This is a genomic window from Amycolatopsis sp. NPDC051071 (assembly GCF_040682875.1).
Classification (GTDB): domain Bacteria; phylum Actinomycetota; class Actinomycetes; order Mycobacteriales; family Pseudonocardiaceae; genus Amycolatopsis.
Genome location: NZ_JBFBBY010000052.1, coordinates 1 through 47,250 on the forward strand (window position 1 = coordinate 1; position 47,250 = coordinate 47,250).

The 47,250-nt window shown below is 68.1% G+C and carries 35 protein-coding genes and 2 pseudogenes; 18 read left to right on the forward strand and 19 right to left on the reverse strand.

From position 1 onward, the window contains the following. Positions 1-333: 333 nt before the first annotated feature. From AB0M65_RS18570 to AB0M65_RS18595, 6 genes are all read right to left on the reverse strand, one after another. Positions 334-1,023 carry a hypothetical protein gene (locus AB0M65_RS18570; RefSeq protein ID WP_364028749.1) on the reverse strand — a complete coding sequence of 230 codons (690 nt, stop codon included), beginning with the start codon at positions 1,021-1,023 and terminating at the stop codon, positions 334-336. A gap of 123 nt (positions 1,024-1,146) precedes the next feature. Next, the gene (locus tag AB0M65_RS18575) at positions 1,147-1,848 is read right to left on the reverse strand and encodes a Crp/Fnr family transcriptional regulator (protein WP_364028751.1); all 702 of its coding nucleotides are present in this window, start codon (positions 1,846-1,848) and stop codon (positions 1,147-1,149) included. A 29-nt stretch (positions 1,849-1,877) separates the two neighbouring features. Then, a complete protein-coding gene (locus tag AB0M65_RS18580) occupies positions 1,878-2,243 on the reverse strand; it encodes a hypothetical protein (protein WP_181773951.1) in 366 nt (121 codons plus the stop codon). A 50-nt stretch (positions 2,244-2,293) separates the two neighbouring features. Beyond that, on the reverse strand, positions 2,294-2,806 hold the full coding sequence (locus AB0M65_RS18585; protein WP_364028753.1) for a hypothetical protein: 513 nt from the start codon (positions 2,804-2,806) through the stop codon (positions 2,294-2,296). Position 2,807: 1 nt separating this feature from the next. Then, the gene (locus AB0M65_RS18590) at positions 2,808-4,568 is read right to left on the reverse strand and encodes a substrate-binding and VWA domain-containing protein (RefSeq protein WP_364028755.1); all 1,761 of its coding nucleotides are present in this window, start codon (positions 4,566-4,568) and stop codon (positions 2,808-2,810) included. 35 nt (positions 4,569-4,603) lie between these two features. Further along, positions 4,604-7,234: a P-loop NTPase fold protein gene (locus tag AB0M65_RS18595; protein ID WP_364028757.1), complete on the reverse strand. Its 2,631-nt coding sequence runs from the start codon at positions 7,232-7,234 to the stop codon at positions 4,604-4,606. A 191-nt stretch (positions 7,235-7,425) separates the two neighbouring features. On the opposite strand from AB0M65_RS18595, the gene AB0M65_RS18600 reads away from it, so the two are divergent. Then, entirely contained in the window at positions 7,426-7,977 is a 552-nt protein-coding gene (locus tag AB0M65_RS18600) for a snapalysin family zinc-dependent metalloprotease (RefSeq protein WP_364028759.1), read from the forward strand. A 40-nt stretch (positions 7,978-8,017) separates the two neighbouring features. Here AB0M65_RS18600 and AB0M65_RS18605 read toward each other — a convergent pair whose 3' ends face one another. Then, positions 8,018-8,206, reverse strand: coding sequence for a ferredoxin (locus AB0M65_RS18605; protein ID WP_364028761.1), 189 nt, complete (start codon positions 8,204-8,206; stop codon positions 8,018-8,020). Continuing rightward, positions 8,203-9,405, reverse strand: a complete 1,203-nt coding sequence (locus AB0M65_RS18610; RefSeq protein ID WP_364028763.1) for a cytochrome P450 — start codon at positions 9,403-9,405, stop codon at positions 8,203-8,205. Before AB0M65_RS18610 ends, AB0M65_RS18605 begins: the two co-directional genes overlap by 4 nt. A gap of 172 nt (positions 9,406-9,577) precedes the next feature. On the opposite strand from AB0M65_RS18610, the pseudogene AB0M65_RS18615 reads away from it, so the two are divergent. Together AB0M65_RS18615 and AB0M65_RS18620 are read left to right on the forward strand one after the other, a co-directional pair. Then, positions 9,578-9,736, forward strand: a pseudogene (locus tag AB0M65_RS18615) (helix-turn-helix domain-containing protein); the annotation flags it as partial. Positions 9,737-9,898: 162 nt separating this feature from the next. Next, a pseudogene (locus AB0M65_RS18620) lies at positions 9,899-10,498 on the forward strand (MarR family transcriptional regulator); the annotation flags it as partial. A 166-nt stretch (positions 10,499-10,664) separates the two neighbouring features. Here the strand turns inward: AB0M65_RS18620 and AB0M65_RS18625 are convergent. From AB0M65_RS18625 to AB0M65_RS18635, 3 genes are read right to left on the reverse strand one after another with little or no spacing between them, the layout of a single operon-like run. Next, the gene (locus AB0M65_RS18625; RefSeq protein WP_364028765.1) at positions 10,665-15,548 is read right to left on the reverse strand and encodes a DNA repair ATPase; all 4,884 of its coding nucleotides are present in this window, start codon (positions 15,546-15,548) and stop codon (positions 10,665-10,667) included. Continuing rightward, the gene (locus AB0M65_RS18630; protein ID WP_364028767.1) at positions 15,545-17,554 is read right to left on the reverse strand and encodes a flotillin family protein; all 2,010 of its coding nucleotides are present in this window, start codon (positions 17,552-17,554) and stop codon (positions 15,545-15,547) included. Before AB0M65_RS18630 ends, AB0M65_RS18625 begins: the two co-directional genes overlap by 4 nt. 17 nt (positions 17,555-17,571) lie before the next feature. After that, positions 17,572-18,192 carry a hypothetical protein gene (locus tag AB0M65_RS18635; RefSeq protein WP_364028769.1) on the reverse strand — a complete coding sequence of 207 codons (621 nt, stop codon included), beginning with the start codon at positions 18,190-18,192 and terminating at the stop codon, positions 17,572-17,574. Positions 18,193-18,687: 495 nt separating this feature from the next. Between AB0M65_RS18635 and AB0M65_RS18640 the strand changes: the two genes are divergently transcribed. From AB0M65_RS18640 to AB0M65_RS18675, 8 genes are all read left to right on the forward strand, one after another. Next, on the forward strand, positions 18,688-19,125 hold the full coding sequence (locus tag AB0M65_RS18640; protein ID WP_364028771.1) for a hypothetical protein: 438 nt from the start codon (positions 18,688-18,690) through the stop codon (positions 19,123-19,125). 22 nt (positions 19,126-19,147) lie between these two features. Continuing rightward, positions 19,148-21,247: a (Fe-S)-binding protein gene (locus tag AB0M65_RS18645; RefSeq protein ID WP_364028773.1), complete on the forward strand. Its 2,100-nt coding sequence runs from the start codon at positions 19,148-19,150 to the stop codon at positions 21,245-21,247. A 48-nt stretch (positions 21,248-21,295) separates the two neighbouring features. Further along, a complete protein-coding gene (locus tag AB0M65_RS18650) occupies positions 21,296-22,210 on the forward strand; it encodes a metal ABC transporter substrate-binding protein (protein ID WP_364028775.1) in 915 nt (304 codons plus the stop codon). Further along, complete coding sequence (locus AB0M65_RS18655; protein WP_364028777.1) at positions 22,207-22,950, forward strand: metal ABC transporter ATP-binding protein; 744 nt, start codon at positions 22,207-22,209, stop codon at positions 22,948-22,950. Before AB0M65_RS18650 ends, AB0M65_RS18655 begins: the two co-directional genes overlap by 4 nt. Next, entirely contained in the window at positions 22,947-23,816 is an 870-nt protein-coding gene (locus AB0M65_RS18660) for a metal ABC transporter permease (RefSeq protein ID WP_364028779.1), read from the forward strand. Before AB0M65_RS18655 ends, AB0M65_RS18660 begins: the two co-directional genes overlap by 4 nt. Positions 23,817-23,887: 71 nt before the next feature. Continuing rightward, complete coding sequence (locus tag AB0M65_RS18665; RefSeq protein ID WP_364028781.1) at positions 23,888-24,703, forward strand: ABC transporter ATP-binding protein; 816 nt, start codon at positions 23,888-23,890, stop codon at positions 24,701-24,703. Positions 24,704-24,723: 20 nt separating this feature from the next. Beyond that, positions 24,724-25,695 (forward strand): iron-siderophore ABC transporter substrate-binding protein, encoded by a 972-nt coding sequence (locus AB0M65_RS18670; protein WP_364028783.1) that lies wholly within the window; start codon positions 24,724-24,726, stop codon positions 25,693-25,695. Then, positions 25,695-27,773, forward strand: coding sequence for an iron ABC transporter permease (locus AB0M65_RS18675; protein WP_364028785.1), 2,079 nt, complete (start codon positions 25,695-25,697; stop codon positions 27,771-27,773). Before AB0M65_RS18670 ends, AB0M65_RS18675 begins: the two co-directional genes overlap by 1 nt. 148 nt (positions 27,774-27,921) lie before the next feature. Here AB0M65_RS18675 and htpG read toward each other — a convergent pair whose 3' ends face one another. Together htpG and AB0M65_RS18685 are read right to left on the reverse strand one after the other, a co-directional pair. Next, complete coding sequence (htpG, locus tag AB0M65_RS18680) at positions 27,922-29,787, reverse strand: molecular chaperone HtpG (RefSeq protein ID WP_364028787.1); 1,866 nt, start codon at positions 29,785-29,787, stop codon at positions 27,922-27,924. A gap of 51 nt (positions 29,788-29,838) precedes the next feature. Beyond that, positions 29,839-30,456, reverse strand: coding sequence for a hypothetical protein (locus AB0M65_RS18685; protein ID WP_364028789.1), 618 nt, complete (start codon positions 30,454-30,456; stop codon positions 29,839-29,841). 94 nt (positions 30,457-30,550) lie between these two features. Here AB0M65_RS18685 and AB0M65_RS18690 point away from each other — a divergent pair, with 94 nt between their 5' ends. Further along, entirely contained in the window at positions 30,551-32,212 is a 1,662-nt protein-coding gene (locus AB0M65_RS18690; RefSeq protein ID WP_364028791.1) for a sulfatase, read from the forward strand. Between the two features lie 222 nt (positions 32,213-32,434). Here AB0M65_RS18690 and AB0M65_RS18695 read toward each other — a convergent pair whose 3' ends face one another. Beyond that, the gene (locus AB0M65_RS18695) at positions 32,435-33,397 is read right to left on the reverse strand and encodes a YafY family protein (protein WP_364028793.1); all 963 of its coding nucleotides are present in this window, start codon (positions 33,395-33,397) and stop codon (positions 32,435-32,437) included. A gap of 62 nt (positions 33,398-33,459) precedes the next feature. Between AB0M65_RS18695 and AB0M65_RS18700 the strand changes: the two genes are divergently transcribed. Further along, positions 33,460-34,617: an epoxide hydrolase family protein gene (locus AB0M65_RS18700; protein ID WP_364028795.1), complete on the forward strand. Its 1,158-nt coding sequence runs from the start codon at positions 33,460-33,462 to the stop codon at positions 34,615-34,617. A gap of 228 nt (positions 34,618-34,845) precedes the next feature. On the opposite strand, the gene AB0M65_RS18705 is transcribed toward AB0M65_RS18700, so the two are convergent. Then, positions 34,846-35,268, reverse strand: a complete 423-nt coding sequence (locus AB0M65_RS18705) for an aldo/keto reductase (protein WP_364028797.1) — start codon at positions 35,266-35,268, stop codon at positions 34,846-34,848. Between AB0M65_RS18705 and AB0M65_RS18710 the strand changes: the two genes are divergently transcribed. Then, positions 35,213-35,497, forward strand: a complete 285-nt coding sequence (locus tag AB0M65_RS18710) for a hypothetical protein (RefSeq protein ID WP_364028799.1) — start codon at positions 35,213-35,215, stop codon at positions 35,495-35,497. The two genes, AB0M65_RS18705 and AB0M65_RS18710, sit on opposite strands and share 56 nt — an antisense overlap. Before the next feature lie 108 nt (positions 35,498-35,605). Beyond that, complete coding sequence (locus AB0M65_RS18715) at positions 35,606-38,659, forward strand: BTAD domain-containing putative transcriptional regulator (RefSeq protein ID WP_364028801.1); 3,054 nt, start codon at positions 35,606-35,608, stop codon at positions 38,657-38,659. A 52-nt stretch (positions 38,660-38,711) separates the two neighbouring features. On the opposite strand, the gene AB0M65_RS18720 is transcribed toward AB0M65_RS18715, so the two are convergent. Further along, positions 38,712-40,865 (reverse strand): DUF6461 domain-containing protein, encoded by a 2,154-nt coding sequence (locus tag AB0M65_RS18720; RefSeq protein WP_364028803.1) that lies wholly within the window; start codon positions 40,863-40,865, stop codon positions 38,712-38,714. Between the two features lie 315 nt (positions 40,866-41,180). After that, the gene (locus tag AB0M65_RS18725) at positions 41,181-41,540 is read right to left on the reverse strand and encodes an arsenate reductase family protein (RefSeq protein WP_364028805.1); all 360 of its coding nucleotides are present in this window, start codon (positions 41,538-41,540) and stop codon (positions 41,181-41,183) included. Between the two features lie 90 nt (positions 41,541-41,630). On the opposite strand from AB0M65_RS18725, the gene AB0M65_RS18730 reads away from it, so the two are divergent. Then, positions 41,631-42,200, forward strand: coding sequence for a YdeI/OmpD-associated family protein (locus AB0M65_RS18730; RefSeq protein ID WP_364028807.1), 570 nt, complete (start codon positions 41,631-41,633; stop codon positions 42,198-42,200). 1 nt (position 42,201) lies between these two features. On the opposite strand, the gene AB0M65_RS18735 is transcribed toward AB0M65_RS18730, so the two are convergent. Then, the gene (locus AB0M65_RS18735; protein WP_364028809.1) at positions 42,202-43,407 is read right to left on the reverse strand and encodes a GAF domain-containing SpoIIE family protein phosphatase; all 1,206 of its coding nucleotides are present in this window, start codon (positions 43,405-43,407) and stop codon (positions 42,202-42,204) included. A gap of 9 nt (positions 43,408-43,416) precedes the next feature. After that, on the reverse strand, positions 43,417-44,112 hold the full coding sequence (locus AB0M65_RS18740) for a TetR/AcrR family transcriptional regulator (RefSeq protein ID WP_364028811.1): 696 nt from the start codon (positions 44,110-44,112) through the stop codon (positions 43,417-43,419). 59 nt (positions 44,113-44,171) lie between these two features. On the opposite strand from AB0M65_RS18740, the gene AB0M65_RS18745 reads away from it, so the two are divergent. Next, positions 44,172-44,969: a thioesterase family protein gene (locus tag AB0M65_RS18745; RefSeq protein ID WP_364028813.1), complete on the forward strand. Its 798-nt coding sequence runs from the start codon at positions 44,172-44,174 to the stop codon at positions 44,967-44,969. An 85-nt stretch (positions 44,970-45,054) separates the two neighbouring features. Beyond that, entirely contained in the window at positions 45,055-47,109 is a 2,055-nt protein-coding gene (locus AB0M65_RS18750) for a hypothetical protein (protein WP_364028815.1), read from the forward strand. Positions 47,110-47,250 lie beyond the last annotated feature (141 nt).

Sequence of the window (47,250 nt, forward strand, 5' to 3'; positions counted from 1 at the left end):
GGCCGGAGCGCGCAGGTGGTCGGCCCGGAGGCAGCCGTCCGCGTCTATGAAGGATTTGGGACGGTGAGTGTCCCAAATCCTTCATAGACAAGGCCGAGACCTCAATAACCCTCATTGCCACTCACCCCAGGCGTCAGGAAAGGGTCTTTCAGGACGAAAAACGTCATGAAAGACCCTTTCCTGACACACACCGAGGGGGCGCGGCGGGGATGACCCGCGCCCCCACCCCCCGCGCCGGGGGTCCGGTTCCTGGCCCGGCGTAGGGGTACCGGGCCAGAAACCGGCGAGCGGGCCGGCCTTCCCTCCCTGGAAGCCGGACCGCCCGGTCTGGGGCTAGGCCGTCGTCGACAACCTGCTCACGCGGTCGAAGACGAGCGGCACCGGGACGGCCGGGGTCACTTCGGCCAGTACGGCGTCGGCGTCCAGGCCCGGTAGATGGATCCAGGCGCTGTCGGCGAAATCCGGGGTGGTGACGCTGATCCGGCCGCAGCGCGCCGGCGGGACCAGCGCGACACTGAAGGGCTCGACCACGTTGCGCCACACCGATTGCGAGACGATCATCCCCGCGCCGAACTTGTCGCCGGTCGGGTCCGTCCGGCACCAGTAGCCGACGGCGTCGTTGAACGTCGAGGCGCACAGCAACCGGGTCAGCGTGATGTACGTGCGGTGGTAGCGGTGGTTGTCCGCCATCGGTCCCATATGGACGGCCACACGTGCTCGCATCGGGACACGGGCGTAGCGGTTGCGGGAACGCAGCAGATGGTCCAGATGGAACACGACCTCGCAGAGCTGCCCGACGGCCCGGTCCGGGTACGCGACCATCAGGCCGTCCCCGGTCTCCCGGAAGTGACGCGCGTCCCCCGGCGCGAGCCCGACCGCGTTGAAGGAGCGGGAAACCAGCGTCTCCATCTCAGTCTTCATCGGGTCGAGCAGGTCATCGCTGGCCTTCGACGAACCCACGATGTCGACGGCGAGCACGGCATGGGTGTGCGCGTTGTAATGACCTGAGGTCAGCACCTGCATCTCTGCGACCCCTCCCCTGAATCGGTGAAAACTGGCGGGCAAGTTGCAGTGTTCCCACTCTTCACCGGAAGTTCTGTTCGGAACCGAACAGAACCTGACCACGCCATGGTCAACGCCAGTGAGCTAAGTCACACCTTTTTCCGTGATCACTCGTAGCGCCTCACGGTCGATCACGGTGATCGCCCGGCGCGAACTGGCCACCACTCCCGCCTTCCGGAGCTTGTCCAGCGCCTGCGCGACCATCGTCCGGCCCATCGGGATGAACTGCGCGAGTTCGTCCTGGCTCAACGGGATCCCGATCCGCCAGCCGGCGGGTGTCCGGATGCCGCAGACCTCGACGAGGTAGTCCAGTCTCGTCGCGACTCGCGCCACGGCCTGCGGTTTCCAGGACTGTGTCCGCTGCCGCTGGGCGAGGACGAACCGGCGCGCGACGCTGACGAGCACCTCCCGCATCGCCGACGGATGGTCCAGCAGGAACCGGTTGAACTCGCTCGCCGCGATCCGCCGGACGTGGACCTCCTCGATGGCGACGACGTCGGCCATCCGGATACCACCGGCGATCACCGCGATCTCGCCGTGCAGATCGCCGGGTACCCCGACGTCGAGGATGACCGTCGCCCCCATCCGGTCGGCGCTGGTCACCTTCACATAGCCGTACCGCAGCAGCATGACGAAGTCGCCGGGCTCACCGGCCCGCATCAGCGCCTGCCTGCTCTCGTAGGTCTGCGGGGTACCCATTTCCAGCAGTCGCGCACGGACGGGTTCGTCCAGCCGCTCCAGGAACGGACGTTCTCTCTCTTCGGCGGCCTCTGGGCCCAAACCCACGAAACACCCTCCCAGGCAGTCGTGAACACCTATCGCGGAGAGTAACCGAATCGACCACCCGATCCGGCGGCGGAACCGTCGTGCGTGGTGAAGATGCCCAGCCGTACCAGCTCTGACCTGATCCACTCGGCCAGTCTGTGCAGCGGTCCGTCTTCGGCCTCGACGAAGTAACTGTCCACGATCTGGTGTCGCCTGTCGGCGTGCTTCGCCGCATACAACAGCGCTGACCGTACCTCTGACACCTTCAGCGGAGCGACCTTTATCCCGGGGGATGGGCGCACTGTGCTTTTGGCGGCCATCACCGCCAGCACAGCCTCCTCCAGGCTGAACCGGTGCTCCACCGGTACGACCACATGTTCCACGCCTTCGACAACCCGGCGCCCGATCAACGGCATGGTGTCAGATCAGCATGACGCACGGCCGTAGTCTGTTCGGCACCGAACACTCAGCGTGGTTCGACCGCCCCGGTGGCGTGTTCGACGTTGTCCTGGAGCAGCTGGAGACGGGGCTCGAGCATCACCGGATCCGGGTTCTCGTCACGTGCGTAGCGTTCCAGCTTCTCGGTGGTCTGCTTCACCGTCACCCGCAGTTCGACGACAGCGGCCGTGTTCTCACTCTTGTGCCTTTCGAGCACCGTGACGGCTCGCTTCAGTGCTGCCGACAGCTCCGTCTCCCAGGGCTTCACCGTTTCGATGGCCGCCAGCGCGCGGCCGAGGTGGTTGAGGTGGTGGTCGAACGCGACCGGTTCCGGCGCGCGGACCTCCCGGACCGCCGACATCCGCTTACCGCTCAACACGAAGTACGCGACTTCGGCGGGAAGCAGCACGGCGAAAGCGGCGGCGGCGCCGAAGAACCACGCCTGCGGATGCGGCACGGTCACCGCGTGACCGAGCAGGGCGGCGATCAGCGCGAGGACTCCGGCGACGGTGTGAAACGCGCGGTTGTCGTGATCGGCCATGTCAGAAGTTACTGAAGACGTTGACGAACATCTTGTCGACGCCCTGCGGATCGACGGCTCGGTAGCTGCGTGCCTTGGACTTCTGCGCGATCTCGTCGAGAAAGCGGCTGTCCGCCTGCGCGCCGTAGGCCATGGTGAAGATCCGGACGGAGTTGTCCAGCCGCTCGGCGTCGACGGCCTTCAGTACCTGCTCCTCCGTGTACTCGCCCTCGGTGTCCTTGCCATCGGTCAGGAACACGACGGCGTTGATGAGGTTCGGGTCGAAACCTTCCCGCATCTTGGCGTTGGCGTCCACCACGGACCTGTAGAGCGCCGTGTCCCCGGTCGGCGTCAGCTTGCCAACCAGGTCGATCATCGGATCGCGCACGTCCTTCACCTTGCCGATCGGAATCTTTTCCTCGGGCGGGCCCGAGGAGAACGTCCACAGCCCGACCTCGTCCTCGGGATGCAGAAGCTTGAGCTGCTCGACGATCGCGGGTTTCAACAAGTCGATGCGGCGCTCGGAGTACGGCTTGTCCTTGCGGTTCTTGTCGAACGGCTCGCTCATCGATCCGGACAGGTCCAGCACCAGCAGGATCCGGCCGCGCCGCTGCGTGTACTCCCAGCCGTCCAGCATCTTCTGGATCTGGTTCCCGGTGGGGACCTCGATGCGACGGGGTTCACCGGTCCTGTCCGCGTACACGTCCTTGGCCAGCTTGTCGTTGCCCTGGCCTTTCGGGTCACGGAAACCGAGTTCGCGGAACCTGTCCTGCTGCGCGGATTCCAGCAGGAACGCGGAGAAGTCCTTGGCCGCGGCACGTTGTTCCGGCGTGGCCTTCGCGGTCGTCAGGAAGGGGTGGTCGATCAGCATCGTCCCCTCCGCCGGATGGACCGCGACGAGCGGCCGCCTCAGGTCGGCGGGCCGGTCCTCCAGCTGCTTCGGATCCCCGGTCGGCGCGCCGTGGTTGTAGAGGTAGACCATCTGCTCCTGCATCGCCATCGCACTGATGTACGGCGTGGGCTTCTTCTTGTCCTCGTCGTACAGCGTCCGCAGGAAGGCCACCGAATCGTCGCTGTAGTAGGCGACCGACGCCTCGACGCCACGGACGAACTTCACGGCCTCGGCAGTGTCGATCTTGCCGTAGTCGCCACCGGTCGCCGCGAAATAAGTCGCGATGGTCGCGGCGAGCCCCGACGTCGACCGGCGTGGATTGTCCTTGCCAAGGGTGAAGTTCCCCCACTGGGCCTTGTCCGCGCCCTTCGAAGCCCAGCCGCCGCTCTGGTTCACTTCGAGGACGTCACGCCAGCCGATGTTCTTTTCCGGCCAGCCCATCGCCTCGGCCATCGGCTTCGGCATCGCGATCACCATCGGGCTCGTCGCGAGCGAGGTCTTCGAACCGGTCTCGACCAGGTCACCTTTGCCGCGCTGGCGCAGCAGATCCAGCCAGAGCGACGAACTCGGCAGCCAGACCTGCGGTTCGGGCTGCCGTTCGTCGATGTCGTTCCAGCCGCCGGCGATGAGGTCGAGCGTCGCGCCGGAGGTCTTCTTGTACGCCTCCACGTTCGCGCACCGGCCGCCGTCGAACGTCCGGCCCGCGGTGTTGTACCGCTCGGCCAGTTCGTGGATCAGGTCGCCCTTCTCCGTGGAGGAACTGGTGACCAGCCGGACGCAGTCGGTCCTGGCCGCGTTCGACGGCGCGGTGACCGTGACCGCGAGCAAGACGATCACGAGTGTCCCGGTGAGCACGCCGAAGGCGAGCGAAAGCCAGCCTGATCTCCGCATTTCCGCCCCCTCGACGTCGTAGCGCGCAAGTGTAGCTACAACGTGGTTCCCGGTTCCGTCTCCCCGGTCACCAGATCGTAGGTTTCGAAACTGAAGCGGGCGAGGGTGCCCACCCAATTCCGATAGACCTGTAGATCATCGAAGGATTCGACGTCTAGCCGCCATTCAGGTGGAAAGGCTTCGGATAACGGTTTCCCGGCGGAAAGCGCCGAGAACGTCGAATGCGCGGCCTGCGGGTCGGCGACCAGCAAGGTCAGCAGGATGAGCACCGCCCGATACGGACCGGCGGCGAACCGCGTCAGTTCCGCGTCGGGAATGCCGATGCGCACAAGCCGGTAGAGATTGACCAGTTTCCGGATCTCCCTGGGGGTGTTCAACCGTTTCCGCAGCACGTGGACGAAATCGCGTTCGACCTCCGTGAGCCGCAACCGGTCCGGGCGCATGTTGTAGAACGTCGGCGGGGCGGTGTCCTTGACGATGACCTCCACCGGTTCGCCGGTTTCCCGGCGCTCGGCGTTTTCCCCGTCGTCCGCCCATTCCTCGTGCTCCGGTGACGCGGGTTCCCGGCCTTCGATCGGCATCAGGACGTCGATCAGTTCGTCCGCGGCCACCCCCATCGGCCGCAACGCGAACACGATCTGGAAGATCTTGTCGAGGTACTCCGTCTGCCGTGCTTCCCCTGCCCCGAACAATTCTTCGTGATGCTGGTCGAGACACCGCCGCAGCCAGCGGGGATCGACGGCCACCACGACGACGAACGCGGGCAGGGCCAGCAGTAAATGCACCGCGGCGAGCACCTCGATCACCTTCGACGGCGGGCAGCGGTCGAGGTCGTCGATGTAGAGCACGATCCGTTCCAGCGGCGGCTCACCCGTGCCGCCCGCCGCCTGCCATTCCTCCCGCGCGGCGAGCAGATCGGCACTCAGCCCGGCGAGGTCTTCCCGGACGCGGGCGAAAACCCCTTGGTAGTCCCCGTATCGGCCCGTCTTGGTCTCTTCGATCAGATCGCCGAGCCGGGTGGCCGCGTCCAGCCGCCGGAGCCGTTCCCCGGTCTCCCGGACCTCGGTCTCGAAGCGCTCCGCCCGTCTGTCCACATCGTACCGCAGCTTGTCCAATGTGGACTTTACCGGTGCGAGGGCCGCTCGCGCGGTGGTGAGCGCCGGGGTCAGCACGGCGCCGAGTGCGACGATCGCCCCCGCAGCGGCGAGGACCGCGTTGTGCCACAACGCCCAGCCAGTGATCACCGCGGCGATGCCGAGCACCCCCAGCACCGCGTAGCCCGCCACGGCGAGCCGCCGCCGCCTTCGTTCGGCACTGTCCACTCCGGACACCAGTAGCCGCCAGCGCCAGGTGAGCGGGGAATCCGCTTTGACCGCGTGGAGACTCGCGAGCCGGGCCCGCAACTCCTCGCGTTCGGCCCGCACTTCCGCGGCGTCGGCGTGCGTCTCGGGGGCGCCGAGATTCCGGAACAAATGGTCCACCAGCCCGACCCACAGATGGTCGTCGTGGTACTGCCAGGCGTTGAACCGGATCTGCCGGATCTCGCCGGCGAACACACTGTTGGCGGTGCTCCCCCGGGAGCGGCTGGCCAGTTCGGCCACCCGGTCCGCCACCTGCCGGACGAAACTCGATTTGCCGGAACCCCAAGGGCCCAGCAACGCGACGCACAGTGGCGGGCTGGTCTCGCGGTCGGCGATGACCGCGGCGAGGGTGCGCACGTCGTCCTGGAAACCGATCAGGTCGACGGCACTTTCGACGTCGGGGGTGATCCGCGGGCGCGCCTTCCCCGGTTTGGGTTCGACGAAACCGGTACCGTCGATCTGGTTGCCGAAGCGGTCCCAAACCCGGATCGTGTGATCGTCCCCGACGGAGATGATCTTCTCGTTGCCCGCGGTGCAGGCAATCGCGCGGACATTGCCCTCATGTCCCTTGAGGAGGGTGTATTCGGCCGGGTTCTCGATCTCGCGGACGTAAACCTCACCCTCGGAACCGCCGGAGAGCACCAGCTTTCCGTCCGGGCTGAAGGCCAGCGCACGCACGACGCCGGTGTGCCCGGGGAAGACGAGGGCGGGATCGCCCTTCCGCCCCCACAACCGGACGGTCTCACCCTCACCGGACAGCACCCGCGCGCCGTCGGCCGAAATCGCCACGACGTGGACCGCCGCCGCGCCGCCGAACCGGTAGTGGGAAACGACTTCGCCGTCCCAGAGCCGCACGCCGCCGGTGTCGTCACCCGCCACCACGACGCGGCCGTCCGGGGTCACCGCGACCGATTCGACCTCCGGTCCACCGGTGCGGAGGCCGCGCACCGTGACGCCGTCCAGCCGACGGACCTCGACGGTGGTACCGGCGCCGGACACGGCGAAATCCTTCGCCACCGCGACCGTGAGTGTCCGCTTGGTGGTCTGAACTTCTGGGGGTTGTGCCGTGCGACCGGCGATCCGCCATGACCGGACCGTCGCCCCATCGCAACCGACCACGTGCTGACCCGAAATACCCACCGCGAGCACCGGCCGATCATGGCCGCTCAACGCGAATCGCTGCGCGCCGGTCTCCAGGTCCCATACCCGCACCGTCCGGTCCGCACCCCCGGTGACCAGCCGGTTTCCCTTCACCGCGACCGCGAGGATCGGTTCTTCGTGCCCGGTGAATCGCGCCGTCGTCATAACGGGACAGTCTTCCGTCCGCGTCAAGACAATGGTTAACGACAGGCGACTATCGGCGGGTTCCGCCGCGACCTCGACAGGTCCTAACATCACGCGGAGGCAACGGAGGACTACGCACAGGTCCCACCCTGCCTGAACAAAGTGTCGACACTGCTCCGCAATCCAGCTTGCCTTAACGCGAGGAGTAAAACGTGCTTCGACGTACCTTCGCCGCGGTGCTCACCGGCGCCGCGCTCTCCATTTCGGTGCTTTCGGCGCCCTCCGCCGGTGCCGCCGGGATCATGGCGACCACCTTGACCTACGACGACAGCCAAGCCGCGGAATTCAAGGACGCGGTGGCCGCCGGCGTCAACGTCTGGAACACCAACGTCACCAACGTCCGTCTCGTGAAGGCGACGCCGGGGCAGCGGGTCAACATCCGGGTCGTCGCCGACGACGGCTGGCCGCGGGCCACCCTCGGCCCGGTTCGGCCGAGCGGCACGGTCACCGTGTGGTACGGCAGGCAGGCCGTCCAGCAGGGCTACAACAAGACCCGGATCGCGGCGCACGAACTCGGCCACAGCCTCGGTCTTCCCGACGTGAAGCCCGGCCCGTGCTCGTCGCTGATGTCCGGCTCGACCGGCGGGGTCAGCTGCGCCAACGTGAACCCCAACGCCCAGGAGAAGGCGCGGGTCCAGCAGAACTACGCCGGAACCGCCGTACAGAGCGCCGACGCGGGCAAGGTCCTCGTCGACGTCGGCTGATCCCGCGCCAGGGGGTGCCCGCCCGGCACCCCCTGGCCGGTCAGCCGACCGCCGTGATCGCGGCGGCCGGGCACAACCGCACGGCATCGGCGACCTCGATGGCTTCGGCCGGTTCGGGCTCCAGCAACCGCACCCTGCCGTCTTGTTCGTCCTGATCGAACACCGCGGGGGCGGTCAGGACGCACATTCCGGCGCCCACACAGCGTTCGCGATCCACTTCGAGTCTCATTCCCACGTCACCGGCAGCGCGTACACGCCGTAGATGTCGGAACTCGTCCGCAGCGGGACCTCTTCGGCGGGCACGGCGAGACGCAGCCCGGGGAACCTGGCGAGCAGCCCGGTGAAGGCGACCTTCATCTGGACCCGCGCGAGCTGCTGCCCGAGGCATTGGTGCACCCCGTGCCCGAACGCCAGATGCCCGGCGGCCCTCCGGTGGATGTCGAGGCGGTCGGGGTCCGGGAACTTCAGCGGATCGCGGTTGGCGGCCATCGCCGACAGTGCGACCGTCTCCCCCGCCTTGATCAGCTGCCCAGCCAGTTCCACGTCCTCCAGCGCGGTGCGCATGCCGGTATGCGTGATGGTCAGGTAGCGCAGGAGTTCCTCGATGGCGTCTTCGACCAGCTCCGGATCCTCGCGTAGTCCGGCGAGCTGGTCCGGGTGCTGAAGCAAGGCGAAGGTACCCAGCGCCAGCATGTTGGCCGTGGTGTCCAAACCGGCCCCCAGCAACAGGAACGCGATGCTGGTGAGTTCTTCGTCGGTGAGCTCGGTGGTGGTCAGCTCGCCGAGGATGTCGTCCGTCGGCTCGGCGCGTTTGGCCACGATGAGCTGGTACAGGTACTCGCCCAAGACGTTGATGGCGGCCATCTGTTCGTCGAGCGAAGAGTTCGGCTCATTCAGCGGTGCGACGTTGCGCTGGAAGAACTCGTGGTCTTCGTAAGGGACGCCGAGCAGTTCGCAGATCACCAGCGCCGGGATCGGCCGGGCGAAGGCGTTCACGAGATCGACAGACGATCCCTGCCGCTCCATGGCGTCGAGATGATCCGCCGTCACCTGCTCGACGCGTTCGGTGAGCAGCCGCATCCGGCGGACGGTGAACTTGCCGGTGAGCAGTTTGCGGTACCGCGCGTGCTCGGCGTCGTCCATCTTGATGAACATCCCGGGTGGCGCGGGCGGTGGCACCACCATCGCGGCGTCCCCCGGCAACGGTGAATGGTTCAGCTCCTGCCGCGCACTGAACCGGGGATCCGCGATGACGCTCCGGACCAGCGTGTGTCCCATCGCGAGCCAGCCTTCGTGGCCGTCGGGGAACGTCATGCGGACGAGGGGATGCTCGTCCCGCAACGGGGCGAGTTCGGCGGGTGGATCGAACGGGCAACCCGGCGGCCGTTCCGTGGGCAAGGCCGCGAGATGGGGTACTGACTTCGTCACAGCTGTTCCTCCCAGTTTCTTCAGCTATGATCGAAGGCTACGTTGCTTTTATTTTCTGCTCAAAGTTTTCTCGCGGCGTTTTTGCCGTTATTGCTGGTAGAGTACGCGAAATCGTTGCAACGGTTTTGACACTGAATGCAACGCGTCGTTGCAATGACCTGGGAGTGAACGCATGCCGGGCGGCAGACTGACCCTGGAAGACCGGCGATTGATCGCGACCTGGCTCGGGGACGGCCTTGGCTACGCCGAGATCGCCCGGCGGCTCGGGCGGCCGACGTCGACGATCAGCCGCGAGATCTCGCGCAACAGCGGACGTTCCGGCTACCGCGCCGAAGAAGCCGACCAGGTCACCGGCCTCCGCGCGCGACGCCGCCGGAAACCACCCGCCAGAGAAGTCGCGGACGTCGCCCGCGGTTACGACCGCGATCCGGAAGCCGTGCGCCGCTTCGAAACCGACTTCATCGAGATGATCGTCCAGACCGGACTGCCGCGGATGATGGCGCGAGTGCTCGCGTGCCTGGCCGTCAGCGACGACGGAATCCTCACCGCCGCCGAACTCGCCCAGCGGCTCCAGGTCAGCCCGGCGTCGATCTCGAACGCCGTCGGCTACCTCGAATCGCAGGCGATGCTCACGCGGGAACGAGACGGACGCCGGGAGCGCTACGTCATCGACGAGGAGATGCCGCAGCGAGTCTGGGCCGAGAGCGTCCGCGCGAACCACATCTGGATCGACATCACCCGCCGGGGCGCCGAAGTCCTCGGCTTGTCGACCCCCGCCGGCGCCCGCCTGGACGACCTCGCCCGCTTCCACGCACGCATCAACGAAATCATGCTGGACGACCGGGTCGCCGTCTACACCGCGGACGCCGTGACCGCCCTCGCCGCACTACTGCACGCCTCCCGGCCACTTTCCGCCGAGGTTCTTTCGGCGGCTTTGGGGTGGTCCGCTGAGCGAGTCACGGCGGCTTTGCGGGTGGCGACCGAGCGTCCGCACATCGCCGGACCGGTGACGGTGGTCGCGGTCGGCTCCGGTTTCCAGGCGGTTCCGTTGGTGGAGCGGCTTAGTGCGGCGCAACTGGCGGCCCTGGCATGAGCTGGCCTTTCAGCTGGTCTCGGGCTTGTCTGTGAAGGATTTGGGACACTCAACGTCCCATATCCTTCATGGACGCGGACAGCGGCCTCCGGATCGCACATGAAGGCCCCCTTCCTTGCGCCTAGCGCAAGGAAGGGGGCCTTCATGTACTCGGCCCGGCTCAGGGTCAGGTCACCTCACGGATGATCAAGCGTTCCGAAGCACGCTCGATCGCCGCTTCCACCGCACCGACCCGATCCGCCAGCAGTCCCACCGCGCCGACCGCCCGGCTCATCGGGTCCTCGTCGTCCCCGCCCAGCGCCTGAGCCCGCAGGTACGCCGCCTTCACGGCCGCCCATCGCCGCGACTGGTCCTCACTCAAGCGACCGCGTAGTTCGGCCAGCTTCAGCAGGTTGGCCTCGGCGCCCGAGGTCAACGTCTGTGCCTCGCCGGTGTAGTGGTCGTCGATGAGTGCTTCGAGTTCGGCGTCGTTCATCGCGGGCACGATCCGGCCGGCGAGCTTGTTCATGTTCCGGTACGAGCCCTGTAGCTGGAACGGCGGCTCGACCCGGGACGCGTCCGCCTGCGCCGCCGAAGCGATGTACGTCTGGTTGTTCTTCAGCACGATCCGTTGTACCTGGATCAGTTTCCGCAGCACGGCGAGGATCTGCTCCAGTTCGGTCGCCGAGTACGCGTGTTTCAGCTGATCCGCCCGGACGGCGCCGTCGCCGCGGGCCAGGCGTACCAGAACGTCCACATCGGACTGTTCCCGCGAGACCAGCGGGGCCAGCACGGTGTTCGCGGTGAGCGAGTTCTCGATGTAGCTCAGCGCGAACAGGTCTTCCTTGCCGGACAGGACATCGCCGAGGTTCCACACGTCCGCGCGGTTGGCGAGCATGTCCGGGATCCGGAACCGCTTGCCCTGCTCGGTGTACGGGTTACCGGCCATGCAGACGGCGAACCGCTTGCCACGCAGGTCGTAGGTCCGCGTGCGGCCTTCCCACACGCCTTCCATCCGCCGCTGCGCGTCGCACAGCGAAATGAACTTCTGCAGCAGTTCCGGCGACGTGTGCTGGATGTCGTCCAGGTACAGCAACACATTGTTGCCCTGCTCCAGCGCGAACGAGATCTTCTCGACCTCCTGCCGCGCGGTCGCGTTGGGTGCGTCCGCCGGGTCCACCGACGTGACCTCGTGCCCGAGCGCGGGCCCGTTCACCTTGACGAACACCAGCCCGAGACGGCTCGCGACGTACTCCATCAGCGTCGTTTTGCCGTAACCCGGCGGCGAGATGAGCAGCAGCAGACCGGACTGATCGGTACGCCGGGCGTCGCCGGTCGCGCCGAGTTGTTTGGCGAGGTTGTCGCCGATCAGCGGCAGGTAGACTTCGTCGAGCAGCCTGTTGCGCACGAAGGCACTCATCACCTTCGGCTGGTATTCCGACAACCGCAGCCTGTCCCGTTCGGCCGCCACCAGTTCGTTGCGCTGCCGCTGATACGCCCGGAAACCCGGCACCCGGTCACGCCGGAACCGGTGTGTCCTGGCGAGCGTCTCGTCGAGCCGCAGAGTGAGCGACCGGTTGACGATCCGCGGATGCGAGCCGAGCAAACCGTCCACAGTGGCCGAAAGCTCCGCCGAAGAATCGTAGCGGGGCAGGTCGGCCAGCTCGATGGCGACGGCCTCCGCCAGCTCGTCACCCGGCAGACCCATCGAGTCCACAAAGGACTTCAGCCAGGCTTCGGCCAGCTGGTGGCGATCGGCGAGATCTTCCAGCGCGCGAAGGTCCTCGGTGAAACTCCGGCGGTCGAGCCGGAACTTGTCGAGCAACGTCCGCGCGCCACCGCTGGTGACGAACCCCGGCGACGCGTCGGCCAGTTCCTCGAACAGGTACTCGCCGGCGGATTCGAGGTCCAGCGCCAGCCCGGACGACGCGGCGAACGCGGACATCGACTCGGTGAGCTCCCGCGCCAGCGAGTCGATCGCCGTCGTGTGCCCGAAAGCCTCCCGCGCCCGCGCGAGCGACGCGGCCCGCGTTGTCCACGCGGACTTCGCCTTCTCTTCCGCACCGAACGCCCAGAACAGCTGAGCGGCGGCCCTCGCGGCCGGCGGATACCGCAGCAACCCGGCGGCGGAACGCAACCGCAGTAACGCCGTCAGGATCGCGGTGGCGTCGTGGTCGTGCACGCCACGCGCGTATCCCTCGTCGTAGCGGTCCCCCGCGACGCGCCGGACGACCTCCAGCAGCTCGGCCTCCGGCAGTTCCGGCGTTTCGAGCAGGATCGACGTCGCCAGGTACTCGGCGCGATAGACCTCGGGCGACTCCGAGACCAGCAGCTGGTCCCAATACGGCCGCGTCGCCTCGAAGGTCTCGTCCCGCACCGGCGACCGGTAGTCGGTCCCGGTGATCGCGAACTTCATCCCGCCGTCGTGCGGCACCAGGGTGAGATCGATGTCCTGCGTGTTGACCGCGAAGGTGTTGCGGCCGAGGCGGATCGTCTCCCCGCCCTCGCCGTAAAGGTCGAGCCGGTCACGGAGTGCGCGGCCGGCCTCCTGGCGAGCGGCCTTCACCCGGCCTTCGAGTTCTTCCGCGCGTACCTGGTCGCCGAGTTGACGTAGTTCGGCGACGACGCCGCGCAGCTTCGCGACCATCGGGTCGGAGGCGAAGTAGGTGTTGATCTCATCGACAGAGCCGAGGGTGCCGACCCTGCGCGTCACACTCGTGAGGATCCGTCCGGCCGAATCGACCAGCCTGTCCGCGCGGCGTGCCCGCTCGTCGAGCAGCGCCTGCTTGCGCGACGAGAACGCCTCGTAGACGTCGGTGCGTTTCTCCCCAAGCGAGACCAGGAAATCGTCGAACTCACCGAACCGTGATTCAAGGTTTTCCAGCTGCAGCAGCAATCTGCCCAGCTGCTCGTCGCAGCGGTCCGGGGTGTCCGCGACCGCGAGGCCGCCGGTGATGGCCTGCGCCAGCAGCGCGAACTCGACGGCGAACTCCGCCCGGCCCTCGGTCTCCAGCAGTTCCTTCCGCCGGGCTTCGAGGGTGGCCCTTGCCCGGTTGACTCCGCCGATGACCTCACCGACGCGTTCCAGGATCTTCGTCCGCACCACGGCGTCCGCGATCTCCAGCCCGCTGACGACGTCGGTGAGGACTTCGAGCCCGCCGGACTGCTCGTCGAGCCGTCCGGCGACCGGGACCGCCTCGGCGACGGTCGCGATCGCGCCCGCGGCGGCGATCAGCCCGTCCACTTCGGCGTGGTAACTCGTGAACGCGTCCTCGCCCTGCAGGAACCGCACGGCCCGTTGCGCGGCCTCGCCGAACTCCGTGTCCAGGTCGGCGATCAGTTTGTCGACACGATCCGTGTCGACATACCGCAGCTCCCGCACGGTGACGAGATGTCCACGGGCGCGGTGCATTTCGGCGAGCCTCCGCACCCAGGCGTCGGCCGCGTTCAGTGCCTCGCCACGCACCTTCCGCACGAGCGACGCGGTTTCCGCGGCGGCCTCGTCGACGGCTTCCGCCGCCTGCGCGGTCAGCGAGGTGACCGTCTCGAACTCGTCGAGCACCTGCTCCGCGGTGACCCGGACGTCGGACAGCGGCGAGCGCAGGTCGCCGAGTTCGGCCTCCCCGAGCCAGTGGTAGTGATCGAATACCCGCGCGCACGCGGCGATCAGCGCCTCGAACACCGCCGCCGACGGCGCCATCTCACCGACCATCCGGCCGATAGAAAGGCAGTCGGAGATGCCGCGGACCAGATCGGCGTTGCCGACCCGCTCCAGCGGCCCAGTCCCGGCCGGCTGCGACGCGGCGTAGGTGTCCGATTGGAACGGCGTCCGCCACACCTGCATCGGATGTACTCGGCTCGGCTCGTCGGACAGCGCGCGGAACAATACCATCGTACCGTCGTCGAACAGCGAGTACCCGTGGCACGGGATCGGGTTCGAGACCTCTTTGCGGATCACGTTGTACGGCAGGAGAAGCGAACGTCCCTCGGCTCGCGCATGGAAGACGTAGAGCACGTCCTCCCCGTTGGGCGAACGGATCACGCGCTCGAATTCGAGACCGTCCACAGTGGTGTCGAACGTCTTGCTGACACCGGTGTCGAGGTAGTAACCGCCGGGGAAGATGATGCCGTGGTCCTCGGGGAGCCGCTGGCACGCCTGCCCGATCCCGTCCAGGCGTACGACGTCCCGCGTGCGGGTGTTGTACACCAGGTACCGGTACTCGGTTTCCTTGTACGGCAACATCTTCAGCAGGATCAGCGGGCCGATCCTGGCGTAGGAGACCTCGGCGTCGGCGAGGCTTTGCAGTGGCTCGTCGACCGGCTCGGAGTAAACGCCCTCGCCGGTTTCGGTGTTGTTCTCGACCTTGATCGTCAGGTTTCCGCCGACGGTCTCGACGAACACCTCGTCCTCGATCGAGATATGCGGATGCCGCCCGAGAACGTGGTGCTCGCGGGCCGTCTCGACCCACTCGAAGTCGTGCGACGGCGGGAAGACGTGATCGCGTTCGCCCCGGTTGTCCACATAGGACACCGTGCCGTCCGGGGCGAGCCCCCAGCGCAGCACCCGGATGTCCTCGGTGCGGGGACCGATCTGAAACACCGCGAGCAGTTTGCCCTCGACCCGCCGCAGCTGAAGCAGCTTCGCCTGCCGGTAGTACCGGTACAGCTCGGCGAAATCACGGACGAACCGCTCGTCACGCAGCAGGCCCGGCAGCTCCTCGGCGGGCACGTCATCGAAGCGGAAGGCCTTTTCGTCATGGCTGAAGCCGTGTAGCGAGAAGACGTCGTCGACCGTCGTCTCGGGTTTGAGCCCGATGAAGACGTTGTAGCCGAACAACATCCGCCCGCCGACCGAAACGACGTCGCGTGGCACGCAGTTGTTCGCGGTGCGGATCCGTTCCGTGCCGATCAACGCGAGCTGCGCGCTGCCGAAGACCCCCAGCCGCGCGGTGTTGAGCTCGTCCGCGCGTTTCGCCAGCTCGGCGGCCTGTGCGGCGAGCCGGGCGCGGAGCACCTCGTAGGTGCCCGCGTCCAGCTGCTCCGTTCCTGCCGCCGGTTCGGTCGCCGTCACTGCTTCGCGGGAGTGAGGGCGGCCACCGACGTGTCGGCGAGGCCGAGCCGCTGAGCCACCGCCAGCAGCTCACGCAGCTTGTCGCTGTCCGGGCCGCCTGCCTTCAGCTGCTGCGCCAGGAACGCCGACAACGTCAGGTTCTTGACGTCCTCCGTGCTCACCGCGCCGATCAGTTTGGTGAGGTCGTCGGTGAAGCTGCCCGAACCGTCGAGCCAGGGCTTCGCGAGCGTCTGGACGACGTCCGAGTGCTCGACGAACCCGTCGACGCTCTTGCCGAGACCGATCGAACCGATGATCTTCTCGAAGAACATCGTCTCGCCGCCGACGATGTCGATGTCGGCCTTCTCCAGCCCGATCCCGAGCACGGTGGCCTGCGCCTCGGCGACCTCGCGCTGCACGTTGAGCGCGGCGAGCCGGATCTCCTTCTCCGCCTCCAGACGCAGGCGGTATTCCTCGTGCTGGCGGCTGGCGGTGTCGAGCGCGGCCATCGCGGCGGCCTTCTCGGTGAGACCTTCGGCCTCACCCTTGAGCTTGTCGCGCATCCCGTCGGCGAGCACGATCGCCTTCTCGCGGGCGACGATCGCCTCGGCGCGGCCGACCTTCTCCAGCGCGTCGGCGTCACGTTCCTTGACCTGCGCCGCGGCCAGGCCGGTGGCGGCCTCTTCGGCCTGGATCCCTTCCGCCAGGCGGATCTTCGCGCGGGTCTCCAGTTCGGCGGCCTGCTGGCGTGCCTCGGCCAGCGTCAGTTCCTCGCGGGCCTTGTGCTTCGACGCCGCCTCGGCGGCCTCCGCTGCCTTGATGTCCTTGACGAGGCTCTGCTGCGCCTCGCCCTCGGCCCGGATGATCATGGCCTCGCGCTGACGCTGCGCCTCTTCGACGACACGGAGCTTCTTGATGTTCTCTTCCTGCTCCGCCACGGTCTTCTCGACCGCGATCCGCTCCCGGATCACTTCGGCGATGGACCGCTTCTCGGTCTCGACTTCCTTGTCCTTCGAGATCCGCGTCAGCTCGGTCTCACGTTCGCGGCCGATGACCTCCAGCTGGCGGTCCTTCTCGATACGCTCGCTCTCGATGGCGATGACGCGCTCGCGGTTCTTGCCCGCGACCTCGATCTCACGCTGCTGGTTTTGATGCTGGACGCCGAGTTGCTCGTCGGTGCGCAGCTCCGCGGCCTGCGACTTGAGCCGCTCCTCCGCCTGTACCTTGGCGGTCTCGGCCTCTTCGCGCGCCCGCATGGTCTCGATCTCACGGCGCTGCTTGATCTCCGCGTCGGCCTGCCGCCGCTCCAGTTCGAGGATCGCCTCACGCGCGTCCACGTTCTGGCGGGTGATCTCTTTTTCCTCGCCGCGGCGGAACTCGTTGGTGCGCACATGCTCGATCGCGGTCAGCTCGGTGATCTTGCGGATACCTTGCGCGTCCAGGATGTTCGCGGAATCGAGCTGCGCCATCGGCGTCTGCTCGAGGTAGTCGATGGCCGCGTCTTCGAGGCTGTACCCGTTGAGGTCGGTGCCGATGACGCGGATGATCTGGTCGCGGAACTCGTGCCGTTTGGTGTAGAGATCCACGAAGTCGAGCTGCTTGCCGACGGTCTTCAACGCCTCGGAGAACTTGGCGTTGAACAGTTCCTGCAGGGTCGCCTCATGGCTCGCCCGTTCGGTGCCGATCGCCTGCGCGACCTTGATCACGTCCTCGACGGTCTTGTTGACCCGCACAAAGAACGAGATCCGGATGTCGGCGCGGATGTTGTCCCGGCAGATCAGGCCTTCGCGGCCGGTGCGGGTGATTTCCATCGCCTTGACCGAAGTGTCCATGATTTCGGCCTTATGCAGCACCGGCAGGACGATCGCGCCGGTGAACGTCACGTCGACGCGGCGGATCTTCGAGATGATCAGTGCCTTCCCCTGCGGCACCTTCTTGAACAACCTGCTGATCGTGACGAGCAAAACCAGGAGGATGACAACTATCACGGCGATCAGAACGCCGGCCCCCACGCTGATGGCACCCATAGTTTTCCTTTTCTGCTTCAGAGGTCCAGCGACTCGACCCAGAAGAACTCGCCTTCGGAGTCGTAGTCATAGAGAACTACGCGGCTCCCCGCCGTCAGGTTGCCTTGACCCGCCTGCCGAACGTCCACAATGGCCGAGGACCCGTCGGCGGCGGTGGCCTCGGCCTGGCCGAAGTCGTGGGTCACCGACGAGGTCCGGATGACGGCGGCACGGCCGACGAAGTCCCTCCGGCTCGGCTCTTTCGCGGGACCGAAGACGCGACGCAACGGCACGACGATCACCCTCGTCCCGAGTGTGCCGAGCACGAGCGCGACGACGAGCACGCCGGCGCCGAACCCGATCCTCGATGGGGTCGAAAGCTCCAAGTCATCGAGAAGAACCGTCCCTGCCAGGCTGGCGAACCAGGTGAATGCGATCAGCAATGAGAGCGAAAGGGACAGTGGGACCCCGCCGAAACCCGCCAGGAGCCCGTCGCCTCCGTCGAAGTCCCCGGTGTCGAAGTCCCCCGCGTCGACGGCGCCGAGCAGTGCCAGCAGCCAATAGCCGATCACCACGATCAGCAGGAAGCTGAAAAGCACGGCCGGAAACCCCAGAGCCGCGGTGACGAACCCGCCCATCGCCGTCGTTCCCTCCCCCATTACCCCGGGTCAGGACTATAACCAGCGCGTGACACCCGGCGGGTGGTTTTCGGCTACGAGTGGGTCACGGTGCGCGGACGCGTGCGGGCCGCGATTAGTCCTCTAAATGCGGTCGCTCCGGGCTTGCGACCTCGGCGGAGGTCGCTGTCTCCGCAGGGGTCGCTGAGGTCGCGGCCTCCGCGGGGGTCGCGGGCCCTCAGCGGCGGTGTCCTGAAGGCCCCCTTTGAGACGCTGAACGTCCTGAAGGCCCCCTTTGAGACATCCCAAGCGGTGCGCCCGACGGCCGGGCGCCCCGGCCGCGTTTAGTCCTCTACTTGCGGGGCGGCGGAGGTCCCCCCGGTCGCAGCGTGCGAAGCCCGGCGCGAGCGGGTGCGGAGTGTTACGCCGCATGGCCGCTCCGATGCCATCCGGTTGGACCTGTCGCGCCGCGGGAGCGCCCCCTACTCTCCAGTATTGAGAGTGACACAGGACACACCACGGTCTTGGGAGGCTCCATTGGGATGGCACGTTCGCGAGTCGATCGACGGGGATCAACGCGAACGGCGGATCCGGCACGTCACCCGATGTCTGAGCTGCACGCTCACCTGCGTCCATTGTGGACTTCCGGCGAGGTTTTCCCTTTCACCGGGACATCCGGGTCTCGGCGTCGTCGAGTACCTCTCCGGCATGCCCACCCCCGGCCTGCCGGACCTCGCCCTGCTGCACCGGTTCTGCCACGACAACCTCACTCCCGAAACCGGCATCGCACTCAGACGCGCCTATCTCGGACTGGCGACCGAACTTTTCGAAACAGGGCGGCGGATCCGCTGTCACCGAAGACTCGGCGTGCGCCCGCCACGGCCGGGACATCTCGAGGCCTACCGAAAACGGTGGCGAGTGGCCAAAATGCGGTACGCCTGCAAGGCGTGCCGGTACTACACCGGCTCTCACTGAGCCGATCTCCCCCGGAGGACTCGTGCTCGTTCGTCTCATCCTCGGCTTGCTCATCACGGTCGTCGGCCTCGGTTTCGCCGCCCGCCGCGCCGCCTGGCTCTACCGCCTGATCTCCTCCGGCCAGCCGGACGAGAAACGCTCCGACGTCATGGCCACCCGCGCGAAGACGCATCTGGCCGAGGTCTTCGGGCAGCGCAAACTGCTGAAGTGGTCCGTCCCCGGGCTCGCGCATCTGTTCACGTTCTGGGGTTTCGTGATCCTCGGCTCGGTCTACCTCGAAGCCTACGGCGCCCTCTTCGACCACGACTTCCACATCCCGTTCATCGGGCATTGGGCGGTTCTCGGGTTCCTGCAGGATTTCATCGCGGTCGCGGTGGTCGCCTCGCTCGCGGTGTTCGCGATCATCCGGATCCGTCAGGCACCCGAACGAAAAGACCGCGCGTCCCGATTTTACGGATCGCATACCGGCGGCGCCTGGCTGATCCTGTTCATGATCTTCAACGTGATCTGGACGATGTTCCTCTTCCGCGGCGCGTCGGCGGCGGTCGGCGTCTTCCCGTACGAGTCGGGCGCGTGGGTTTCCCTCGGCGTCGGTGAACTCCTGGAGCCGCTCGGCCTGTCGTTCAACGAACCACTGGAGACCGTCGGGCTGCTGCTGCACATCGGCGTGATGCTGGCGTTCCTGTCGATCGTGCTGTACTCCAAGCACCTGCACATCTTCCTGGCGCCGGTCAACGTCACCGCCAAACGGCTACCGGACGCACTCGGCCCGCTGTTGCCGATGGAGTCGGCCGGTAAGCCGATCGACTTCGAGGATCCCGGCGAGGACGACACCTTCGGCCGCGGCAAGATCGAGGATTTCACCTGGAAGGGCATGCTCGACTTCGCGACCTGCACCGAATGCGGCCGCTGTCAGTCGCAGTGCCCGGCATGGAACACCGGGAAGCCGTTGTCCCCCAAGCTGTTGATCATGGACCTGCGTGACCACCTCTTCGACAGCGCGCCGTACATCCTGGACGGCAAGGAGGCTCCCGAAGAACGTCCGCTCGTCGGCACCAAGGAGGACTTCGGCGTCATCGATCCGGAAGTCCTCTGGTCGTGCACCACCTGCGGCGCGTGCGTCGAGCAGTGCCCGGTGGACATCGAGCACGTCGACCACGTCGTGGACATGCGGCGCTACCAGGTGATGATCGAGTCGGCGTTCCCGAGTGAGCTCGGCGTGCTGTTCAAGAACCTCGAAACCAAGGGAAATCCTTGGGGCCAGAACAACTCCGACCGCCTCGCCTGGACAAAGGACCTCGACTTCGAGGTGCCGATCTTCGACGGCGAACTCGCCGACGACGTCGAGTACGTCTATTGGGTCGGCTGCGCAGGTGCGTTCGACGACAACGCCCGCAAGACCGTCCGCGCCACCGCGGAACTACTGCATCTGGCCGGGGTCAAGTACACGATCCTCGGCACCGGCGAGTCCTGCACCGGCGACCCTGCCCGCCGGTCCGGTAACGAGTTCCTCTTCCAGATGCTCGCGCAGCAGACCGTCGAGACGCTGAACGCCGTGTTCGAGGGCCGCGAACCGGGCACGCGCAAAATCGTCACCACCTGCCCGCACTGCCTCAACACCCTCGGCCGCGAGTACCCGCAGCTCGACGGCAACTACGAGGTCCTGCATCACACGCAGCTGCTGAACCGGCTGGTCCGCGCCAAGAAGCTGACTCCGGTCAAACCGGTCGACGCCGGACCGGTGACCTACCACGACCCCTGCTACCTCGGCCGCCACAACAAGGTCTACGAGCCGCCGCGCGAACTCGTCGGCGCGACCGGCGCCACGCTGAGCGAGATGCCCCGGCACGCCGACCGCGCCCTGTGCTGCGGCGCCGGCGGCGCGCGGATGTGGATGGAGGAGTCGATCGGCAAGCGCATCAACCTCGAACGTGTCGACGAGGCACTCGGCACGGACGCCGAAACCATCGTCACCGGCTGCCCGTTCTGCCGCGTGATGCTGAACGACGGCCTCGTCCAGCGGCAGAGTGAGCAGCGTGGCGAGAACGTCACCGTGCGCGACGTCTCCCAACTCCTGCTGGAGACGGTGAAGGAACGCGGCCGGACGACCACGGAGATTTAAGGCACAGGAGAGTTGGAAGTTCGGCGCGCCGAACTCTAGACTCGCGGGATGGCGAATCTGGTCAAGGCCGTATGCGTGCTGGCGGCGTCGACGCTCGTGCTGAGCGCGTGCGGCGGCCCCACCGGCGGCACGGACGACAAGCGGCCGGTGGTGCTGACCACGTTCACGGTCTTGGCGGACGTCGCCGCGAACGTCGCGGGTGACAAGCTCCGGGTCGAGTCGATCACCAAACCCGGCGCCGAGATCCACGGCTACGAGCCCACCCCGGACGACATCAAGAAGGCCGCGAAGGCCGACCTGATCCTCGACAACGGGCTGAACCTGGAGGCCTGGTTCGCGCGCTTCGTGTCCGAGAGCGACGCACCGCACAAGGTCGTCAGCGAAGGTGTCCAGCCGATCGACATCGCCGAAGACTCCTATCAGGGCAAGCCGAACCCGCACGCGTGGATGTCGCCGAAGAACGTCGGGATCTACGTGGACAACATGGTCAAGGCGTTCAGCGAACTCCGGGCGGGCGACGCGGCCGCGTTCAAGGCCAACGGTGACGCCTACAAGGCGAAACTGCAGGCCGTCCAGGACGAGATGGCCGGCGCGCTGAACGGCCTGCCGAAGAACGAGCGCGCCCTCGTCACCTGCGAAGGCGCCTTCTCCTACCTCGCGCGCGACACCGGGCTGACCGAGAAGTACATCTGGGCGGTCAACGCCGAGCAGCAGGCGACGCCGCAGCAGATCACCCGCGCCATTGAGTTCGTCAAGCAGAACAAGGTGCCCGCGGTGTTCTGCGAGTCGACCGTTTCCGACGCCCCGATGCGCCAGGTCGTCTCCGCGACCGGCGCCACGTTCGGCGGTGTCCTCTACGTCGACTCCCTGTCGGGCCCCGAAGGCCCGGTGCCGACCTACCTCGACCTCATCCGCCACGACTCGAAGACGATCGTGGCCGCACTCACCGGAGCAAAGCCGTGACGGCCGCGATCCGCGTCGAAGGCGTCACCGTCCACTACGGCGAGGTCCTCGCCCTCGACGGCGTCGACGTCACCCTCGAACGAGGCCGCGTCTGCGGGCTGGTCGGGATGAACGGATCCGGCAAGTCGACGCTGTTCAAGACGATCATGGGGATGGTCCGACCGGACACCGGCACGGTGTCGGTCGACGGCGGCACGCCCGCACAGGCCCGCAAGACCGGCGTGATCGGCTATGTACCGCAGAGCGAAGACGTCGACTGGTCGTTCCCGCTGTCGGTGCGCGACGTCGTGATGACCGGACGCTACGGGCACCTCGGGTTCACCCGGCGGCCACGCCGCGCCGACCACGAGGCCGTCGAGCAGGCGCTGGACCGGGTCGAGCTGACCGACCTCGCCGGACGCCAGATCGGGCAGTTGTCCGGCGGGCAGCGTAAACGCGCGTTCGTCGCCCGCGGCATCGCGCAGGGTGCGCGGGTACTGCTGCTGGACGAGCCGTTCGCCGGGGTCGACAAACGTTCCGAAGCCACGATCACCCGGCTGCTCAAGGAACTCGCGGCCGACGGTGCCGCCGTGCTGATCTCCACCCACGACCTGCACGCGCTGCCGGGGCTCGCCGACGAGGCGATCCTGCTGATGCGCGAGGTGCTCGCGCACGGCTCCCCCGGCGACGTGCTCCGGCCCGAAAACCTCGCGCTGGCCTTCGGACTCGATGTCCTGCGACGGGAAGAGGAACCCGCGTGAGTGTTTACGATTTGTTCCTCGAACCGCTCACCTACGACTTCATGGTGCGGGCGCTCGCGTCCACAGTGGTCGCTTCGATGGTGTGCGCGGTGCTTTCCTGCTGGCTGGTGCTGATCGGCTGGTCGCTGATGGGTGACGCGGTCTCCCACGCCGTCCTGCCCGGCGTCGTGCTCGCGTACATCCTCGGCGCGCCCTTCGCGCTGGGTGCCGTCGTCTTCGGTTTCCTCGCCGTGGCGCTGATCGGTGTCGTCCGCGACACCAGCCGCGTCAAGGAGGACGCCGCGATCGGCATCGTGTTCACCACGTTGTTCGCGCTCGGTCTCGTGCTGATTTCGGTGACGCCGAGCCAGACCGACCTCAACCACATCATCTTCGGCAACCTGCTCGGCGTCGACCTCTCGGATTTGATCCAGATCGGCGTCCTCGGCGCGATCACCCTCGCGTTGCTGGTGCTCAAACGCCGCGATTTCACCTTGTACGCCTTCGATCCCACGCATGCGCACGCCATCGGCCTCAACCCACGCCTGCTCGGCGCGGCGCTGCTCGGCCTGCTCGCGCTGACGTCGGTGGTGGCCTTGCAGGTGGTCGGCGTGATCCTGGTGGTGGCGATGCTGATCATCCCCGGCGCGACGGCGTATCTGCTGACCGACCGGTTCGGCCGCATGCTGGTGATCGCGCCCGCGTTCTCGGTGCTCGCCGCCGTCGCCGGGCTGTACCTGAGCTACCACCTCGACACCGCGTCCGGCGGGATGATCGTGCTGGTGCAGGGCGCCGGCTTCACGCTGGTGTATTTGTTCGGGCCGCGGCACGGGATCGTCGGGAAGCGGCTGGCGAAGCGGCGGCGGGACGCGGTCCGGGCGGCGTAACCGGGCAACCACCCCGCGCGCTGTGTCACTCACGACATCCGCCTGACGCTTTCTTAGGTTAGGCTCCCCTCATGTCCACGGAAGACGCGCTGCTCACCGGCCACGACCTGGTGCTCGCGCACCACGAGCGGGCCGTGGTGGACGGAGTGTCCCTGTCGCTGCGCGCGGGTACCGTGACCGCGCTGGTCGGGCCGAACGGCTCCGGAAAATCGACGCTGCTGCGTTCGCTGGCACGCCTGCACAAGCCTCGCGAAGGCAGCGTCCAGCTCGGCGGCCGCGCCGTTTGGGGCGGGAACGCGTTGTCCGGCAAGGAGTTCGCCCGCCAGGTCACCTTGCTGACGCAGCATCGGCCCACACCGAGCGGTGTCTCCGTACGCGACGTCGTCTCCTACGGCCGCTATCCGTACCGCTCCGGCTGGCGCGGGGTCGACGTCGACGGCGCCGCCGCGATCAGCCGCGCGATGGCACTCACCGGCGTGACGCCGATGGCCGAACGCGGCGTCGACGAACTGTCCGGCGGCGAACTCCAGCGCGTCTGGCTCGCCTCCTGCCTCGCGCAGCAGACGTCGGTGCTGCTGCTGGACGAGCCAACCAACCACCTCGACCTGCGCTATCAGGTCGAGATCCTCGACGTCGTCCGCGATCTGGCCGGAGAAGGCGTCGCGGTCGGCGTGGTGCTGCACGACCTCGACCACGCGGCGATCATCGCCGACGAGGTCGTGCTGCTGAGCGAGGGAACCATCGTGGCCACGGGTGACATCGGGCGGGTGCTCACCTCCGAGCATCTGTCCCAGGCCTACGGCGTCACCGTCCACGTCGCGAACGACCCGGTCACGGGCGCGATCCACTGCAGGCCACTCGGGCGGTATTCGCCCCGGCCCGCCTGAGAGAAAATCCAGGAAGAACCATGCGTTTGCTGACCCCCGCCGCCCTTCTCGCGACGGCGGCGCTGCTGCTGTCCGCCTGCGGTACCTCCGAGACCCCCGCGTCCGCGCCGAGTGAATCGGCAGGCGGCCCGGTCACGGTGACCGACGCGCGCGGCAAGGCCGTCACCCTCAAGGCCCCGGCCAAACGCGTCGTCGCGCTGGAGTGGGGCGAAGCCGAGATGGTCGCTTCGCTCGGTGTCATGCCGGTCGGCGCCGCGGACGTCGCGGGCTACAACGTCTGGGACAAGGCCGCCCCGCTCACTTCGGAGGTCAAGGACGTCGGCAAACGCAACGAGCCCAGCGTCGACGCGATCGTCGGCCTGAACCCCGACGTCGTCATCATCGCCGAGGAGCGTGACTCGACACTGGTGCCGCAGATCGAGAAGTACGTCCCGGTCGTGGTCACCAAGGCCAGCGACGCGAGCCGGAACTTCGACCGCCTGCGTGAGGATTTCAAGCTGATCGCCAAGACGGTCGGCAAGGAGTCCGAAGCGGACAAGCAACTGTCCGAAATGGACGCCAAACTCGCCGAGGGCAAGAAGGCCGTCGAGGCCAAGGGCGCCGCGGGCACCCCGTTCCTGATGGCCGACGGCTATCTCGAAGGCAGCACCGTCAGCATCCGCCCGTTCGGCAAGGGCTCGCTGGTCTCCGACACCGCCGAGGCCGTCGGCCTGAAGAACGTGTGGACCGGCAAGGTCGACCCGCAGTGGGGTCTGGGCCAGACCGACGTCGAAGGCCTGACCGCGATCACCGACCCGAAGACCGTGTTGTTCTACAGTGCCGCCGAAGAGGACGTCTTCACCACCGGGCTCGCGCAGAACGCGGTCTACCAGCGGCTGCCGTTCGTGGTCTCGAAGAAGATCCACAAGCTGGAGGCCGGTACCTGGACCTTCGGCGGCCCGAAGTCGGTCGTCCTCACCGCCGACCAGGTCGTGAAGGCCGTCACCGCCTGATGCTGACACCGGTCCGAGGTACTTCTTCCCGCCGAGGGCTCATCGAAACAGCACGTGCGCCGCAAGCCGTCCGCACGGCCGTGGTGTCGGCGGGACTGGTCACGCTGATCGTCGTCCTCGCCGTCATCCACCTGACGCAGGGCACCTCGACGGCAGGCCCGCTGGACGTGGTCAAGGCGCTCTTCGGTCACGGGGACGTGCAAACCCTCGCGGTGCTGGAGGGTTCGCGCGTTCCCCGGTTGCTCGCCGCGTTGCTGCTCGGCGTCGCGCTCGGCGTCGCGGGCGCGGGAATGCAGTCCGTGGCGCGGAATCCGCTCGCCTCGCCCGACACGCTCGCGGTCAACGCGGGCGCGCATTTCGCCGTCGTCGCCCTCTCCGCGTTCGGGCTCTCGCTGCCGTTCGTCCCGGTCGGCGGGGCGGCGTTCGCCGGCGGGCTCGCCGCGGCCGTGCTCGTGCTGGGCCTGGCGGGTGGTGGCGCCGCGAGTCCCCGGCTGGTGCTGGTCGGCTCGGCGGTGCTGCTCGCCATCCAGTCGGTGACCATTCTGCTGCTGCTCATGTTCGAGCAGGAGACGTCCGGTTTGTTCGCCTGGGGCAGTGGCTCGCTGACCGTGTCCGATCTGCGTGCGACCGGGCAGATGACGCCGGTCGTGGTGGTCGCCGTCGCGGTGCTCATCGCGATGGGGCGCAAACTCGACGTCCTCGCCCTCGGCGACGACAACGCGACCGTACTCGGCCTGCGGGTGCGGGAAACGCGGATCGGCGCGATCCTGCTGACCGTCGCGCTGACCGCGGCGGCGGTGACCGTCGCCGGCCCGGTCGGCTTCGTCGGGCTGAGCGCGCCGGTGATCACGAAGCTCCTGCTGCCGATCGCCAAGCATAGGGTGCTGCTGCCGGTGTCCGGGCTGGTCGGGGTGGTGACGGTGCTCGGCGCCGACGTCGTCCTGCGGGCGATCATGGGTTCGGCCGCCGCGGTGCGGGTGCCGACCGGGGTGGTCACCACGATCATCGGCGCCGTCGTGATGGTGTGGCTGGCGCGACGCGGACGGGGCAGCGGCTCACGCCGTCCTGCCCCGGCCGGGCGGATCGGTCTCGCCGGATCGAAGCGGCGGCTCGTGGCGATCTCGGCGACGCTGGCGGTGCTGCTCGTCGCCGTCCCGGTCGTGGGCATGCTGCTCGGCGACCGCATGGTGCTGCTCGGTGATCTCGCGAACTGGGTCACCGGGAACACCGGGACCGCGCTTACTTTCGTGCTGGACCAACGGCTTCCGCGGGTCCTCGCCGCGCTGCTCGCCGGTGCCGCACTCGCGGTGTCCGGCTGCGGCATCCAGTCCGTCAGCCGCAACCCGCTCGCCGAACCGGGTCTGCTCGGCATCACCTCGGGTGCCGGGCTCGGCGCGATCACGCTGATCACCGTCGTCCCGGCGGTCGGCGCCTGGCAGATCGCGGGCGCCGCCGGTGTCGGCGCGGCGGTCGTGTTCGCGCTGGTCTACGGGCTGGCCTGGCGGTCCGGGCTGGATTCGGACCGGCTGGTGATCATCGGCATCGCCGTCTGGTCGGCCGGGATGGCGCTCATCACGCTGCTGATCGTCGTCTCCGACCCGTGGAACTCGGCCAAGGCGCTGACCTGGCTCTCGGGTTCGACCTACGGCCGCACCCTGGAGCAGGTCGCGCCGGTGGCGCTGGCGCTGGTCGCGCTGACGCCGTTGTTGTGGGTCAAGCACCGCGAACTCGACCTGCACGCCCTCGACGAGGACACACCGCGCGTACTCGGGATGCGCATCGAACGCTCGCGGCTGGTGGTACTGGCGGCGTCCGGGATCCTGGCGGCCACCGCGGTCTCCGCGATCGGCGTGGTCGCGTTCGTCGGACTGGTCGCACCGCATCTGGCGCGATCGCTGGTCGGCGGGCGGCACGGCCGGGTGATCCCGGTGGCGGCGGCACTCGGGGCACTCCTGGTGAGCCTCGCCGACACCCTCGGCCGGACGGTCATCGCGCCGGCCCAGATCCCGGCAGGCCTGGTCATCGCGCTGGTCGGGACGCCCTACTTCGTACTGGTCCTCTGGCGGACCCGGCCCTGAACCCGGAACACGCGTGCCTGAACAGCGATCATGCGTGCCTGAACAGCGATCATGCGTGCTTGAAGCCGGAACACGCTGTTACGCCTTCAAGCACGCGAGTTACGCCTTCAAGCACGCGAGTTACGGCTTCAAGCACGCGTGTTCGGGGTTACAGGGTCTTTTCGAGGCGGCTCGCGAGGAGTTTGGTGAAGCGGGCCGGGTCGCCCAGTTCGCCGCCCTCGGCCAAGAGCGCCATGCCGTAGAGCAGTTCCGCGGTCTCCGCGAGACCTTCGGACTCGCCGTGCTCGGCGAACGAGGACCGCAGCCCGGCGACCAGCGGGTGACCGGGGTTGAGTTCCAGGATCCGCTTGATCTGCGGCATTTCCTGGCCCATCGCGCGGTACATCTTCTCCAGCGTCGGGGTGACGTCGTTCGTGTCACCGACGATGCAGGCGGGCGACGTCGTCAGCCGTGACGAGAGCCGGACCTCCTTGACCTGCTCGGCGAGCGAGGTCGAGAGCCAGGTCAGCAGGCCGGAGAACTCCTCCTTCTGCTCGTCGGTGGTGTCGGAGTCGAGTTCGACCTCACCCTTGGCGACGGACTGGAACTGCTTCTCCTCGAAGCCAGGGACCGAGTCGACCCACATCTCGTCGATCGGGTCGGTGAGCACCAGCACCTCGTAACCCTTGGCCTGGAAGGCTTCCAGATGCGGGGAGTTCTCGATACTCTGCCGCGACTCGCCGGTCAGGTAGTAAATGTGCTCCTGGCCGTCCTTCATACGCTCGACGTACTCACTCAGCGACGTCAGCTTCTCCGGGTCATTGGTCGACGCGAACGAGCAGATGTCGAGGATCGCGGTGCGGTTCTCGAAGTCGTCCAGCAGGCCTTCCTTGACCGCGCGGCCGAACTCCTTCCAGAACGTCTCGTACTTGTCGGTGTTCTCGGCCGCCATCAACGTCTTGACCGTCGAGAGGACCTTCTTGACCAGTCGACGGCGGATCAGCTGGATCTGCCGGTCCTGCTGCAGGATCTCGCGCGAGACGTTGAGCGAAAGGTCCTGCGCGTCGACGACGCCCTTCACGAAGCGCAGGTACTCCGGCATCAGCGCTTCGCAGTCGTCCATGATGAAGACGCGCTTCACGTACAGCTGGACGCCGCGTTTGCGCTCCCGCATGAACAGGTCGAGCGGCGCGTGTCCCGGCAGGAACAGCAGCGCCTGGTACTCGAAGGTGCCTTCGGCCTGGAGCCGGATGGTCTCCAGCGGGTCGTTCCAGTCATGCGCGACGTGCTTGTAGAACTCGTTGTACTCGTCTTCGGTGACGTCGCTGGAAGACCGGGCCCACAGTGCCTTCATCGAGTTGACCGTGGCGACCTCTTCGCCTTCGGTCATCCGGATCGGCCAGGTGATGAAGTCCGAGTACTTCTTGACGATCTGCTTGATCTTGGCGGCCGAGGTGTAGTCGAAGAGCTGGTCTTCGGTGTCCTCGGGCTTGAGGTGCAGGATGACCGACGTGCCCTGGGGCAGGTCCGGGACCGTCTCGATGGTGTACGTGCCTTCGCCCTCGGACTCCCACCGGACGCCTTCGTCCGAGCCCGCGTGGCGGGTCAGCAGCGTGACCTTGTCCGCCACCATGAAGCTGGCGTAGAAGCCGATCCCGAATTGGCCGATCAGATCCTGCGAGGCGGCGGAATCCTTGGTTTCCTTGAGCTTCGCCAGGAATTCCGCGGTACCGGATTTCGCGATCGTGCCGATCAAGGCGACGACGTCGTCGCGGCTCATGCCGATTCCGTTGTCCCGGACGGTGAGCGTGCGGTTTTCGGGGTCGGTTTCGATCTCGATGTGGAGATCGGCGGTATCGGCCTGAAGATCCTTGTCACGGAATGCTTCGAGGCGAAGTTTGTCCAGCGCGTCGGAGGCGTTGGACACCAGTTCCCGCAGGAAGGTGTCCTTGTTCGAGTAGATCGAGTGGATCATCAGCTGAAGCAGCTGACGTGCCTCCGACTGGAACTCGAGTGTTTCGGCAGAGGTGGTCACGCGGCGATATTACCGAGCGCGGACGAAGCCGCCAGTACACCTCTCGGCACGTCAGCCGTGCCGGGAGAAGATCTCCCGGATCTCGGTCAGCGCGTTCTGCCGTTCGACGTCGTCTTCGTACCCTCCGTCGGAAGCGCGAGCTTGGACGATCGCCTCGGGGGTGAACTCCTCGCCGAACCGGTAGTCGCCGAGGCAGTAGGCGAATCCCGACTCGCTCAGCGGGTCCAGGCCTTCCCGGCGGCAGTGGTCGAGGAAGCCTTCGGCCTGCCGCCACCGCTCACCGTCGAACCAGAACACCCCACCGGCGTAGTGGATCGCCGCCCCCGTCTCCGGATCGACGAGGTTCAGGGACTCGTAGTTTTCGGGGCGATCCCGCACCAACCCGACGAGCTGTTCGGGGACGCCGCCATAGAGCGCCTCCTGCACCCGGTAGTCCTCCTCGGCGAACAGGTTCAGGTCCGACTCGTGGTCGAAGGTCAGCAACAGCGCGCGCTGGTCCGGCGTGAAATACCAGACGGCCGACTGCCCGCCACCGTCATTCCAGGCGAACCGCTCCGCACCGTCCACCGCGATGGGCGTGATCTCGGTGATGGCGTCGATCACCACGGCACGGCGTCGCACCTCGTCGAGAGGTGTCGCCGCGAGGGCGGCCCAGATCTTGTCGCTCACCGGCGCAGACTACCGATCCGCGCTCCGGCGTTGAACCGGTCCGGCCCGCCATCCGTGTAACCGGATGAAGGCCGTCACCCGGAAGGAACCTCAGTTGCCCGTTTTCACCCGCCCCGCCCTGGTGGGCCTGCCGGGCGACCGGACGGCCTTCCACGAGATCGCGACCAGTGCGATGACGACGCTCTCGGCCGTCCTCGTGCTGTTCGCCCTGCTCGCGCCGAACGACCTCGACAGGCTGACGCCCGAAGCGTTCGTGCGGCTGCCGGTGGAGGCGCTGCTCGGGGTGGCGGTCGTGCTCATACTGCGCGACGGCGCCCGCCGGATCGTCGCGGTGTCCGCCGGCGCGGTCCTCGGGCTCCTGACCATCGTCAAGGCCATCGACCTCGGTTTCGGGGTCGCGCTGAACCGGCGCTTCAACCCGGTGTTCGACTGGGGTGTGGTCGGCAACGGCGTCGACCTGCTCGGGACGTCGATCGGGCGAAGCGCGGCGATCGCGTCGTTCGTCGGGCTGGCGCTGCTGTCCGCGGTCGTCGTCGTGCTGATGGCGTTGTCCGTGCTGCGGCTGAGCCGGGTCGTGGCCGGGCACCGGACCGGCTCGACCCGCGTGGTCGCCGTGCTCAGCGTCATCTGGATCGCGTGTGCGGCGTCCGGCGTCCAGCTCGCTCCGGGGCAGCCACTCGCGTCGCGCAGCGCGGCCGCCTTCGCCTACGACGACCTCCGCCAGGTGCGGGCGGATCTGCGGGACCGCGAGGCTTTCGCCGACGAGGTCGCCGTCGACGCCTTTCGCGACACCCCGCCGTCCGGACTGCTGAACGCGTTGCGCGGCAAGGACGTCCTGTTCACCTTCGTCGAGAGCTACGGACGGGTGGCCGTCCAGGATTCCGACATCGCGCCCAAGGTCGACGCCGTCCTCGACGCCGGGACGGCACGGCTGAAGACCGCCGGCTACGGCTCACGCAGCGCGTTCCTGACGTCGCCGACGACGAGCGCGGGCAGCTGGCTCGCGCATTCGACGTTCCAATCCGGCGTCTGGGTCGACAGCCAGCACCGCTACGACGATTTCGTGAAAACCGACCGGTTCACCCTCGGCGGCGCGTTCAAACGCGCGGGCTGGGAGACCGTCGGCGTGGTGCCCGCGCACACCGAGGACTGGCCCGAGGGCAAGGTCTACGGCTACGACCGCTACTACGACTCGCGCGGTATCGGGTATCACGGCCCGGCGTTCTCCTACGCCACGATGCCCGACCAGTTCACGCTTTCGGCTTTCCAGCGCGCCGAACGCACGAAGCCGGGTCACCCGCCACTGATGGCTGAAATCGACCTCGTCACCAGTCACTGGCCGTGGACGCCGCTCCCCCGGGCGGTCGACTGGAACGCCGTCGGCGACGGATCGATCTACAACCCCATGCCCTCGCAAGGGAAGACGCCCGACGAGGTCTTCACCGACCCCGCCAAGGTGCGCGGCGCGTACGGCGACTCGATCGCGTACTCACTGAACTCGCTGATCTCGTACGTGGAGACCTACGGAGACGACAACCTCGTACTGGTGTTCCTCGGCGACCATCAGCCGAATCCGATCGTCGCCGGCGAGGGCGCCGACCGCGACGTCCCGATCACCGTCGTCACGCGGGACAAGGCCGTACTGGACAAGGTCGCGGGCTGGAACTGGCAGGACGGCCTGAACCCGGACCGGAACGCGCCGAGCTGGCCGATGAACACGTTCCGGGACCGGTTCCTGACCACTTTCGCGCACTGACCCCCGGCCGGTCGGGGGTCAGTGAGTGGCCAGTGGTGCTGGTGGGCCGGAGGGCGAACGTGTCGTGTTCGGAGGTGGGCCGCATCCGGTGACCGTGTGGTTTTTGGCGCGTCAGGTGATCCAGAATCCACACGGTCCCGCACGACAGTCCCTGTCACCTCCGGATCCGGAGGTGACAGGGACCACGCCACTTCGCGTAAACCTCTATAGAACACGAGCCTGTCAAACGTCACCGATGGCGTCGCGGTACCGGTCGGCCAACGTGCGCAAGTAGTCGACTAAACACGCCGGAGCCGTCACCTCGAACCGGTAGCCGAGGAGTCCTAAGTGGACGGCCAGCGTCTCGATGCTGTCGGCGCCGGTATGCAGTACGCAGGTGCTCTCGTCGACTGCTTCGACCGTGCCGACGGCCGGGTTGATCCGCCCGGTCACCTCCGCCGCGGACGCGTGCACGGTGACGTCGGCCCGGTAACGCCAAGCGGCGGACGAGACTCCGCGCCGGACCCGGTCGGTGACGTCTTCTGGCAGGTCACGCGGGGTGAAACGCGGACCGGCCGGGATGCGCGGGGTCAGCCTGTCGACGCGGAAAGTACGCCAGTCGCCGCGATCGAGGTCCCATGCGACCAGGTACCAGCGGCGGCCCCAGTTGACAAGGCGGTACGGCTCGACCTTTCGGACGCTCTCGGAGCCGTCGTGGGTCTGATAGCCGAAGCGTAGCTGTTCGTGATCGCGGCACGCGGCGGTGAGCGTGGTCAGCGTTCCGGCGTCGACGCGTGGGCCGGGCTCGTCCCTCGGGACCGGGATCGTGTACGTCTGCAAGGCGTTCACGCGGCGGCGTAACCGCGACGGCAGCACCTGCTCCAGTTTGGCGAGCGCGCGCAACGACGTCTCCTCGATACCCGCGATGGTGCCGCCGGCGGCGGTACGCAGTCCGATCGCGACGGCGACGGCCTCCTCGTCGTCCAGCAGCAACGGCGGCAGCTCGGCACCCGCGCCGAGTCGGTAGCCACCGACGGAACCGCGGGTCGCGTTCACCGGGTAGCCGAGCGCACGCAGCCGCTCGACGTCGTTGCGGATCGTCCGCGCACTCACTTCGAGCCGGTCCGCCAGTTCGGCGCCGGTCCAGTCGCGGGGTGTCTGCAGCAGGGAGAGCAGACGCAGCAGTCTTGCCGAGGTCTCCAACATCTTTCCGAGACTGCCCTCCCATTAGGAACGGAATGTTCCTAATGGCACTCTACCTTGGTCTTATGAGCGCAAACACCGAGATCAAGCCCTTCCGCGTGGACGTCCCCCAGGCCGAACTGGACGATCTGGCCGACCGCCTCGCCCGGGTCCGCTGGGCGAACGAACTGCCTGCCGACCAGGTGACCGATGGGGTGCGGCGCGGACCGGTCACGCCGGGCTGGGAGTACGGCGTGCCACTGGAGTACGTACAGCGGCTGGTCGCGTACTGGCGCGACGGTTACGACTGGCGCGCATGGGAGGCGAAGCTCAACGAGCACCCGCAGTTCACGACGGAGATCGACGGGCAGAACATTCACTTCCTGCACGTCCGCTCGCCGGAACCGGACGCGACGCCGCTCGTCCTGACCCACGGCTGGCCCAACTCGGTCTTCGAATACCTCGGCCTGATCGACCGGCTGACGGACCCGCGCTCACACGGCGCGAACCCGGCGGAGGCCTTCCACGTGGTGATCCCGTCACTGCCCGGGTTCGGGTTTTCCGGCCCCACGCGTGAAAAAGGCTGGAACCGCTACCGCACCGCGCGGGCGTGGGCCGAACTCATGCGGCGCCTCGGCTACGAACGCTATGGCACGCACGGGAACGACGCCGGTTCGTTCGTCGCCCCCGAAATCGGCCGCGTCGACCAGGAACACGTGATCGGCGTGCACGTCACGCAACTGTTCTCGTTCCCCAGCGGCGATCCGGCCGAGTTCGAGGGTATGACGGAACAGGAGCTGGAGTACGTGCGGTTCCTGCAACACTTCAACGACGACATGTCCGGCTACGCGAAACTGCAGGAAAGCGCGCCGCAGAACCTCGCACACGCGCTGGCCGATTCGCCGTCCGGGCAGCTGGCGTGGAGCGCGCAACTGCTGGCGGGGACGAGCGACGACCACGTGCTCACCAACGCGACCCTGTACTGGCTGACGAACACGGCGGCTTCGGCGGCACGGTTCTACTACGAGGACAAGCACGCCGAACACCCGGCCGAGCCGACGACCACGCCGACCGGCCTGGCGAGTTTCGCCTACGACTTCCGGCCGCTGCGGCGCTTCGCCGACCGCGACCACGCGAACATCGTCTCCTGGACGGAATTCGACCACGGCAGCCACTGGGCGACCCAGGACGCTCCGGAGTCGCTGGTGGGGGACTTGCGGCGGTTCTTCGCCGACCTCAAGTAAAGCTCGTGAGTGATTTGGGTCGTTCTAACGACGGGTGTTTCAGGTACCTACGGCGGGTGAGCCGGTTAGCGGCCGGTCCTTGAAGGACTCCTGGAGGGACCCAGAGTCCCTCAAAGTTCCCCTCACTCGTCCCGGAAGGCCATCATGAGCCCCCACAGCACCACCAGTCACCACGGCGGCGCGTGAAGGACCCCTTCCCCAAGTACAGGAAGGACCCCTTCCTTGCGCCTAGGTACAGGAAGGGGGCCTTCCTGTACCTAGGCAAGGAGACAGTAGGTACCCAAGACACTCTTGGCCCTGACGACCTAAATCACTCACGAGGCCCACGGCGCCGTCCAGCAGAGCCAGGTGCTCCTCCCCCAGCTCCAGCTCGAAGGCCGGCCGGATCGCTTCGTAGTGCTCCCAGGTCCGCGGGCCGATCAGCGGCAGCACCCGCGGCGACGTCTGCCGCAGCAGCCAGGCCAGCGCCACCTGGTTCCCGGACGTACCCATCTCCCGCGCGACCTTCTCGACGGCGACCATCCGCGCCTCGTTTTCCGGACCGGCGTAGGTCTGCCAGACCGGATGCGCGAGGCGGCGCGCGGAGTCGTCGTAGATGCCGCGCAGGATCGACGAGTACGCGGCGAGGCCCGCGCTCGGCCTGTCCGGCATCGCCGCCGGGCTGCACCTCGTGCTGGACCTGCGTGACGACGCGGGAGCGGCCGACGTGGTGCGGCGGGCGGCGGCCAAAGGACTGCGCGTGGCCGATCTCGACGACTACCGCGCCACCCCCAGCACACCCGGGCTCGTCCTCGGCTACGGCAACCTCGCCGACGGTTCCGTCGGCACCGCCGCCCGCCTGCTCCGTGAGGCCATCGGAGAAGCGGCCTCACGGACGTGATCGTGACAGGCGGCGGTTTCAACCCGGCAACACCGCGCAGTAATCTGGCGAACGGGGAGGTGAGCGCGTATTTCCGGCTTCGGTTTCGGCGTACTCGGCCCGCTTGAGGTGACCCTCGACGGGAAGCCGGTGACGATCGGCGGCCCCAAACTGCGGGTCCTGCTGGCCGCCCTGCTGGTGCGGGCCAACACGACGGTCTCGCTCGACCGGCTCGCCGATCACCTGTGGGGCGAGGACCAGCCGTCCACCGCCCGCAAGAGCACGCAGGTGTACGCGCTGCGCCTGCGCCGGACGCTGGGTGACGGGCTGATCGAGACCAGGCCGGACGGCTACCTGATCCGGCTGCGGCCCGATCAGCTCGACTTGCTGCGGTTCCGGCAGTTGGCCGAACGGGCAAGAGAAGCGGGCAAAGCGGGTGATTCCGCCACGGAACTCGCCTTTCTGGCCGAGGCGCTGGAGTGCTGGCGTGGCCTGCCGCTGTGCGACGTCCCGTCGGAATCCCTGCAGCGCGACGAGGCCGCGCGCCTCACCGAGGACAGGCTGCGCACGCTGGAGCACTGGATCGAAGCCGGTCTCGAAGCGGGCAGGCACCGGGAGCTGGTCGCCGAACTGGTCACGCTCACCAAGGAACACCCGTGGCAGGAGACGTTCTGGGCGCAGCTCATCACGGCACTCGCCCGGTCCGGCCGCCGCGCCGACGCACTGGACACCTACCGCTCCACGCGCCGGATGTTCGCCGACGAACTGGGCATCGAACCCGGCCCCCGGCTCCGGCGGGTCCACGACGCGATCCTCAACGAGGACACCGATCCCCTGCCGGAGACGATCTGCCAGCTGCCGCCGGACGTCCACCGGTTCGTCGGCCGCGTAAGCACGATCGCCGAACTCACCGGGCTGTCGCTCACCGAGACCGGGCGGAACGTGGTGATCTCCGGGCCGCCCGGGGTCGGGAAGACGGCGTTCGCGGTGCATGTCGCGCACCGGTTCCGGTCGTATTTCCCGGACGGGCAGCTGTATGTGAACCTCCAGGGGTACGCCGCGGGCCCACCGCTGGATCCGTCGGCCGCGCTGACCCGTTTCCTCGACGCCCTGGGCCTGCACCGGGACCGTGTCCCGGCCGAGCCCGCCGAGCAGGCGGCGTTGTTCCGCAGTGTGCTGGCGGACAAGAAGATGTTGCTGCTGCTGGACAACGCGGTGCACGTCGACCAGGTCCGGCCACTGCTGCCGGGCCGTCCCGGTTGCGCGGTGCTGATCACCAGCCGCAACGACCTGCGCGGGCTCGCCGTCAACCCGGGCGCGGTGCACCTGCCGCTCGGCGTGCTCACCGAGGCGGAGTCCCGCGCGGTACTCACCGAACTGCTCGGGCCCGCGCGCACGGCCGCCGAACCCGATGCGGTCGGCGAACTCGCCGCGGCCTGCGCGTATCTGCCGCTGGCACTGCGGATCGCCGGGGCGAACCTCGCCGCCGACGCCGGCCGCAGCGTCGCCGAGTACACCGCCGAGCTGACCCGCTCCGGGCGGCTGGAGGAACTGGCCATCGACGGCGACGCGTCGTCGGCGGTGCGGGGCGCCTTCGACCGGTCCTACGTCCGGCTGTCCGAACAGGACCGGACGTTGTTCCGGATGCTCGGCAGGGCACCGGGTCCGGACTTCGGTGTCCCGGTGGCGGCCGCGGTCGCGGGCCTGCCGAAGATGGAGACCCGCCGCGCGCTCGACCGGCTCGCCGCGGCGAATCTGTTGCAGCGGCACGCTCCCGGCCGTTACCAGTTCCACGACCTCATCCGCGAGTACGCCGCCGAACGCGGTTGCGCCGAGGACCCGCCGGACGAGGCGACGGCGGCGCTGTCACGGATGATCGATCTGTACGTGGAGACCGCCGCCATGGCGACCCGGGTGCTCTACACCGGCGCCGCCTCGCCGGTCTTCGACGAGCACACGGCCCTTCGCTGGCTGGACACCGAGCGGTACAACCTGGTCGACACGATCGCCTGCGCCACCACGGACCCCGTGTACCAGCCCGCCGCGTGGCGGCTGATCGACGTGCTGCGTGGCTACCTCCAGGCGAGCGGGCACGCCCGCGAGGCCGTCGCGACGTGCGCGGCCGCGCTACGTTCGGCGACCGAGGCAGGCGACCTGCGGGCACGGCTCTCCCTGCTCGACGTCCTCGGTCAGATGTCCCACAACCTCAGCGACTACGGCCTCGCCGTCGACCATTTCCAGCAGGCGCTCGAAGCCGCGCGGGAACTCAAGGACCTCGACGCGGAGACCGACGCGCTGCGGAACCTCGGCCGCGCCTCCAGCCAGCAAGGCAAAGCCAGGCAGGCACTGCACTTCCACGGTCAGGCGCTGTCGGTCAGCCGGGCCGCGGGCAACACCGGCGCGGAAACACTGGCGCTGAACTGCATTGGCGTCATCCACACCTTCACCGGCAGGCCGAGGACCGCGGTCGACTGGCATGAGCGATCCCTGCGGCTGGCCAGGGAAACCGGGCAGCGGGACGCGGCGTTCCACGCGCTCAACGGCCGCGGGATCGCGTTGTGGGCGCTGGGCAGGCTCGACGAGTCCATCTCCGACCACGAACAGGTGCTCGCGTACACCCGCGAAGCCGGGCTCGGGTTCGGGGAGACCGCGACCCTGAACTGCCTGGCCGAGACCCATTGCGACGCGGAACGCTTCGATCTCGCGATGGCGCAAGCGGTCGAGTGTCACGAACGGTCACTGCAGATCGGTGACCGGCGCGGCGAGGCGGCGGCCGTCGAGATCATCGCGACCGTGCGGAACCGGAGGGGAGAACACGCCGAAGCACTCACAGGACTGCACGAGGCGCTGCGCGTGTTCACCGAAATCGGCTTCGGTTACGGGCAGGGCTCGGCCCGGCTCGGCCTCGCCGTCGCGCACCGGTGTCTCGGGGACGCCGCGAAAGCGTTGGAGTACAGCGAAAAAGCACTGACCACACTGCGCGACAACGGCCAGTTACTCCTCGAAGCGGACGTCCTCACCGAAATCGCCCACGCCCGGCTCGACCTCGGCGAGCCGGAAGAAGCCGGGCGCCTGGCCGACGAGGCGGTGCGGCTGGCCGCGAAACGCGGACGGCGGCTGCCGGAGGAACGGGCGCGGGCGGTGCTGAAGCTCATCCGCGGGAGTCACTCCGCCATACGGTGAAGCAGGAAGATCCCGTACTGACCGACGAACGGATGACGGCCGCGGAAGCCGGTTAACCCACCAGCCTCCTGGCGTGGTCGAGCAAATCCGCCGCCGAGGCACCGGCCGCGTACCGCGCCGCGTTCAGGGTGTGGATCGCGGCACCCAGCGGATCCGGGTTGGTCGCTTGGTGGATCGCCTGCCACAACCAGGCGTGCTCCCGGTGCGCGTGCAGTTGCGACTTCCTGATCAGGGTCTCCGCCTCCGGGCTCAGCCGCCGATGCGCCAGCGTGTCCGCGATGACGGGGTCTCCCGCGACACCGGAGGCTTCGGCCGCGGCCGAAGCGGCGTGCCAGGCCAGATCACGCAGTGCCTCGTCCGGGAGGAAGGCCAGTTTGCCGGTGTCGTCACCCAAAGGACTGTTGCCGGTATACGTTCGCGAGCCGTCGTCGTTGCGCTTTTCGGGATACAACTCCGGCAGCTGCGGCAGGATCCGGTACGCCACATCCGCCGCGGTCATCCGTTCGATGTCTTCGGGCAGCATCCGGTACCCGGTGTACCGCTCGATGGCGACGAGGGCCTTCTCGTCCCGATCGCGATAACTGTGGAAATCGAGGCCTGCCAAGGCTTCGAGCACCCGCGGATCCTCGATGTCCTCCGGATACCCGAGTTCGAACCCGGCGTGAACGGTCCCTTCGTCCGCGAAGGACAACCGGGTCACCCCGTTGATGTTCCAGAAGAAGCTCGCCGTCCGGCCCGCCCGCGACAGCGGCTCCAGCACCGGCCGGTGCGAAGCCTGGTAACCGTTGAACTCCACGGCCAGCACCCCGCCCTCGACGCGGAGTACGACCACCCACGGGTCGAGATCGAAGTCCTGCGACAGTTCCAGCGCGGACACCGGCTCGGCCGGGTCGGCACCGAAGCCGCGAAGCACCTCCTCGGCGGAGGCACCCGCGACCACCGTGACCGTCGCGGCTTCACCCAGCGCGCTCTCGCGGATCCACCGGTAGACGGCCTCCGGCGGGGCCTCGATCTCGGGCACGGGCTCGCCACGCAGGACATGACCGAGCCGGTCACCGCGTTTGTGCACGATGTCCGGCCCCGGCGGTGCCTCCCAGAGCACGAGTTCGTACCGCTCCCGCTCCTCGCCGTCCCGGCCGATCGCGTGCACCCGAACCCGGAGATCTCCGGGCCACGGCGGGGTTTTCGGCTGGTGGGCGGCGCTGGCACCCAAGGTGGCGTCGCCTTGTTCGGCCCGCCAGGAGACCTCGACGACCTCGTCCCACCAGTCGAGGTCCACGTCCTCCGGCGCTTCTTGGAGGATCCGCGTCGCGACGTTCACGTGGCCATCGCCGAGCCCGGTCCGGACGGCGACACCACCGGGGACCACGACGACGAGGCCGTTTCCACTGAAGTCCGCTTCGCCCTCGACCGGACGCTCGGCCAGCGTGAACCGATGCCCGCGCACGTCGGCCGAACCCGACGAAGACGACGGCAGCAGGTACTCGGCCCGGCGCTTCTGAAGCAACGCGGCCGCATACGCGGGCGGCATCGGACTTTCGCTCAACAGAGCCGAAACGGCGCCGAGCGCGACCCCGACGACGGCCGCGGGCCTGCCGGCGAGCAGCGGGGCGCCGACCCGTCGCAGGATCGGCGCAGCGACCGCGACGGCCAGCGCGAGATGCACCGCGCCGTGCTCGGCGGCGATTTCCTCGTCTCCGCCGAAGTCCGGCGCGGGCGTCAGCAACGGGATCACGTCCTCGTGTGCGGCGGCCTCGGCAACCAGGGCCACGATCAGCCCGGAGATCCCCGGGCGGAGCTGGTCGAGCAGCCGGACCGCGGTGACGGTCTCGGGATTCGGCCCGTCCGTCGTCATGAAGCCGAAGGACCGCGGTGTCGCATCCGGTCCCGGCACCGCCGCCGCGACCTCGTCGGGGAGGTCGGCCGCCAGTCCGTCCACCAGGAGTTCGAGCGCGCCGAGCAGCCGTTCGGAGATCGGATCGCCGAGAGAACGCAGTCCGCTCAACGCCTCCGACTCGCCAGGACCGCGCGTCGGCCGTCCCGCGCGCAGCCCGAAGACGTCCGGTTTCGCCTCCGGCACGGCCAGCCTGCCGAGCGCCGCCGCGGGACCACGCGGGATCCGGCCGAGCAGTTCCGGGAACACCCCGGCGACCAACGGTACGAGCGCCTCCGCCAACCCCGGCGGGACCTCGACGTGCTCTTCCACCCCAGTACCTCCACGCTTCGTCGTCGTCGCGTGGCACCGTAGCGATCCCCTCCGACAGGAATCGCGCGCCCGAACGCGGCGAAACCCCCGGTCTCCCGGGAGCTTCGCCGCATCGAACGCCTCTGAGGAGAACAGAGCGCGCTGAGCCATCGGATGGGTACATCGTCGGCTCCAGGGACTCGCCTGGGTGGTGGCCTTGCCCTGATGCCTTCGACGGTAAGGGTTTCCGTGCCGCACGAACAAGGGTTCACAAGCCCGTTCGGCGAAAGGAACGGCGGCCGGTCCCGCCGACGGGACAGGGCGTGTCTGACTTCGTCAGCCCGGCAGCACCGACTGGACGGCTTCCGGGGTCCGCGCGACGACTGTCGTGCCGTCGTCGGCGGTGATGATCGGTCGCTGGATCAGTTTCGGATGCGCGGCAAGGGCCTCGATCCACCGGTCACGGTCGGCGGGTGTCCGGCCCCAGGTCTTCAGCCCGAGTTCCTTCGCGACCGCCTCGGCGGTGCGCGTGATGTCCCACGGCTCCAGCCCGAGCCGCTTGAGGACCGCCTTCAGTTCCTTCGCCGTCGGCGGCTCCTCCAAATACTTCCGCACGGTGTACTCGGCTCCCGCGTCGTCCAGCATCGACACCGCCGAGCGGCATTTGGCGCACGCCGGGTTCACCCAGATCTCCATCACGGCCACCTCTGTTCGAAAAGTGCTCAACCGGTGAGCACTTTGCCTCCGCATGATGGTCACAGACGTTACGACGAAAGGAACCCCGCCGTGTGCGAGCCCACCTTCACCGCCGCTTCCCCCGCCGAGTGGCGTGCCTGGCTGACCGAGAACGCCGCTGACGAAAAGGAGGTCTGGCTGGTCATCCACCACAAGGACAGCGGGGTGCCGGGCATCCGCATCCACGAGGCGATGGAGCAGGCGCTGTGCTTCGGCTGGATCGACGGGCTGCACCGCAAGAACGACGCCGTCAGTTCGCGGCTCCGGTTCACCCCGCGTGGCCCCCGCAGTTCGTGGAGCCGCGTCAACCGCGAGCGGGCCGCTCGCCTGATCGCCGACGGCCTGATGACCGCACGCGGGCAGGCGATGATCGATCTGGCCAAGGACAAGGGCCGCTGGCAGGTCGTACCCGACGGCGCGGGTGTCCCCGAGGACCTGCGTGCCCGGTTCGACGTCGACCAGTCCGCTCGCGACAACTTCGAGAAATTCCCGCCGTCGTTGAAAAGGCTGATCCTGGAATGGATTCTGACGGCGAAGAAGCCGGAGACCCGGGAGCGCCGGATCACCAGGACGGTCGAACTCGCGGCCCGGAACGTCCGCGCCCATCACCCGGCGCGGTGACTCAGGTCGCCTCTCGCCGTGCGACGAGGAGTGCGATGTCGTCCTGCGCCGGTGTCCCGCCGACGAGCGCGGCCATCATCCGCGCGCAGACGACCCCTGGCTGGTCGGGGGTGACGACCTCGGTGAGCCGCCGCAACCCGACGTCGATCAGCTGACCCCGGCGCTCCACGAGACCGTCGGTGTAGAAGGCGACCACGGACGCCGGCGGCACCTCGACCACGGTTCTTCGGCGCTTCAGCCCGGCGACGCCGATGGGCGGGTCGACCGGGACGTCGACGAGTACCGCCGGCAAGCCGGGCACCGCGAGCACCGGCGGTAAGTGTCCCGCGAGGGAGATCTCGACGCTGTCCCGCGATGGCGACACGATCCCGTACACGACGGTGGCCAGCGCGCCCGGCTCGAAGTACCGCACCTTGTTGTCCAATTTGGACAGTACTTCCGCCGGGTCGTCCCATTCGAGTGCGTAGGCGCGAAGCACGCTACGCAGCCGTCCCATGATCACGGCGGCGTTGAGGCCGTGCCCGGCGACGTCACCCATCACGATGCCCAGCCGGTCCCCCGGCAACGGGAACAGGTCGTACCAGTCACCGCCGACCCCGGGTTCAGTACCCGGCACGTATCTGGCGGAGAACCGCATCCCGTCGACGTCGGGCAGCCGCCCGGGCAACAGGCTCCGCTGCAGCGCGGCCGCGGCGGCGCGATCGGTGGCGGCGACTTCGATCTGCACCTCCAGCGCGAGCCGTGCGGCCACCAGTTGCAGCAGTTCGACGTCGGCCTCCGGGAACTCCCGCGGTGTCACCGACCCGACGTGCAGCACGCCGACCAGTTCGTCGCCCGCCAGCATCGGCACGCCGAGCAGCGTCCGGAGGCCGCGCTCTTGCAGGAGTGAATTGACCACGGTGGTCTCGTCGACCTGGTCGAGGATCACCGGACGCCGTTCCGCGGCAACCCGGCCCGCGAACCCCGCGCCGACGGCGACCCGGACGTCCTGGAAGACCTCCTCCTCGATCCCGGAAGCGGCGATGGCCTGCAGCTGCCGCGCCGACGGGTCGTGGCGAAGCACCGTGGCCGTGTCGACGCCGAGCAAATCGCGCACCCGCGCCAGGATCGTCGCCATCACCTTCTCCTGGGCGAGGTACCCGAGGGCGGCGTCGGTGATGGCTTCGAGCACTTGGAGCCGGTCGTCGGCGGTCGGGGTCTCGGACATGCGCTGAGCCTAACCAGTGAAGTCCCGCGGCCCGGCCCAGGTCGTGGCCAATTCGTCGAGACCGGCGGCGAGTTCCGGGCTCGGCGGGATGGCGTCACGCGGAACCCGGCAGGCCAGCGCCGTCCCGAGACCTGCCATGCGGATGACGCCGTCGATCAGCGCCTCCGGTTCCTCCGGCCAGTCGAATCCCGGCTGCGCGATCAGCAGGCTGACGCAGCCGTGCATCGCCGACCACAGGCCCATCGCCAGGATTTCCGGTTCGCCACGCAGGATCCCGGCCCGTACGCAGGCGGCGGTGGCGTCGGCGAGGTAGCGGAAACAGGCGACCGCACCCGGCGACGAGCCGCCGGACGGACGCATCAGGAGTACGCGGTACTGCACCGGATGGTCCAAGGCGAACCGGGCGTAGACCCGCGCGCACCGGGAAAGCGCACGCATCGGGTCGTCGACCTCGCCCGCCCTGTCCCGCATCCGGTGCGCGAGTTCGTCCCACACCCGAAGGCAGACGGCCTCCAGCAACGCGTCGCGGTTCGGGAAATGCAAGTACACCGACGGAGTGGAAACGCCGGTCCGCTGGGCGACGGCACGCAGGGTCAGCGCCTCGTCGGTGCCCGTTTCGCCGAGCAGGGCTTCGGCGGCGCCCAGGATCTCCTCGCGCAGCTTCTCCCCTTCACCCGGCCGCGCCTTCGTCCGTTTCGCGCCCATGCCGTGATGCTGCCAGCATTCACTTGACACCGTCAACTTGACAGTGTCAGCTTGAGCTCATGGCGCACTTCCAGACCGCGACCGCCCTGATCCGCCGGGGCGACGGCACCGTATTCGACACCGAACTCGATCCACAGTGGACAATCGGGACGAAGCTGCACGGCGGCTATCTCCTCGCGGTGCTCGCCAAGGCCGCCGCGGCGGTCTCGTCGCATCCGCATCTGACCGCGATCAGTGGTTCCTTCTCGGTGGCGCCGGAGCCCGGCCCCGCGGTCGTCGAGGTCGAGGTCCTGCGTGAAGGCCGAGGTCTCAGCCAGTTGCGCGCCCGGCTGAGCCAGCACGGCGCGCCCTGCACGGAGGCCCTGATCACCCAGGGCACGCTGACGGACGGCGACGCGTGGTGGTCCGGAGTGGACCCGGTCGAGATCCCGCCGGAACAGGACTGCTTCCCCGTCCCCTCCGACGGCGGCAACGGGTTCCGCCTCGGCCTGATGGACGTCGTCGAGCAGCGGATCGACCCGGCCTCGGCGGGCTTCGCGATAGGACAGCCGTCCCGGAAAGGCGTCATCTCGTCCTGGCTGCGGCTCGCCGACGGCACCGACTGGGATCCGGTGAGCCTGCTCGTGGCGCTCGACCCGGTGCCACCGATCTCCTACGACCTCGGCATCGCGGGCTGGGCGCCGACCGTCCAGTTCACCGCGTACCTGCGGGGAATCCCGGCACCGGGCCCGGTCCGCGTGCGGATGCGAGCCGGCGAGATCGGCGGCGACCGGATGGACGAAGTGGCCGAATTGTGGGACGGGAAGAACCGGCTCATCGGACAAGCGACCCAGATCGCCGCCGTCCGCGTCCCTTGAGCGTTTCGGTCTGCCTGAAACAGGGCGCTGACCCGGCTTCGGGAGTTAAGATCCGGCGTCGACGTCATGTTCTGGGGGCAGGACCATGGAAGTGGAACCACGCCGCGCGGACGCGGGCGGCTCCGACTCCGGCGGGGCCGAGATCACCCGGCTCTGCCGGACGCTGGTGCCGCTGGCAGCGGCCGGTAAGCACGCCGAGGCGGCGTCGGCCTACCGGTGGGTGACCCGGGCCTCGACCGGTGCGCCGCGCCAGTACGGTGACCACGCCCTGCGGCTGGAGTTCTGCGCGCTCACCGGCAACGAGCACACCGGATTCGATCTTCTGTCGCTTTTGGACGGTGTCGGTGACCATCCCGGCACCGACGACAGGCTGGAGTTCTTCGCCGCGGCCGCCCTGCTCACCCGCAGGCTGACCGAAAGCGGATACGGCGAGACCCGATTCGTCCTCGACGGACCCTACGACGGCCTTTCCGTGTGCCTGCTGCACCGGCGGCTGCGGGCGGCGGCGTTCGTCGAGGCCGAGGAGCTCGACGAACGCGACCACACCACTTACTTCACCGATTACGCCGAACGGAAGATGGCGGCCAAACCGGTCGCGGAGTTCGTACCGCTCCTGCCTTCCGCGCTCCCCCGGGTCCCGATCCTGCCACCACCGGACCTTTCCGCGGAGGAACTCGTGGTCCGCGCCGAAATCCACAATCACCGGTGCGAGGCGGAAGAGGCACGGGCGTGCCTCGCCGCGATCGGCACCGTGCCGGAGGGGATCGCCCCGCGGCTGGCCGAATTGCGTGCGATCTTCTTCCAGGGCGGCGACACCGAAGAGCGGCTGCGCCGCGCGGCCGCCGGGTTCCGGCGCGAAGGCGACGAAACCCGGTTCCTGCTCAACCAATGCTGGCTCGGCCTGTGGCTGGTCTTCGATGATCAGGCCGAAACCGGGGTCGCGCTGACGACGGTCGCGGCGGCCCGGTTACGCGCCGGGACCGACGACCACGCGGCCGTCTGGGGCGAACATTGGCTGGCCCACGTGCTTTCCGGACAGGGACGCACTCCGGAGGCGTACGAAGCCTTGCGACGCGGGGCGGAACGCGCCCGCGAGGCTGGTGACCCACTGCTCCTCGGGACTCTCCTGTGCCTGGAGGCGTCGCTGAGGAACGGCGACGGCGAGGATCCCGTCGTCACACTGGAACTCGCGCAGGAGGCGACGGACGCCTTCATCATCGGCAACGTCGGCGAGAAGGCCGTCGAAGCCGTCGAGCAGGCGCGGATCGCCTACGAGCGCGCGGGTTCGCTCGACGAACTCGACGTGTTCGTGGAGCACCTGCTGGCGACCCTGCCCGTCGGCGGCCCGGAACGGTTGCGCGGGCATCTGCGGCAACTCCGGGCGGTTTCCCTGATCGGCACCGGCCGGTTCGCCGACGCCGTCGACGATGCCTATGCCTCACTGGGTATCGCGGCGTCGAGGGGCAAGGACACCGCGGAACACTGGTACGTCCTCGTCACCGCCCTGCACGGCGCCGCACGCTACGACGAGGTGCTCGATGTCGCGCCCCGCACCATCGACCTGCTCGCCGGGTTACCGGACTGGGCCTACCGGTGCCGGTGGATGTACGCCGACGCCTACCGCGCACTCGGCGAATCCTCGCGCGCCTTCAACGAATACTCCATCCTGGCCGAAATCCTCGAAGAGGCGGGCGACACCGGACATTCGTACATCTCGGTGAGCATGGCGGCCGCCGAACAGCTCGACCTGCTCGGCTATGGCGCGAACGCCGCCGACTTCTACGCACGCGCCGCCGACGCCGCGCTGGCGATCGGTGGCGGCTACGTCGCCGCCACCTGCCGTAACGCCGCGACGCTCTCCCGGCTGAGATCCGGCGACCTCGACGCGGCACTGACCGCACTCGACGCCGCGGAAACCGCCGTCCACGCCGTCGAAACCGAAACCGCGCCCGCCCGCGATCACCTCGTCGCCCAGCTCGACCACGTCGCCGCCCACGTGCTCAGCGCGGTCGGCCGGATCCGGGAAGCCGCCCGCCGCGCCCTCCGCGCGGCGGAAACCTTCCACCGGATCGGCGAAGCCGAGTCCGCCCGCGACGTCGACCTGCTGCTGGAACAGATCCTCCTGGGAGAACAGACCTGAGTCATAAGGTGGCGGCGTGGCGCGAGGGTCGTGAGTGATTTGGGTCGTTAGAACGACCCAAAAAAACAACCAACCCCCCCCCCCGCCCCCCCCCCCGGGTTGGGAGGGGGCGAGAGGTAAGTTTGTGGGTGGGGGGAAATA

Coding starts and splice junctions, on each gene's coding strand:
- AB0M65_RS18675 (WP_364028785.1), top strand. CDS start 25,695: ATGCTGACACCGGTCCGAGGTACTTCTTCCCGCCGAGGGCTCATCGAA.
- AB0M65_RS18580 (WP_181773951.1), bottom strand. CDS start 2,243: ATGCCGTTGATCGGGCGCCGGGTTGTCGAAGGCGTGGAACATGTGGTC.
- AB0M65_RS18650 (WP_364028775.1), top strand. CDS start 21,296: ATGGCGAATCTGGTCAAGGCCGTATGCGTGCTGGCGGCGTCGACGCTC.
- AB0M65_RS18750 (WP_364028815.1), top strand. CDS start 45,055: ATGGAAGTGGAACCACGCCGCGCGGACGCGGGCGGCTCCGACTCCGGC.
- AB0M65_RS18595 (WP_364028757.1), bottom strand. CDS start 7,234: ATGACGACGGCGCGATTCACCGGGCACGAAGAACCGATCCTCGCGGTC.
- AB0M65_RS18710 (WP_364028799.1), top strand. CDS start 35,213: ATGCCGCGCAGGATCGACGAGTACGCGGCGAGGCCCGCGCTCGGCCTG.
- AB0M65_RS18605 (WP_364028761.1), bottom strand. CDS start 8,206: ATGAGACTCGAAGTGGATCGCGAACGCTGTGTGGGCGCCGGAATGTGC.
- AB0M65_RS18590 (WP_364028755.1), bottom strand. CDS start 4,568: ATGCGGAGATCAGGCTGGCTTTCGCTCGCCTTCGGCGTGCTCACCGGG.
- AB0M65_RS18725 (WP_364028805.1), bottom strand. CDS start 41,540: ATGGAGATCTGGGTGAACCCGGCGTGCGCCAAATGCCGCTCGGCGGTG.
- AB0M65_RS18700 (WP_364028795.1), top strand. CDS start 33,460: ATGAGCGCAAACACCGAGATCAAGCCCTTCCGCGTGGACGTCCCCCAG.
- AB0M65_RS18735 (WP_364028809.1), bottom strand. CDS start 43,407: ATGTCCGAGACCCCGACCGCCGACGACCGGCTCCAAGTGCTCGAAGCC.
- AB0M65_RS18570 (WP_364028749.1), bottom strand. CDS start 1,023: ATGCAGGTGCTGACCTCAGGTCATTACAACGCGCACACCCATGCCGTG.
- AB0M65_RS18630 (WP_364028767.1), bottom strand. CDS start 17,554: ATGGGTGCCATCAGCGTGGGGGCCGGCGTTCTGATCGCCGTGATAGTT.
- AB0M65_RS18705 (WP_364028797.1), bottom strand. CDS start 35,268: ATGCCGGACAGGCCGAGCGCGGGCCTCGCCGCGTACTCGTCGATCCTG.
- AB0M65_RS18695 (WP_364028793.1), bottom strand. CDS start 33,397: ATGTTGGAGACCTCGGCAAGACTGCTGCGTCTGCTCTCCCTGCTGCAG.
- AB0M65_RS18670 (WP_364028783.1), top strand. CDS start 24,724: ATGCGTTTGCTGACCCCCGCCGCCCTTCTCGCGACGGCGGCGCTGCTG.
- AB0M65_RS18745 (WP_364028813.1), top strand. CDS start 44,172: ATGGCGCACTTCCAGACCGCGACCGCCCTGATCCGCCGGGGCGACGGC.
- AB0M65_RS18740 (WP_364028811.1), bottom strand. CDS start 44,112: ATGGGCGCGAAACGGACGAAGGCGCGGCCGGGTGAAGGGGAGAAGCTG.
- AB0M65_RS18665 (WP_364028781.1), top strand. CDS start 23,888: ATGTCCACGGAAGACGCGCTGCTCACCGGCCACGACCTGGTGCTCGCG.
- AB0M65_RS18585 (WP_364028753.1), bottom strand. CDS start 2,806: ATGGCCGATCACGACAACCGCGCGTTTCACACCGTCGCCGGAGTCCTC.
- AB0M65_RS18635 (WP_364028769.1), bottom strand. CDS start 18,192: ATGGGGGAGGGAACGACGGCGATGGGCGGGTTCGTCACCGCGGCTCTG.